At 71.1% G+C, this 57671-nt stretch carries 42 protein-coding genes and 2 pseudogenes (1 of these 44 running past the window's edge); 25 read left to right on the top strand and 19 right to left on the bottom strand.

Annotated elements, in window-relative coordinates; translation table 11 throughout:
* Positions 1-121 precede the first annotated feature (121 nt).
* Positions 122-1700 (bottom strand): annotated as a pseudogene (locus ACIRRH_RS30765) (SMI1/KNR4 family protein); the annotation flags it as partial.
* Between the two features lie 962 nt (positions 1701-2662).
* Between ACIRRH_RS30765 and ACIRRH_RS30770 the strand changes: the two are divergent.
* From ACIRRH_RS30770 to ACIRRH_RS30825, 12 genes and pseudogenes are all read left to right on the top strand, one after another.
* Complete coding sequence (locus ACIRRH_RS30770) at positions 2663-5833, top strand: hypothetical protein (RefSeq protein ID WP_403073902.1); 3171 nt, start codon at positions 2663-2665, stop codon at positions 5831-5833.
* A 3-nt stretch (positions 5834-5836) separates the two neighbouring features.
* Positions 5837-9580 (top strand): hypothetical protein, encoded by a 3744-nt coding sequence (locus ACIRRH_RS30775; RefSeq protein WP_403073904.1) that lies wholly within the window; start codon positions 5837-5839, stop codon positions 9578-9580.
* Positions 9581-9688: 108 nt separating this feature from the next.
* Positions 9689-10636: a hypothetical protein gene (locus ACIRRH_RS30780; protein ID WP_403073906.1), complete on the top strand. Its 948-nt coding sequence runs from the start codon at positions 9689-9691 to the stop codon at positions 10634-10636.
* A gap of 104 nt (positions 10637-10740) precedes the next feature.
* Complete coding sequence (locus ACIRRH_RS30785) at positions 10741-11634, top strand: hypothetical protein (protein WP_403073908.1); 894 nt, start codon at positions 10741-10743, stop codon at positions 11632-11634.
* Positions 11635-11657: 23 nt separating this feature from the next.
* Positions 11658-12650 carry a hypothetical protein gene (locus tag ACIRRH_RS30790; RefSeq protein WP_403073910.1) on the top strand — a complete coding sequence of 331 codons (993 nt, stop codon included), beginning with the start codon at positions 11658-11660 and terminating at the stop codon, positions 12648-12650.
* A gap of 7 nt (positions 12651-12657) precedes the next feature.
* Positions 12658-13374, top strand: coding sequence for a hypothetical protein (locus ACIRRH_RS30795; RefSeq protein ID WP_403073912.1), 717 nt, complete (start codon positions 12658-12660; stop codon positions 13372-13374).
* Complete coding sequence (locus ACIRRH_RS30800) at positions 13371-14285, top strand: ATP-grasp domain-containing protein (protein WP_403073914.1); 915 nt, start codon at positions 13371-13373, stop codon at positions 14283-14285. Before ACIRRH_RS30795 ends, ACIRRH_RS30800 begins: the two co-directional genes overlap by 4 nt.
* 297 nt (positions 14286-14582) lie before the next feature.
* Positions 14583-15068 (top strand): hypothetical protein, encoded by a 486-nt coding sequence (locus ACIRRH_RS30805; protein WP_403073916.1) that lies wholly within the window; start codon positions 14583-14585, stop codon positions 15066-15068.
* Positions 15069-15204: 136 nt separating this feature from the next.
* Positions 15205-15321, top strand: a pseudogene (locus tag ACIRRH_RS30810) (IS5/IS1182 family transposase); the annotation flags it as partial.
* Positions 15322-15614: 293 nt separating this feature from the next.
* The gene (locus ACIRRH_RS30815) at positions 15615-19706 is read left to right on the top strand and encodes an AAA family ATPase (protein ID WP_403073918.1); all 4092 of its coding nucleotides are present in this window, start codon (positions 15615-15617) and stop codon (positions 19704-19706) included.
* 392 nt (positions 19707-20098) lie between these two features.
* Positions 20099-20596, top strand: a complete 498-nt coding sequence (locus ACIRRH_RS30820) for a phosphoribosyltransferase (protein ID WP_403073920.1) — start codon at positions 20099-20101, stop codon at positions 20594-20596.
* A gap of 209 nt (positions 20597-20805) precedes the next feature.
* Positions 20806-20949 carry a hypothetical protein gene (locus tag ACIRRH_RS30825; RefSeq protein ID WP_403073922.1) on the top strand — a complete coding sequence of 48 codons (144 nt, stop codon included), beginning with the start codon at positions 20806-20808 and terminating at the stop codon, positions 20947-20949.
* A 96-nt stretch (positions 20950-21045) separates the two neighbouring features.
* Here the strand turns inward: ACIRRH_RS30825 and ACIRRH_RS30830 are convergent, their stop codons facing one another.
* Positions 21046-22065, bottom strand: coding sequence for a helix-turn-helix transcriptional regulator (locus ACIRRH_RS30830; protein WP_403073924.1), 1020 nt, complete (start codon positions 22063-22065; stop codon positions 21046-21048).
* A 161-nt stretch (positions 22066-22226) separates the two neighbouring features.
* Between ACIRRH_RS30830 and ACIRRH_RS30835 the strand changes: the two genes are divergently transcribed.
* A complete protein-coding gene (locus ACIRRH_RS30835) occupies positions 22227-23885 on the top strand; it encodes an MFS transporter (protein ID WP_403073926.1) in 1659 nt (552 codons plus the stop codon).
* A gap of 363 nt (positions 23886-24248) precedes the next feature.
* Positions 24249-25523, top strand: a complete 1275-nt coding sequence (locus ACIRRH_RS30840) for an alpha/beta hydrolase family protein (protein ID WP_403073928.1) — start codon at positions 24249-24251, stop codon at positions 25521-25523.
* A 157-nt stretch (positions 25524-25680) separates the two neighbouring features.
* Here ACIRRH_RS30840 and ACIRRH_RS30845 read toward each other — a convergent pair whose 3' ends face one another.
* The gene (locus ACIRRH_RS30845) at positions 25681-26121 is read right to left on the bottom strand and encodes a hypothetical protein (protein ID WP_403073930.1); all 441 of its coding nucleotides are present in this window, start codon (positions 26119-26121) and stop codon (positions 25681-25683) included.
* 153 nt (positions 26122-26274) lie between these two features.
* Positions 26275-28839 carry a collagenase gene (locus ACIRRH_RS30850; protein WP_403073932.1) on the bottom strand — a complete coding sequence of 855 codons (2565 nt, stop codon included), beginning with the start codon at positions 28837-28839 and terminating at the stop codon, positions 26275-26277.
* A 411-nt stretch (positions 28840-29250) separates the two neighbouring features.
* Here ACIRRH_RS30850 and ACIRRH_RS30855 point away from each other — a divergent pair, with 411 nt between their 5' ends.
* Positions 29251-29472, top strand: coding sequence for a DUF4287 domain-containing protein (locus tag ACIRRH_RS30855; protein ID WP_403073934.1), 222 nt, complete (start codon positions 29251-29253; stop codon positions 29470-29472).
* A gap of 429 nt (positions 29473-29901) precedes the next feature.
* Here ACIRRH_RS30855 and ACIRRH_RS30860 read toward each other — a convergent pair whose 3' ends face one another.
* A complete protein-coding gene (locus ACIRRH_RS30860) occupies positions 29902-30297 on the bottom strand; it encodes a TetR-like C-terminal domain-containing protein (protein WP_403073936.1) in 396 nt (131 codons plus the stop codon).
* Between the two features lie 94 nt (positions 30298-30391).
* Positions 30392-30598 carry a hypothetical protein gene (locus ACIRRH_RS30865; RefSeq protein WP_403073938.1) on the bottom strand — a complete coding sequence of 69 codons (207 nt, stop codon included), beginning with the start codon at positions 30596-30598 and terminating at the stop codon, positions 30392-30394.
* Between the two features lie 117 nt (positions 30599-30715).
* On the opposite strand from ACIRRH_RS30865, the gene ACIRRH_RS30870 reads away from it, so the two are divergent.
* On the top strand, positions 30716-31807 hold the full coding sequence (locus ACIRRH_RS30870; RefSeq protein ID WP_403073939.1) for a DUF5937 family protein: 1092 nt from the start codon (positions 30716-30718) through the stop codon (positions 31805-31807).
* Between the two features lie 91 nt (positions 31808-31898).
* The gene (locus ACIRRH_RS30875) at positions 31899-32180 is read left to right on the top strand and encodes a hypothetical protein (RefSeq protein ID WP_403073941.1); all 282 of its coding nucleotides are present in this window, start codon (positions 31899-31901) and stop codon (positions 32178-32180) included.
* Positions 32181-32278: 98 nt separating this feature from the next.
* On the opposite strand, the gene ACIRRH_RS30880 is transcribed toward ACIRRH_RS30875, so the two are convergent.
* The 5 genes from ACIRRH_RS30880 to ACIRRH_RS30900 form a co-directional block, all read right to left on the bottom strand.
* Complete coding sequence (locus ACIRRH_RS30880; protein WP_403073943.1) at positions 32279-34207, bottom strand: ABC transporter ATP-binding protein; 1929 nt, start codon at positions 34205-34207, stop codon at positions 32279-32281.
* A 694-nt stretch (positions 34208-34901) separates the two neighbouring features.
* Positions 34902-35672, bottom strand: coding sequence for an alpha-ketoglutarate-dependent dioxygenase AlkB (locus tag ACIRRH_RS30885; RefSeq protein WP_403073945.1), 771 nt, complete (start codon positions 35670-35672; stop codon positions 34902-34904).
* Positions 35656-36885 (bottom strand): hypothetical protein, encoded by a 1230-nt coding sequence (locus tag ACIRRH_RS30890; RefSeq protein ID WP_403073947.1) that lies wholly within the window; start codon positions 36883-36885, stop codon positions 35656-35658. Before ACIRRH_RS30890 ends, ACIRRH_RS30885 begins: the two co-directional genes overlap by 17 nt.
* A 300-nt stretch (positions 36886-37185) precedes the next feature.
* Positions 37186-37779, bottom strand: a complete 594-nt coding sequence (locus ACIRRH_RS30895; protein WP_403073949.1) for a DUF6817 domain-containing protein — start codon at positions 37777-37779, stop codon at positions 37186-37188.
* Between the two features lie 272 nt (positions 37780-38051).
* The gene (locus ACIRRH_RS30900) at positions 38052-39152 is read right to left on the bottom strand and encodes a D-TA family PLP-dependent enzyme (RefSeq protein ID WP_403073951.1); all 1101 of its coding nucleotides are present in this window, start codon (positions 39150-39152) and stop codon (positions 38052-38054) included.
* 300 nt (positions 39153-39452) lie between these two features.
* Here ACIRRH_RS30900 and ACIRRH_RS30905 point away from each other — a divergent pair, with 300 nt between their 5' ends.
* Positions 39453-39626, top strand: a complete 174-nt coding sequence (locus ACIRRH_RS30905; RefSeq protein ID WP_403073953.1) for a hypothetical protein — start codon at positions 39453-39455, stop codon at positions 39624-39626.
* 101 nt (positions 39627-39727) lie between these two features.
* Here the strand turns inward: ACIRRH_RS30905 and ACIRRH_RS30910 are convergent, their stop codons facing one another.
* A complete protein-coding gene (locus tag ACIRRH_RS30910) occupies positions 39728-40708 on the bottom strand; it encodes an endonuclease/exonuclease/phosphatase family protein (RefSeq protein WP_403073955.1) in 981 nt (326 codons plus the stop codon).
* 412 nt (positions 40709-41120) lie between these two features.
* Between ACIRRH_RS30910 and ACIRRH_RS30915 the strand changes: the two genes are divergently transcribed.
* Entirely contained in the window at positions 41121-42164 is a 1044-nt protein-coding gene (locus tag ACIRRH_RS30915; protein WP_403073957.1) for a hypothetical protein, read from the top strand.
* A 107-nt stretch (positions 42165-42271) separates the two neighbouring features.
* On the opposite strand, the gene ACIRRH_RS30920 is transcribed toward ACIRRH_RS30915, so the two are convergent.
* Positions 42272-43033 (bottom strand): SDR family oxidoreductase, encoded by a 762-nt coding sequence (locus tag ACIRRH_RS30920; RefSeq protein ID WP_403073959.1) that lies wholly within the window; start codon positions 43031-43033, stop codon positions 42272-42274.
* Positions 43034-43379: 346 nt separating this feature from the next.
* On the opposite strand from ACIRRH_RS30920, the gene ACIRRH_RS30925 reads away from it, so the two are divergent.
* Together ACIRRH_RS30925 and ACIRRH_RS30930 are read left to right on the top strand one after the other, a co-directional pair.
* Positions 43380-44198 carry a hypothetical protein gene (locus ACIRRH_RS30925; RefSeq protein ID WP_403073960.1) on the top strand — a complete coding sequence of 273 codons (819 nt, stop codon included), beginning with the start codon at positions 43380-43382 and terminating at the stop codon, positions 44196-44198.
* 348 nt (positions 44199-44546) lie between these two features.
* Positions 44547-45188, top strand: coding sequence for a hypothetical protein (locus ACIRRH_RS30930; RefSeq protein WP_403073962.1), 642 nt, complete (start codon positions 44547-44549; stop codon positions 45186-45188).
* 369 nt (positions 45189-45557) lie between these two features.
* On the opposite strand, the gene ACIRRH_RS30935 is transcribed toward ACIRRH_RS30930, so the two are convergent.
* Positions 45558-45800, bottom strand: a complete 243-nt coding sequence (locus ACIRRH_RS30935) for a hypothetical protein (protein WP_403073963.1) — start codon at positions 45798-45800, stop codon at positions 45558-45560.
* Positions 45801-46269: 469 nt separating this feature from the next.
* On the opposite strand from ACIRRH_RS30935, the gene ACIRRH_RS30940 reads away from it, so the two are divergent.
* Entirely contained in the window at positions 46270-47079 is an 810-nt protein-coding gene (locus ACIRRH_RS30940) for a hypothetical protein (protein ID WP_403073965.1), read from the top strand.
* A 446-nt stretch (positions 47080-47525) separates the two neighbouring features.
* Positions 47526-48500 (top strand): GNAT family N-acetyltransferase, encoded by a 975-nt coding sequence (locus ACIRRH_RS30945; RefSeq protein WP_403073967.1) that lies wholly within the window; start codon positions 47526-47528, stop codon positions 48498-48500.
* Between the two features lie 96 nt (positions 48501-48596).
* Here ACIRRH_RS30945 and ACIRRH_RS30950 read toward each other — a convergent pair whose 3' ends face one another.
* Positions 48597-48779: a hypothetical protein gene (locus ACIRRH_RS30950; protein ID WP_403073969.1), complete on the bottom strand. Its 183-nt coding sequence runs from the start codon at positions 48777-48779 to the stop codon at positions 48597-48599.
* Between the two features lie 145 nt (positions 48780-48924).
* On the opposite strand from ACIRRH_RS30950, the gene ACIRRH_RS30955 reads away from it, so the two are divergent.
* Complete coding sequence (locus tag ACIRRH_RS30955) at positions 48925-49518, top strand: isochorismatase family protein (RefSeq protein ID WP_403073971.1); 594 nt, start codon at positions 48925-48927, stop codon at positions 49516-49518.
* A 618-nt stretch (positions 49519-50136) separates the two neighbouring features.
* Positions 50137-51627, top strand: a complete 1491-nt coding sequence (locus ACIRRH_RS30960; RefSeq protein WP_403073972.1) for an SDR family oxidoreductase — start codon at positions 50137-50139, stop codon at positions 51625-51627.
* A 466-nt stretch (positions 51628-52093) separates the two neighbouring features.
* On the opposite strand, the gene ACIRRH_RS30965 is transcribed toward ACIRRH_RS30960, so the two are convergent.
* The 4 genes from ACIRRH_RS30965 to ACIRRH_RS30980 all read right to left on the bottom strand — a co-directional run.
* Positions 52094-53380 carry an SWIM zinc finger family protein gene (locus ACIRRH_RS30965; protein ID WP_403073974.1) on the bottom strand — a complete coding sequence of 429 codons (1287 nt, stop codon included), beginning with the start codon at positions 53378-53380 and terminating at the stop codon, positions 52094-52096.
* On the bottom strand, positions 53377-56349 hold the full coding sequence (locus tag ACIRRH_RS30970; protein ID WP_403073976.1) for a DEAD/DEAH box helicase: 2973 nt from the start codon (positions 56347-56349) through the stop codon (positions 53377-53379). The genes ACIRRH_RS30965 and ACIRRH_RS30970 overlap by 4 nt, the downstream gene beginning before the upstream one ends.
* Positions 56350-56378: 29 nt before the next feature.
* Positions 56379-56630 (bottom strand): hypothetical protein, encoded by a 252-nt coding sequence (locus tag ACIRRH_RS30975; protein WP_403073978.1) that lies wholly within the window; start codon positions 56628-56630, stop codon positions 56379-56381.
* A gap of 269 nt (positions 56631-56899) precedes the next feature.
* Positions 56900-57671, bottom strand: partial view of an ABC transporter permease gene (locus ACIRRH_RS30980; RefSeq protein ID WP_403073980.1) — the 3' portion only. The gene runs 53 nt beyond the window's last position; 772 of the gene's 825 nt are visible here — the last part of the coding sequence; its start codon lies off the right edge, out of view — the gene reads right to left on this strand; it ends in the stop codon at positions 56900-56902.

The raw sequence follows: 57671 nt of genomic DNA on the forward strand, positions 1-57671 counted from the left end.
CCCCCGCACCCCGCCACCCAGTTGGCAAGAAACGCAACAAAACAGACACGCGCGTGCGCGGCGCAGCACAGCACCAGCCTTAAAGATCAAGCTGAAGCCGGGGGCATCCTGGGAGAGATCTGGTGAAGGCGTACTGCTCGGCACCGTCTTGCGCGACGGAAAGGTGGAAGAACGGTTCCCCGTGCCGGGTCGTCAGACCGCTCCACACGATCACCGCGCGGGTGCCCGCGCTGGCAGCCGCGGCCGGGGAGACGAACCGCTGCAGGTCGAAGTGCGCAGGGTGGCTGTCGAAGGCGAAGCTCCAACGGGTGCCGGCCCGGCCGACCGCTGTGAGGGCTCTGTCGTCGTATGACGAAAAGCCCATCCGTGTGCGGAGCGATCGGTGGCGCGCTTCGTCGGACGTCATGGGATCGTCCAGCGCTGCCTTGTTCCCGTCCGCGAGGCGTCCGGGCAGGTCCTCCGGGTTCACCCCTTCGACCAGGACGAACCGGTAGGAGGTGAGGTTGTTGTGGGGGTCCGGGTCCGCGAGCCACGCCAGGTCGTCCGGGTCGAGGCCGGCCGCCGGGCTCGGTGCCTCACCTGTCTGCCCGGCCCTCGGGGTGGCCAGCAGTTCGCGGCCCCGTTCCGGGGTCAGCAGGGGTCCGAGCAGGGGATCGGCCATCCAGCCCAGCGGCGCCAGGTGGTCGGGCCCCAGTGGCTGCCAAGCCGGCAGAGCGTCTGTCAGCGTCCGCCACGCTCCGTCGGTGTTGCCCCACCGTGCCAGCTCCCGTGCCCGTTCGACCGCTTCCCCGAACGGGCCGGCCGCCATGTACCGGTACGTGCCGTTGCGGACCTGCTCCAGCATCGCGTGGGCCAGCGACACCACGTCGTCACCGGCTCCCCGCAGGTGGAACATCAGCGTGGAGTCGTCCCGGTACGAGTGCGCCGCGTGCTCGGCGACCAGCGCCGGCAGCAGTTCGGGCGCGTACTGCGGGTCGGTCACCACGTCCTCGAAGTACACCATGTAGGTCCGTCCAAGCAGGCGGCGTATCTGGTCACCCAGCCCGGCGGCCCGCGGTCTGCCGTACTTCCTCGCCTCGTCGAGCGCGTGCCCGGCCCGTTCCCAGTTTCCGCGCAGCGCATCCAGCCGGGCCTGCTCCACCAGGGCTTCCAGCTCTCGCGTCGTGTCGTTGGCGAACTCCGGCTCCCCGTCGACCGGGTGTGCCCGCAGGCTGTGGAACTCCTGGTGCATGCTCCGCATGAACTCGGCGAAGTTCGCGTACCGCTCGGGTGGCGCGGCCCGCCAGCCGGCCCAGGTGTACACGGCCCACTCGCCGTCGTCACCCACGTCTTCGGGATCCAGGAGGACGTAGGTGGCGTCGGACTCGACGTCGAGCTGGAGCCCGCGCCGCCAGTGCGGACTCGTTGTCGTGCCGGCGCGCGTCCGTCGTCCCCGCCAGCAGCCGGATGAACCCGCCGGCGTGCTGCCACCCGTCGCCGGCCTTGAGGAATTCCCGGTACGACGGGGGCATCCGTCGTGAGAGGCGATACTCCATGGCGGCGATCCGCTCCTCGGACGCGGGCGGGAACCCCAACCACCGAACCCGCCGGGCGGCTTCGTTCTCCTTGCTCGGCATCTCACCGTCGGGCAGGGAATCCGACCGCTCCCCGCTCCACCGGACCAGGAACAGCTGCCAGTCGAACGGTGTCGTGTTCGTCATGCGCCCGATGCTGCCATCCGCCACTGACAGTGCTCCTGGTGCCTGGCGGCTACTGACACGTCTCGTGGCCAACCCGATGACGTCCTCGTGCCCGACGACACATGTCAGCCGGATCCGCAGGGTTTGTCAGTGCCTGGTCAACGAGTGTCGGCTGCGTCGGGTCGGGTCCGTCCTGGACGGGCAGAGGACCGGTGGCAAGGTCGTCGACCAGGCCTTCGACGGCACGCCGGCCGGGCCGGTCTGCAGCGGTGCCGTAAACGGCGCGCCGAGCGGCGTCCCGGCAGGCATGTCGACGACGGCGCCGCTGCCGTGGCAACGGATGTCCTCGGCCCTGCCGTTCGCCCGTTGCCGGGCGAACGGCGAGGCCTTTCCGTGTGTACGCCATGCGTGTTGAGGCGTGAGCGAACGAGGCATAACCTGAGAAGGCCGGGAGTCGGTGGCCGTGGGCAGTCCCGGCACCGTCGGCCGCCGTCGTTCGCCTGTTGGGGGCGCGACCCATGCGGAATCACTCGGCGCGGGCCTTGGCCGTCTGTTCGTCAGGGCGCGGCAGACTCGACCTCTTCCTCGGCGCCCGCGACGGCGCCGTGCGGCACATGGTGTTCGACGTCACCAGGAGTGGCGAGCGCACCTGTCATGAGTTCGGGCGGCCCTGGTCCTCGCCGGGGGCGCCGGACTTCGACTGGTTGGCCGCAACGGCGTTCGAGGGTGGACCGGTTGAGGTCCTCGCGCTCGGCCCGGACGGCGAGCTGCGGCGTGCGCGCGTCCCCGACAACGGGCCCGGGGAGCCGGAGTGGGTGTCACTCGGGGTACTCGGCACGGGTTCCGGGCCGGGCTCCGGCGCGGGTTCCGGCACGGGCGGGTTCGCTGCCGTCGCGACGCGGCCGGGCGAGCTGCACGTCTTCTGCCCAATGGACCCTCAGGCCCGGGATCTGGGGTACTGGCACCCGTGTAGGGGGCTTAGTTTGCTCCCCACGGGTCCACCGGCCGGTCTCTCGGACGTGGTGGCCGTCGCCCCGGGCCGGGTCGAGGTCTTCACCGCCGACACCCGGGAGCGGCGCCTGCTGCGGGCGGGCCTCGCCGTCGACGGGCCCGGGGAGCCGCCGCAGTGGAAGGACCTCGGGAGCCTCCCCGCGCACGGCGGGCTGTCCGTCACCTGCCTTGCGGCAACGCAGCGTGACCTCTTCCTCGGCTGCGATGACGGTCTGTGGCACTCCGTCCTGGGCGCCCGCCTCGGCTGGGAGCACCTCGGCGGGGACTTCGCCGAGGACTCCCTCCTTGCCGCCGTCTCGTCCGCCGGGGGCCGGACCGACGTGTTCGCGGTCTGGGCCGACGCGGCGCTGGTGCACCGGTGGTTCGACACCGCGTGGTCGGACTGGCAGCTCGTGGCGCTCCTGAGCGGGAGCCCGGACGGCTACAGCGTGCTGCGCCCGGACGACCTCGTCACACTCACCGTCACCGGCGCGGGCCTGACCGAGCGCGTGCAGCCCGACGGTACGGTGCAGTGGGTGGCCGGGGCCGGCGGCGGGCGCCTGCTCGTCGAGGTCCCGCCGCAGCACCTGGCCGAGACCGTGGCGGAGTCCGGACTGCCGGTCCAGGGCTACCTCGCCGGGCCGTCGACCCTGAGCTTCGCCGTCGGCCAGGACCCGGTCACGCTCACCGTGGACGGTCTGCTCGATGCGATGAACCGGCTCACCCTGGTCACCACCGGGGCCGTCGCCGGAGACGTGGCCACCAGGCTCGAACTCCCGTGGCGCCTGCTGCTCGGTCTGCAAACGGGAGCCCGGTGCGCCCACCGGACCAGGCCCGCCACGGGCGTCGGCGGCGGCACCGAGCTGTGGCACAGCCGCGTCGCGGTCCCGGACGCGGGCCTGACCGTACGCTCGATCACGGCCCTGCCCGGCGGCACCGGCCTGGGCACCCCACTCGACGCCTGGCTGGACCAGATCGCAGCGGCCGCCACCGCGAACCCGGGCCGGCCGGCGACCGTCGACCGTCTGATCCTCAGCCCGTACGGCGCCCGGTTCTCCGCCACGGCCCACTGGCCCCAGCTGGAGTGGACCCACGACGCCGCACAGGGCCGGGACTGCCGCGTCCGGGTCGCCGCCTCGGGCGCGCTCTTCCCGTTCGGGCACCGCGCGGCCTACGTCGAGGTGGACGAGCGGCGGTTCGACACAGCCGATCCCGCCGTGGCCTCTCTGCACCAGAAGGCCTTCCTCGTCATCACCGAGCCCGTCCGCGACGACTACGGCATCGGCGCCGGCGGCTCGCACGAGCGAAGGTTCCCGTTCCAGCGGATCGCCATCGACCCCGGGCAATCCGGGGAGCTCGACACCGCCGCCTGGATCCCGCTGGACCCGGGCTCCTGCAACGCGCGGTGCTTCTGGCCGAGGCGCGGCGGCGTGCCCATCGTGTTCACCCTCCAGGCCCGGGCGGGGCAGACGGACGTGGAACTGGACCTGCCGCTGCTGTTCGCCGAGGACGGGGCGACCGGTGCGGGCTGCGCCGCGGCGCTCGACCAGGTCTACGCGAAGGCCCCGGCCGCCGGCGCCTTCGCCAGCCTCGGGCGGCCCTCCTCGGACATCGGCAGCCGCATCCCGCTCGCCATGGCGTCCGCGACCAAGGCCCTGGAGGGCGCGGTGCAGGAGGTGCGGTCGATGACCTTCGGCGGCCTCGGGGTCGGGTCCTTGCCCGGCACCGTGGGCTTCTACCCGCAGGTGACGCAGCTGGCGGTCGGGCTCCCGGCCGTCCGCCAACTGCTCGGTCCGCTCCCGGCGTTGCCCGCGACGATCTCGCAGGCCCTCGTCGACACCCCGCTCGGCAAGAGCCCGCCCGACGCGCTGCTCGAACTCATGGCGCCGAGGACGCTCGACTTCGGGGCCGCGGGGGCACGGGTGGGCTCGCTGGCCGCGCCCACCATGGCGGTGACGACGATCTCGCGCCGGCTCGGCCCGGTCGTCGGCGACGCGCTCCCGACGAATCCCGCGGACCTGTTCCCCCAGGACGCCAGCCTGTTCGGCGTGGTCCAGCTGAGGCAGCTCATCTCCACGATCTCGGACCGGCCGCAGCTGACCTGGATCGGGGAGGACACCCCCACGCCGTCGGCGGAGCTGAAGTGGGACCAGACGCCGCTGAGAGCCGTCGGGCCGTTCCAGCCGATCGGCGCGGGCGGGCTGCACCTCGACGTGCAGGCACAGATGGTCGACGGGCGACCCGAACTGCACGCCACGGGGACGGTGGACGCCTTCCGGCTGGTGATCCCGCCGGGCCCGCTCGCGCTCGTCACGTTCAGCTTCGACCACGTGATCTTCACCGCCGACGCCGGCAAGCGCATGGACCTCGACGTCAAGCTGTCGAACGTCGAACTCAACGGGAACCTCAAGTTCCTGCGCACGCTGCAGGACCTGATCCCGACGGCGGGCCGCAACGGGCCGCGCATCGACACGTCGGCCGTCGCCGTCCGGGCGTCGTACACCCTGCTCGTGCCCAGCGCCGGCCTGATGGTGTTCAGCCTGCAGAACCTCACGATCGAGATCGCCGTCACGCTGTCCCTGACCAACCGGCCCATCGTCATCGACTTCGCCTTCGGCACCCGCGAGAAGCCGTTCCTGGTCACGGTGGCGGGCTTCGGCGGCGGCGGGTACCTGGAACTCGGCCTGGGCGCCGGCGAACCGGACAGCGGCCTCCAGCGGCTCACCGGCGGGATCGAGTTCGGCGCCTCCATCGACATGGACTTCACCATCGCGTCCGCCGAGGTGCACGTCTTCGGCGGGGTCGTGTTCGCCAAGAACGGCCGCGACACCGAGATCACCGGCTACCTGAGGATCGGCGGGAGCGTCTCCGTCCTCGGGCTGATCAGCGTCTCGATCGAGCTGACGCTCAGCCTGACGTACGACGTCGACACCAACGTGCTGAGCGGCTCGGCCACGCTCGTCATCACGGTGGACCTGACCTTCTTCTCCAAGACCGTGACGCTGGAGTGCCACAAGAGCTTCGGCGGCTCGTCGCTCGCGGCCGCTTCGACCGGGCCCGCCCTGGCGGCCGGCCCGGATCCCTCGTCGGTCGAGGTCGCGCTCGGGCCGCAGGGATCGTCCTTCCCCTGGCAGACGTACTGCCAGGCGTTCGCTGGGGAGTAGCCCATGTCGTCGTCGACCAGCCTGGAGCGGCAGTTCGTCTGGACGGTCATCCCGTCCGGCAGGGTGACATCGGTGCCCGGCGGGTCCGAGCCGATGGCGGTGTTCTCGGTGCTGCTGACACCGCGCCTGATCGGCCCGCACGGAGGCCGGCTCACGGTGGCGGACTTCGGGATGCAGAGCTGGCCGGAGCAGTTCGCCGCCCTGGCCTTCGACGTCTTCCGCGGCCCGCAGCAACTCCCGTCGATGAAGGCGCCGTACGTCGCCCTCGACGGGACCGCCGTCCGGTTCCCGACGCCCGGGCAACCCGCCGCCTGGAAGGCGGTCTTCCCCGCGGACATGCCGGTCGAGCCCTACCAGGCCACCTCGTACGACGGAAGGGACACCCGGAGGTTCCCCGCCGGCGAGGCCAGCGCGGCGGTCCGCGGCCTCTACACGGCCACCGCCCAGGCCCACGCCGCGCACCACGGCGCGGCGCCGGAGAACGACGCCGGGCTCCGGGACCGCCTGCGGGCGATCGGCGACCTGTGGCAGACCGGCCTGTCGGCGCCCGGTGTCGAACCGGCGCGCGCCCCCGAGGACCAGCCGGCGCTCGCCCGGGCGTACGCGTTCTACCGGCGCGGCCCGAACGAGTTCCATGCACCGGAGCGCCACGCCACGCCGGCCGAGGCCGAATTCCACGACACCGTCGCGCACCTCGTCGACCACCCCGTCGTGCTGCGCGCCCTCGGCCTGCTGACCGACCTCGCCGTGCCCGCCTCCCGACTCGGCCAGGTGAGCACGGCGAACCCTGCGGAGCTACGCGTGGTGCCGCGGTGGAACCCGGTCCCGAACCCGCCGCCCGGCTGGAGCGCAGCCGGGCAGAGCGACCTCGGGCCGTCCACCGCCTACACGCTCACCGGGACGCGCTTCGTGCCGGCCTCCGTCGACGGAGCGACGTCCACCGGCTTCAACGACGGGATGCTCCCGCTGACCGGTACGCGGTACGCGCCCTCGAACAACGCCCGGTTCGAGGTCCTGCCCTTCGACGTGGACGGCGCCGCCCTCCGGCTGGTCAGCACCGCCCGCTCGGACGCCGCCTCGCCGCCGCCCGCGACCGGTGCCTCGACGCCGGCCGGGGCGCTGCCCGCCCTGCACTCGATGGGCCTCGCCCTCGTCGACCGGGACCGGGAGGCGGAGCACCACAAGCAGCTCGCGCGGGCCCAGGACCGCGCGACGCCGTCCGGTCTGCTCTCCTCCGCCCTGCTGGCGGACTCCCTGCTGGGCGGCTACCGGCTGGACGTGTTCGACGACACGACCAACACGTGGCACTCGCTGTGCCGACGCCGCGTGCACTACACGATCGGCGGCGTGCCGATCGGACCGGGCACCCCGGCGGGCCTCCTGGACGAGGGGTACCTGCGGCCCGGCGGCGCAGCCACCGGCGCCGGCCCGTCCGACGTGCTGTACCTGCACGAGACGGTGGCCCGCTGGGACGGCTGGAGCCTGGTCGCCCAGCGGCCCGAGCGGACCGTCGCCACCGGGGACGCCCCGCCGGTGCCGCTCTCCTCGGCCCTCGGCGCGGTCGTGGAGTGCGACCCGGGCTCCCTGCCGCGGCTGCGGTTCGGCCGCGACTACTGGCTGCGGGTCAGGATCGCCGACCTCGCCGGAGGCGGCCTGCGGGCCGACGAGGTCGGGGCCACCGAGGAACAGACCGACAAGCTCACGTACTACCGCTTCGAGCCGATGCCGCCGCCGGAACTCGTGCCCACCCGGGCGTTCGACGACGGCGACGGCCAGGACCGCATGATCATCCGTAGCGACCGCGGCGTGTCGGTGGACCAGTACGCCGCCGCCCACGGATACCGCGCCTACGACCTGCGCCACCTCCTTCCCCCGAAGTGCTCCCTCGCCCTCGCGATGCAGTACGACGGCACGTTCGACAAGGCCCTCGGCCCCACCGCGGCCGCCACCGACGTGACCCGGCTCTTCGCGGCCGCCCAGCGGGCGGACCGCGAGCTCACGGACGTCGACCACGCGCAGACCGTCGGCACCGACCCCGCGTCCGGCGTGCCGTCACCGTACGTGATCGTGCCCGAGACGGACGTGGCGGTGCCGTGGCTGGTCGACCCGAGCAGCTCCTTCATCGCCATGAACGCACGCCCCCGGCCGATCGGACCGACCGGGGAACCGGGGCCCATCGTCCCGCCGGACAAACCCGTGATCGCCATCTGGCAGGGCACGTGGCCCGGCCTCCAGAGCGCGACCGTGAAGCTGGTCCCCGCCGCGAGCGGCTGCACCGTGAGCCGCGTGGACGCCCGCCACCTCACCGTCGCCCTCGGCCCGGCGGAGCAGGTGACCTTCGACATCCCGTCGTGCCTGCTGTCCCGCCACGTCCAGCTCTTCGGCATCGCGCAATGGTCGGGCGTCGACCCGTCGAATCCCGGGAGGGACATCACCCTCGGGAAGAACCGCCTGATCACCCCGCCGCGCACGGTCACCATGGTGCACGCGGTCCAGCGGCCCCTGACCGACCCGAGCGGCCACCTCACCGCCCTGCGCGGGCCCGGCGACCACGACACCGTCCTCGCAACGGACGGGCTCGACATCGACATTCCGAGCACCGGGCGGATCGACCTCCACTCCGAGTGGACCGACCACTACGACATCCCACCGGACACACCGCCCTCCATAACGCGGCAAGCGCACGTCGGCTCCTACGAGGTCCAGCACCTGCCGCCCGCGGAGGCACTCCCGGAGATCCGCCAGGAGTTCGGCGACACCCGCCACCACCACGTGAGCTACACCGTGACGGCCGTCTCCCGCTTCGAGGACTGCTTCGGGCGTGCCCTCGCCGCCCACCCCGACGCGTGCCTCGTCACCGGCACGCTCGCCGACCTCGACGTCCCGTGCTCCGTACGGCCGCCCGCCCCGAAGTACCTCTACGGAATGCCGGTGTTCCGCTGGACCCGCACCACCGACGGACAGCGGACACTCACCCGGCTGCGCCAGGGCGGCGGCCTGCGCGTGTTCCTCGAACGGCCCTGGTACGTCACCGGGGACAGCGAGGCGCTGGCCGTACTCACCCTGCCCGCCTCGTCGGCGCCGGACGAGGTCCTGCCGTACCTCAGCATCGCCGGACGCGACCCGATCCGGGACACCGGGGCGCCGCCGGGTGTCCTCACCTCCGCCCACCTCAACACGCCGGAGTGGGAGCTGGTGAACCTGCCCGAAGCGCAGCGTCAGCTGAACGCGGGCCTGCACCAGGTCGAGCTCGACGCGCAGAACGACCGCTGGTTCGCCGACCTCGACCTCGCCCCGGTCGTCGAACCGTCCTACTTCCCGTTCGTGCGGCTCGCCCTCGCCCGATACCAGAAGCACACCGTGACGGGCGTGCCAAACGTGTCGCAGGTGGTCCTGACGGAGCCCCTGCAACTTGCGCCGCGCCGGCTGCTGACCGTCACCCGGACGAGCGGGCAGGCGACCGTCGTCCTGGACGGCCTTGGACCCGGCGGCACCGGCAACACCGTCCGGACCGAACTCCAGGTCCACGACGGCGCGCTGACGGCGCCAGCCGACGTCACGGGCTGGTCGACGGTCCTGGTGACCACCGGCAGCCTCGGGCACGCGAGCGTCATCAGCGTCCCGGACACCGGGGCGCGGCCGCAGCGGCTCGTGGTGCGGGAGTTCGAGACCCGGCCGGTGCCCGCGGGCGGGGACGGGACGGGGCGGCCGGTCTTCGTGGACATCGTCCCGCTCGGGACGTGGTGAGGGAGGCCGAGATGGCCGTCCGCGCACGTCATCCGCCCGGCTGCGGCCCAGCCTGTCGGCGGGCGCGCCGTGGGCCGAGGAGCCGGAACGGCCGAGGAGAGAGTGATCATGGAGCCCGTATTCAAGATGTTCCCTGACACCGGTCAACTCAGGCTCGCGAACCGGGCCACCACCGGGCTGGTCGCCTTCGACGTGGACCCTCCGGCGCCGACCTGGTTCCTGCAGGTGGTCGCCATCGGGCCCGACTGCGCACCGCTGGGCGGGCGCGCGCCGGACATCGAACTCCGCGCGGGCACCGGGCTGATCACGACCGTCCCGCAGAGCCCCGCCACGGCGTCCATCGCGGACGAGAGCGGGAAGCAGGTCGCGAGCGCGTCCTGGACGCGTGATCCCACCGACGTCTTCACGGTGGAGCTGGACATCGCCGACCCGGATCTCCGCACCTGGAACGTACGGATCACCAACAACGACCCCGAGGAACTCGGCTTCGTCTGGACCTCCGCGGGATCGGTGACGGACGGTCAGCAACCCCGGCTCGCGATGAACACCACCGTGCACGTGACCGTGCGCGGCACCGCGCCCGACGTGACGGTGCCCGTTGCCAACATCGGTCCGGGCACGCTGACGTTCCGGGGGGCGGCCGGCACGGAGATGGGCGCCGGCTTCTCCCTGAAGAGCTTCCCGGCCAGTCTGACGACCAACGCGTGTGGCCGGCTCGTGCTCGGGGTCGCTGCCGGCGGACCGTTCGCCGAACCCTTGCAGAGCAGGAACTTCACGCTGGACTGCAACGACACCGTGGCCGCGAACAGGACGCTCCAGCTCTCGCGCGACCAGCAGAAGGACGGGAAGGACGGGAAGGAGCACAAGGACGGGAAGGAGGGGAAGGAGCACAAGGACAAGGAGCACAAGGACCACGTGGGCAAGGAACTCGAGGCGCACGCGGCCGTGCTCGGCGGGCCTCCGGGCGACCGGACGTCCGCGCACTTCATCCGCCCGGAGCTGCGGCCCGACCTGTCGGACAGCGCGCTTCGCAACGAGAACCCGGAGCAGCCGTAGAGCGGGAGTGGGCGATCATGGTAGTTCCCGTATTCCAGATGTTCCCCGAGACCGGCCGGCTCAGCCTGGCGAACCAGGCCACCAGCGGCCGCGTCGCCTTCGACGTGGACCCCGCGGCGTCGAGCTGGTTCCTGCTGGTGACGGCCGTCGGGCCGGACTGCCGGCCCTCGGACTGCCGGCCCATGGGCGGGCGGCCGCCGGACATCGAGCTCCGGGCGGGTACGGGGCTGATCACGGCCGTCCCGAAGAGCCCGGCCACGGCGACGATCGCGGACGAGAGCGGGAAGCAGGTCGCGTCCGCGTCCTGGACCCGGGACTCCGATGACGTGTTCACGGTCGAACTGGACATCACCGACCCGGATCTCCGCACCTGGAGCGTGCGGATCACGAACAACGATCCGGAGGAGGTCGGGTTCGTCTGGACCTCGGCGGGGTCGGTGGCGGACGGCCGACAGCCGCGGCTCGTGCCGGCGGCGAACGCCCCGATACGCACGAACGTGGAGATCGGCCTTGCACAAGCGGACATTCCGATCCCCATCGCCAACATCGGTACCGGGCCGCTGAGGTTCAAGGGGCCGGTCGGCACGGATCTGGGGGCGGGTTACTCCCTGAAGAGCTTTCCGACCAGCCTCGCGCCGAACGCCTCCGACAAGCTCACGCTCGGGGTGTCGTCCGCCAAAGCCGCCCAGATGACAGCCACGTGCGTCCTGGAGTGCAACGACCCCCTGGACGCGGACAAGACGCTCCGACTCTCACGGACTGAGGTCGTTCCGAAGGGGACGGAGCGGAAGAACGAGAACAAGGACTCCAAAGACGACAAGGATGCGGTCAAGGAATCGCTCAAGGAGGGCGGAAATCCCGAGGTCCTGCTCGACGCCGCGGCGGCGGGTGAGCCTTCGGCGCACTTCATCCGCCCGGAGCTGCGCCCCGACCTGTCGGACAGCGCCCTCCACCATGAGAACCCCGACGAGCGGCCGGGCGACGGGCAGACGCCGTAACCCGACACGCGGAGATGACGATCATGGTAACGCCAGCATTCCGGATGTTCCCCGACACCGACCGGCTCAGGCTCGCGAACCGGGCCACCAGTGGCCTCGTCCCCTTCGACGTGGACCCGATGGCGTCGACCTGGTTCGTGCTCGTGGTGGCCGTCGGGCCGAACTGCCGGCCCCTGGGCGGGCGGGCGCCGGACATCGAGCTCCAAGCGGGCGACGGGTTTCTCACCCTCGTCCCGCAGAGCCCGGCCACCGCGGCGATCGCCGACGAGACCGGGCAACAGGTCGCGTCCGCATCATGGACCAGGGACCACGCCGACGTGTTCACGGTGCAACTGGACATCTCCGGCCCGGACATGCGCACCTGGGCCGTGCGGATCACGAACAACGATCCGGAGGAGCTCGGCTTCGTCTGGACCTCCGCCGGCTCGGTGACGGACGCTCGGCAACCGCGACTCGTCCTGACGAACGCCTCGGTGGACGCGAAAGTGGAGGTGGGCGTCCCGGCGCCGGACATTCTGCTGCCCTTCGCCAACATCGGCACCGGGGTGCTCACCTTCAACGGGCCCGTCGGGGCGGATCTGGGGGCCGGGTTCGCCCTGAAGAACGTCCCGACCGGTGTCGCGCCGAACGCGTGCGACAGACTCGTGCTCGGGGTGTCCTCCGCCGCAGTCGGATCCGATCTGACCGTCACTGTCGTCCTGGACTGCAACGAACCGGTGGCCCAGGCGAAGACGCTCCGACTCTCACGTACGGAGCTGTCGAAAGGGAAGGACGTCAAGGAGAAGGAGGTCAAGGACAAGGAGAAGGACAAGGAGGTGTCGAAAGAGCACAAGGACGCCAAGGAAACCAAGGAGGACAAGGAAGCACCCAAGGAGAGCACCCCTCCCGAGGCCATGATCAACGCACCTGCCGAGAACGGGCCTTCGGGGCACTTCATCCGCCCGGAGCTGCGCCCCGACCTGTCGGACAGCGCCCTCCGCAGCGAGGACCCGGACCAGCGGCCCGGCGGGGAGTAGGTGGAGCATGTGGCTCGTGCTCTGCGATCCCGGGGACCTCGCCGGGATGTGGGCGTACGACGGGCTGCGGCGGCGTGGGCTGACCCCGCTGGAGTTGCTGCCCCCAGGTGACCTGATCTTCTCGTCGCGGTCGGCGCACCGGGTCGACGAGTCAGGCGCGAGCTTCGAGGCCCGGCTGCCGGACGGGCGGGTGCTCGCCAGCCGGGACGTGGACGGTGTGCTCAACCGGGCGGGCTTCGCCCGGATCGGGCCGCTCCGGTTCGCCACCGAAACCGACTCCGCCTACGCACGGGAGGAGTTGAGCGCGCTGCTGCTCAGCCTGCTGGAGTGCCTCGCCGCGGTCGCGGTCAACCGGCCCTGTGCGACCGGCCTTTCGGGCGCGTGGCGCCCCCCTGCGGAGTGGACCCTGCTCGCCGCCGAGGCGGGCCTGCCGGTCGCGCCGGTACGGCTGTCCCACCGTTCGACGTGGGAGCCGCCGGCTCCCGGCAACGGCCGCGCACTGGTGCTCGGCGGGCACGTTTTCGGCGGGACCGAGTACGGGCAGGAGTGCGTCCGGCTCGCCCGGCTCGCCGGGACCGACCTGCTGGGGATCGACCTGCGCCGTGACGGCGGGGACCGGGCGGTCTTCGCCGGAGCGGACCCGATGCCCGACCTCCGCCCCGGCGGCGACGCGTTCCTCGACGCCCTGCACGACCACCTGGCGACATTGGCGGGCTCCCGATGATCATCGTCTGCGGCATTGCGAGCGAGTCGCCGATCGCCAGGGTCACCGCCGCACTCGACGACCTCGGCCTGCCGTACACCGTCCTCCACCAACGGCGCTTCGCCGACCTGCCGTTCGAGATCGACGTCACCGGCACCGGAATCCACGGACAGCTCGGCGTGGACGGCGCAACCGTCGACTGCGCCGACGTGACCGGCATCTACGCGCGACTGATGGACTGGCGCCACCTGCCCGAACTGCGCGACGCGGGCGAGGCCGTCGAGCAGCGCTGCCAGTCCTGGCACACCGCCCTCAGCATGTGGATCGACCTCGCCCCCGGATGCGTGATGAACCGGGCGGCCGCGATGGCCTCGAACCTCTCCAAGCCCTACCAGGCGCAGCTCATCCAGAACGCCGGGTTCCGCGTACCGGAGACCCTCGTCACCAACGACCCCGAGCTCGTCCACGAGTTCCGGGCGCGCCACGGCGAACTGGTCTACAAGTCGATCAGCTGCCTGCGGTCGATCGTCCAGCCCCTCGACGCCGACGCGATCGAGCGGCTCCCGCTCATCCGCGGCTGCGCCGTGCAGTTCCAGCGGTACGTCAAGGGCATCAACGTCCGGGTGCACACCGTGTCCGGGGACGTCTTCGCCACGCGGATCGACACCGACCGCGTCGACTACCGCTATGCCCACCGCGACGGCGGCCGGGCCGACCTCTCCCCGTGGCAGCTGCCGGATGAGCTGGCCGAGCGCTGCGTGCAGCTGGCCGACCGGCTGGGGCTGTCCCTCGCCGGCATCGACCTGATGCTGGCCGACGACGGCGGGGTCTACTGCTTCGAGGTCAACCCCAGCCCGGCCTACAGCTACTACGAGTCCTGCACCGGCCAGCCGATCGCCCGTGCCATCGCGCTCGCGCTCGCACGGCGGTGAGGCCCGCCCGTACGCCACCGTGCGGCGCACGGGGGGAGTTCGCTTCCTCCGAAGCATCCCTGCTTCGAAGGCGCGAAGCCGCCACCGAGCGCGACCGCCGGCTGGAGGTGGAGAACCACGAGCTCAGACAGACACTCGCTCTCGCGCTCGGTGAGCCACGCACTGCCGACGTCCGAGGCGTCCGAGCCACAGCGAAGCCTCCAGCTCCAAGGTCGATCGGTCCGTGCTGAGAGGCTGATGCGCCAGCATCGCGGCCGCACTCGTTGCCGCAGCCCCGCGGGAGCTCGGCGAGGATATGTGGTCGACGAGGGGAAGCTGTTGCGGCACCATACGCAGCAAGATCCGATGATGAGGAGCACGGTGATCAGCCAGGGAGTGGATATCGCAACGCGATGCGAGGCCTGCGGCGGTGTGCTGATCCTCAACACCGGCCAGTCCATCTGCGACGGACGCCTGTGGTGGGGAACGGAGGGAGGTTGCCAGACCTGCCCCGTCGCCTGGTGCGATCAGGACAGCGGCGACGCGACTCCGGAGAAGATCCGCCAGGCACTCTTGGCAGAATACGGACCCGCCCGACTCCGGCTGACAGAGCCAGAGGCGAGCGCAGTGCCCGTACTGCGTGCCCTTCGAGAGGTCCACGGACTGTCCCTGACACAAGCACGAGCCATGGCCGACGAGTTGAAGACGACCGGCCTCGTGGGCACGTTCGTCGAGATGGAACTCATAGCCGCCCGGCTCCGACACCATTCCGTCGGAGCGACAGTCGAGACATCGTCCAGCTGACCGTCCGAAGCGAGGGACACGCCGGGCGACCGAATCTCCCAGGCCGGAGAAGTCTCCGATCCGCCGCGTCGAGGACACTGTCCACATCGCATCGTCCCAGGTCAGGCTCGTCCTCATCGCGATGGCTCAAGATAACGGCCGTAAGCGGTTCATCGTCACCGACACCCTCGGTCTGCTCCTCGCCGTCCACGTCGTCGCGGCGAGCATTCAGGACCGAGACGGCGCGAAGCGACCGCTGGTGTGGACCAGGCGTGCCCGAGCCGCCCCCAGGGGTAGACGATCCGCCCGCCCGGCCGTACCGCCTCCGCCCAGATCGGCGGAACGCTCCGGCACCCTCGCTGACCCGCGAAGCAGACGGGCGGGCTTATGCACTCCAGCGGGGTCGTTCAGGGAACCGACGCCCGCGGCGGCACAGAGGCCGCAGGAACCGTACGCTTCCACAACGAATGTGGCTTCCGTACCCGACGTGCGTGCGCGCTCTGGTAGGCAGGTGGCGGCTGCAGGCGGGTGGCCGCGCAGTGCGGCCACCCGCGGGAGGGGAAGCACATGAGCACGTCATCGAGGTCGACCGTCATCGCCAATGAGCAGCGGGCGGTCGACCGCGCGTACGCCTGTTACGAGGCCAAGCTCGCCGAGCTGTCCGGCGACGCGTCGGCCCGGGCCGCAGCCAGCGGGAAGGACGGCATCGCGGCCCGGGTGGAGTCCTTGGCCAGGGCGGAGGTGTTCCGTCTGGAAGGCGAGAACCTCGTCACGATGCGGGTGGACACCCGGTCGGACGGGACGGGCGAGCCGGAGGTCTTCTACGTCGGGCGGCGGACGGTGCACGACGCCCGGACCCGTGACACCGTCGTCGTCAACTGGACGAGCGAGCTCGCCACCGCATGGCGCCTGGCCACGCCGGACACCCCGGGAGAGGTCCGGTTGCGGCGGCGTCTGGACTGCGACCAGCGGACGGTCCGGGGCTACCGCGACGAGATCGCTGCGCCGGTCCCCTCCGCCCCCGGCGCGGGGGTGGACGTGCCATCGCCCGGTGACGTCTTCGGCCCCACCTCCGGGGCTCAGCGGCCAGCCGTGGACGATCTGCTGCTCCGGGACCTCGACCGCGCCCGCCGCAGCCGCATGCGCGACATCGTCGAAACCATCCAGCCCGACCAGATGGCGCTGGTGGCCTGCCCGTCCACGGACGTCCTGGTCGTCCAGGGCGGGCCGGGCACCGGAAAGTCGGCCGTCGGCCTCCACCGGGTCACCTGGCTCGTCGACAACAAGCGCTTCCAAGCTCAGGACATCCTGGTGGTCGGGCCGCACCGGCGGTTCCTGGAGTACGTCGGCAGGGTCCTCCCCACCCTGGGCACGCGCAACGTCACCGCCGTCGAGCTCTCCCTCCTCTGGGATGGGACCGTGCGGGCCGAGGACGCCCCGGAGGTGCGGCGGATCAAGTCGGACGAGCGCATGGCGAAGGTGCTTCGGCGCCGAGTCGAGGGCAACTGCCGGTCGGCCGCCGTCGATTCCGCCGTCACCGCCGCCACGGACGAGCACGACGAGCCGATGTTGACCGTCGTCCTGGGCAGCGCACCCCTGAGGGTTCCGGTGTCCGAGGTCCGCCGCGTCTTCGAGGCTGCCCGCAACGGGCCGGGCCACTACCGGGCCCGCAGGGACCGCTTCCGCGACGTACTGGTTGACCTCCTGTTGACCGCGCTGCGGCAGGGTTTTCCCCAGCGCGCTCGTGACCGGGCCGTCCGGCAGAGCATCGAGCGCCATCGCCAGGTCGCCGCGCTCGTCGAACGCGCGTGGCCGCCCCTCAGCCCGGAGGAGGCCCTGCGGAGCCTGCTGAACTCGTCGGGCAGGCTGGCCGAGTGCGCTGCCGGGGTGTTCGACGCGGCCGAGCAGGCGCTGCTGTCGCGCCCGGCCGCCGAGCGCGCCGAAGACGAGCCCTGGACCCTGGACGACCTGGTGTGCCTCGAAGAGCTGCGGACCCTCATCTCGGGCGAGACGCCGCAGCGCTACCCGCACATCGTCGTGGACGAGGCCCAGGACCTGACCCCCATGCAGGCCCGGTCACTGCAGCGGCGCAATCCGAAGGGGTCGATGACGGTGCTCGGCGACCTCGCGCAGGCCACCGGACCGCACGGCTACCTGAGTTGGGAGCGGATCGGCCGGATCCTGGCGGGCAAGGGCGGCTGGCACCTCGAAGAGCTCACCACCAGCTACCGGGTGCCGGCGCAGATCATGGAGTTCGTGGCTCCGCTCGCTCGGGCGGTGGCCCCCTCCGTCCCCTTCCCAGCCTCGGTGAAGGAGGCGGACGGGGAGCCTGTGCGGATCGTGGAAACGACGCCCTGGCAGCTACTTACCGAGGCGGTCGGGCACGCGGCGCGGCTGGCCGGATCGGACGGTCACACCCAGCGCTCGATCGCGCTGGTCGTCCCCGACGATTCGGACTGGCTCCAGCAAGTCCAGGTCTTGGTCGACTCCGCGGAGGCGATGACCGACGAGGTCCGGGAGGCGGTGACCGTCCTGACCGCCGGCGAGGCGAAGGGCATGGAGTTCGACCACGTCCTGGTGCTGGAGCCGGCGACCATCACCGCCCGCGGTGCCGAGGGCCCGCGTCAGTTGTACGTCGCCCTGACCCGGAGCACCCAGACGCTGACGGTGCTGCACGCCTCGCCCCTGCCCTCGGTCATGCTGTCCGCCGCCGGTCCGTCACCGGTGGCCGGGCCGGATGATCCCGCTCCTGAGCCCCCGTCCGGACCGGACGCCCCCACCCCGGAGTCCCCGTCCGACGCGATGGGGGACCGCGTCTGCTCGCGCTTCCACCTGAACGGCGAGCGCTGCGACATGCACACGCAGAACGTCGACGGATGGTGCCGGGACGCTTCCTGCGGCGGCTTCCGGACGAGCACCGCGCCGGAGCGGCCGGCGCCCCGCAACCTGCCCAGGGTCCCCGCCGACGCCGACCTCGGGGAGGGGCTGGACGCGTCGGAGGCGTTCCTCGGCGGTCTCCGGGTCACCAGGGCCGCCGTACGGGCCTTCGTGACCGCGCACGGTGGCAGTGACCAGGAGGCCGAGGCCGAGATCCGCAGCGTGATCGCCACGTTCCTGACCGACGGACGTCAGGCGCAGCAGGCGGACGGCTACCGGCTCGTTGACCTCCACGGCTACCGTTTCGTCCTGAGCCACGACGGGACGGCCCTGACCGGCTACCGGAACGTGCACGGCGAACGGAGTCCGGCGCAGTTCCTGGCCGGGGTCCCGTCCCGGTACAGGCTCTCCGGACGTTCCGCCGCCGGCCACGGCCCCGCGCTCCAGGACGCGGAAGCAGTGCGCGCCCTGGCGGTCGACGAGATCCAGGTGAGCGCCGAGGCGCGAACCGCGTACGCTGCCCTCACCACGGACCGGTCGGACCACTCGGACCCCGCCTTCCTCCGCCAACTCCGCACCGCCCTCGCGGCGGACCTGTCCGGCGGCCACATCGACACCCAGCCACGAGGCAACCACCTCGTCCTCGGTCCCTCCCACACCTGGACGCTCTCGCCGGACGGCGGGTCGGTCCTCTTCGTCCGCAGGCCGACCCCGCTGGACGCGGAGATCCTGGTGGCCGCCGCTCTTGAGGAGGCGGACGAACTCCCCCCTGGGACCGAAGTGCGGGTACGCGCCCTCGCCCACGGTGACCCGCGCCACTGGCGGGTCACCCCGGTGCCGGAGGACCGGCAGCGACGGTACATCTTGCAGCTGAGGCCCCATGACCGGGCTCCCGAGGCTGGGCAGGAACTGGACGTCTGGGTCGTGCGGCGCCGCTCCGGTGTGTACGTCGTATCAGCGAACGACTTCGGGCGCCACCCGATCTCAGAGCGCTCGGCCGGGCGGCACAGGGCCGCGCTGGCCGCTCTGACCGCCATCGCTGACGGTCTCCCGGCCGAACTGCCCCAGACCGGCATCCTGGGACTCGACGGTCTGGTCGGCTGCTGCCTGCGCCGTGACCAGGCCGACTGGCTCTCCGTGTGGCGGCTCCTGGGATCCCCGTCCTCCGTCGACCTGACGGTACTGCGGGACCTCTCCCGCAGCCTCCCGGAGGCCGTGCGGTCGGCGGACGCGGCCGAGCTCGAACGGCTCGGCGAGGTCCTGCGGAGCAGCGGCTGGCGGGACCGGGCTACCGCCGGCCTGGCGAAACTCGCGGGCGAGGAGTCCTTTGACGTGTCCGCTGAGGAGTCCGTCCTGGCAACGCCGACCACCATCCTGACCGCCGAACTCATGGCCGCGGCCGAGGCCGACCGCACGTGCCTCCAGCACGAGGCGGTGCGCCACCAGCTCATGGGCGCCTTCTTCGGGGCGGGCCACAAGCCCTGGCAATCGTCGATCGTGGACGTCGTCCGGCCCGGAGCGCAGGGCCCGATCGTCTACGAGGTCCTTCCGGCTGGCCACACCTCTTACCACGCCGTACGGTCCGGCGCCGTCCGCGTGCGGGAGATCGGGCAGGTGGTGGACGGCACTCCCGAACGGTTCCATGTCGTCCTCACCTCGCCTCCCGACGAGCCGTGGATCCCCGACCTCGTCGAGCGGGTCCTTGACGTCTCTGTCCTCTGGCCCTCGGCCACCGGCTGGCAAGGCCCGGGAAGCTCCTCCCCCATCGGCACCGACAACTGAACGGCTGGGTCTCCGGCACGGGGTGCCCGACTGCGTCGTTCTGCCGTCGGGCACCCGTCTTACTCGGACGATCCGGTCGTGACCCGGACCGCCTGCCCGTCAACACCGGGCGCCGGGGGATTCCATGGGGTTCACGAGGCGACCGCCGCCCATCGGCCAGGCCCCACCCTGAGTTCAGCACCCATCAACGACATACCGCAAGTGTCGCCACCTGACGTCCACCCAGCGAAGCACGAAATCCTCGGTGAGAACTCGTGACACGATCTTGCTGATCGTTGCTGGTGGGCGTGACCGATGTGACGATTCGTCCGTTCGAGATGGTGTGACCACACTTCCGGTCCTCAGCGTGCCGGTGCTCGCTGCCTGGCCGACGGCCAAGGACACTGATCGCCGTGACTGATGTGCGCGAGACCTTGGATTACCAGGCCTTCGGGCAGGCGGTGCGCGAACTCGCGCAGACGATCGCCGACGATGGCTACGAGCCCGACCTCGTCCTGAGCATCGCCCGCGGCGGGGTGTTCGTAGCGGGCGGTCTGGCGTATGCGCTGGACTGCAAGAACATCCACCTGGTGAATGTCGAGTTCTACACGGGCGTGGGCACCACCCTCGAAATGCCCGTCATGCTGGCGCCTGTGCCCGCCGCGATCGACTTCACCGACAAGAAGGTCCTGATCGCCGACGATGTCGCCGACACGGGCAAGACTCTGAGGCTCGTGCACGACTTCTGCCTCGACCATGTCGCCGAGGTCCGGTCCGCCGTCATCTACGAGAAGTCGCACTCCCTGGTGAAGTGCGAGTACGTGTGGAAGAGGACCGACGACTGGATCGAGTTCCCGTGGTCGACGGAAGGACCGGTCGTCAGGCGCGGCGGCCAGGTGCTCGACGCCTGATCGGAGGAGGACGCGACCACGACCCGCCGGGGCGACCGGCCCGCCGGAGGCGGGTGCGGCCCGGGCTGAAGCTTGTCGCGGAAGTCCGGGTGTGGGCAGGGCGGCGTGTGCTCCGACCTGTTGACACGGCCCCGATCCGATCCCGGGGCCGCAGACAGAGCCCGGAGGCCACCGTCAGCACGGGCGCCGACCGGCGCATGCTCATCCCCGTGCTGCGTCCGAGGCCGGGCCGCTGGCTGGACCTCGCCCCGGTCGTCGACACGCACCGCTCGATGGTCCTCTGGCACGGCCTCGTGGCCGACCTGCGCCGGGTGGTCGCCCGGACCGGTGTCTTCCGCGACGTACGAACCTGAACGTCGATCTCCCGGTCACCTCCCGGGTGTGGACGGATCTGGCGTCGTCCCCGTTCGTGAACATCGAGGAAGGGATGCGGGCCGTCCGTTCCGATCTCAGGTACCGGCTCGGACTGAACTGACCGGCTCCGGCGCGCGCTCGTCGGGCAGGGGCATCCCGACGTCGAGGCGGCCGATCACCTGGCGGGCCGCTTCGGCGAGTTCGGGCGGGCCTTCGACGGTGAAACGGCAGTCGAAGGTGACGAGGAAGCCGATGAGCGCCGACCAGGACCACGCCCCCATCCGGATCCGGGTGATCCGCTCGTCGATCGCTTCGAAGCTCGCCGCGCCCGGAGCCCACTTCGCCACCAGCGTCGCGGGGCACTCCATCAGGACGGTGCCCCAGCACGGCCAGGTGTCCGCGGTGTCCCCCCGGTCGGGCTGGCTCTGGACGAAGCGGGTGATGTCCGCCTCCGGCACTTCCCGAGGACCGAACCGCCAGGCGGTGGAGGCCGGTTGCCCGATGCGGTCGAGCCGATAGGTGTGCCAGGAGCTCCTGCGCTGGTCGTACGCCACCAGATACCAGCGCCCGGACCAGACGACGAGCCGATGGGGTTCGGCCAGGACCTCGTCGTCCTCCACCGGGTCGCGGTCGATGGACCGGTAGGCGAACCGCACCAGCTCGCGCTGCTGCGCGGCGGCGCTCAGCTGCGCCAGCAGCGCGGGATCGACCTGGGGCGGGGCCAGCTCCCAGGCGTTCTCTATCTGCTCGATCGAGAAGGTCGCCAGCCTGCGGGCCAGGTGGGGAGGCAGGAGCTCCTTGATGGAGTTCAGCGCCCGCTTCGTGGCGTCCCCCATGCCGGTCACCGAGGCCGGAGCCGTCTGCAGGGCCAGCGCGATGGCGATGGCCTGCTCGTCGTCGACTATCAGCGGGGGTAGCCGCGCTCCGCGGGACAGCCGGTAGAAGCCGGAGGGGCCTTTGCGCGCCGTGACGGGATAGCCCAGTTCGCGCAGTCGGTTGATGTCGCGCCGGACCGTCCGCGGGGACACCCCCAGCCGCTCGGCCAGACCGTCGCCGGTCCACTCCTTCTGGGCCTGAAGCAGGCTGAGCAGCTCCAGTGTTCGGTTGGCGATCACCGATTGCCCTCCGGATTGGTGTGAGTAGAGGTCAGAATACGTCCTCTTCTTCTGGCAGGGTGCCACTGGCTCGGAGGCCGGACGCCTCCCCGGCACCCCCAGTACCTCGCCCTCGGCGACCGAACCGGGTGCACCCCCATCGAACAGAACGGAGGAACGCTGTGTCCGAGAATCCGGCTCGGCCCTCACCCACCAACCGGGACGCCTGGTTGGGCCTGGTCGCCATCTCCCTCGGTGTCTCGCTGGTGGTCGTGGACTTCACCATCGTCAATGTGGTGATGCCGCCGATCATCGACGACCTGGAGATCTCGGCCTTCGGCGCTCAGTGGATCCAGGAGTCCTACGCGGTCATCCTGGCCGCCCTGCTGCTGGTGATGGGCCGCTTCTCGGACATCCTGGGAGCGCGCAGGCTGTTCATGGCCGGGACCGTGCTCTTCGGGCTGGCCAGCATCGCCGCGGCGGTGTCGCCCACCGGGGAGCTGCTGATCGCCAGCCGGTTCACGCAGGGCATCGGTGGCGCGATCATCATGCCGACGTCGCTGGCGCTGCTCAATCTGACCTTCCGGGGTCCGGACCGCGGCAAGGCGTTCGCCATCTGGGGATCGACGATCGGGGCGGCCGCCGCGGTCGGACCGCTGCTGGGCGGCCGGCTCGCCGACTACTCCTGGCGGTGGGCCTTCGGCATCAACATCGCGGTCGTCGCGCTGATCCTCGTCGGCGTCATGAAGTTCCTCCAGCCCTCCCCCCGCCAGCCGGGACGGATCGACGCCGTCGGCGCGGTGCTGTCGGTGCTGGGCCTCGGACTCCTCGCGTTCGCGCTGATCGAGGGACGCAACTACGGGTGGTGGGCACCGCGCAAGGACTTCGGTCCCTTCGGGGACGGCACGGGCCTGTCGGTCATCCCGGTCGCCCTGGTCGTCGCGGTGGTGTGTCTCGCCCTCTTCCTGTTCCTCCAGGTGCGGCTCACCCGGGGCAACGGCACGGCGCCGCTGATGGACACCTCGCTGTTCGGCATCAAGTCCTTCAGCACGGGCAACATCGCGACACTCATCATCGCCCTGGCCGAGTTCGGCATGCTCGCCGTGCTGCCGCTGTGGCTCCAGTACGCCCTGGACTACTCCCCGGTCCAGACCGGGCTGCTGGTCTTCGTCGTCGCGGTCGGCAGCTTCTTCGCGAGCGGCGCGAGCTTCGGCCTGGCCGAGAAGACCGGGCCCATCGGCCTGGTCCGGATCGGCCTGGTCCTGGAGGCCGCCGGCCTGCTGATGTTCGGCCTGCTGGCCAGCAGCAACTCCCCGTGGTGGGTCATCGCCATCGCCCTGTTCCTGTACGGCATGGGGGTCGGCTTCGCCACCGCCCAGGTCACCAACGTGGTCCTGGCGGACGTGCCGCCGCGGCAGGCCGGCCAGGGCTCCGGAATCCAGAGCGCCGCGCGCCAGCTCGGCTCCGCACTCGGTATTGCGGTCCTGACCTCGACGTTCTTCACGGCACTGGCCTCCGACCTGTCGGACCGGCTCGTCAAGCAGGGAACACCCGAGGCCGACGCCGACCAGCTGTCCTCGGCGGTCTCCGACAGCGCCGGCGCGATGATCTCCGGGCTGGGCGACAACCCACAGACGGCGTCCGCCGCCGACGCCGCCCGCGACGCGATGTCCCACGCGATCCGGATCAACGGCTACACCTGTGCCGCGCTGCTCGCCCTCGGCGTGCTGGCGACCTTCCTCATCCCCCGGCCCCAGCAGGGCGCCCGGCAGTGGGGAGAGGGCAACGCTGCCGACGCGGCACCGGACGCCGGGATCAACGCCGGCCGGACCCACGCCTAGTCGCGGCAGTCGTCGGCGAGCGAGGCTCGGGAACGTTCCCAAGGGGGTCGAGTGGGCCGGCGCGCAGTCCCTCGGAGAGGCGCCGTGCGTTCGACGAACCGTTGGGGAAAGGGGAACGCAGGCACGCGGGCCGTCCTGGTCGCGGTCGGCACCGTCAGGGCGGGGTGGCGGGACAGCCACACCGCCGCACCACCCGCCATGCACCTGCCCGGCCGGCACTCCGATGTACCTGTAGCGCCGGACACCGTCATACCGGGGTACCACAGAGGACTTGACACCCCGGTATGACGGTTTCCGGCCCTTCTCGCCCGTACCGTCGCCCCTGCTGAAAGCGAAGACGGAACCGATCGAGGAGGAACGGCGATGAACAGGCGAGGACGGACCGTGGCGGCGGTGCTGCTGGCGGCGACGGCGACGTTGGGCGTGGTCGGCGCACCGGGCGCGGTGGCGGCACCGGGGCGGGGCACCGAGCAGCAGGCCAGGGCCTGGCTGCCGCAGCCCACCGGTCCGTACCCGGTCGGCACGACGTCCCTGCAGCTCACGGACGACCGCCGGGACGACCCCTGGAAGCCCGGGCAGCACCGCAAGCTGATGATCAGCTTCTGGTACCCGACCACCCGGCCCGCCACCGGGAACGACCGCACGCCGTACATGCTCCCCGCGGCCGCCGATCACTTCGGCAGCGCCGGGAGCGTCGGCCAGAGCGAACACGAATTCGAGCCCGGCCGCACCGACTGGGCAGGCATCCGCACCCACGCCCGCGCCGACGCGCCCGCCCTCCCCGGCGGCAAACGGCCCGTCGTGCTGTACTCGGCCGGCTTCGGCGACCCGCGGACCTGGGGCACCGGCCTGGTGGAGGACCTCGCCTCGCGCGGCTACGTGGTGGTCACCGTCGACCACACCTACGAGGCTTCCGAGGTCGCCTTCCCTGACGGGGACCTCGCCACCTCCGTCATCCCCGCACTGATGGCCCAGCCCGGCCTCGACATGGGCGCCCTCCTGCGCAAGATGCTGCAGACCCGGGTCGACGACACCCGCTTCGTCCTGGACCAGCTCGCCGGGCTGCGACACGACAAGCAGCTGCCGGTCGGCCTCGCCGCCTCCCTCGACCTCGACCGGATCGGCATGGTCGGCCACTCCGGGGGCGGCTCCACGGCCCTCCAGACCATGCACGACGATCCGCGCCTCAAGGCCGGCGTCAACCTCGACGGCCAGCTGCACTTCCCCGGCCCGGACGGGAGGACCGGCGTCTTCCTGCCCAGCGTCGCCGAGGACGGCCTGACCCGGCCCTTCCTGCTCATGGGCACCCAGGACCCCGACTCCGGCAGCTACCACCGGCAGCCCGGCTGGGACGCCCTGTGGCAGCACAGCACCGGCTGGCACGCCGACGTGACCCTCACCGGCTCGCGCCACGGCTCCTACACCGACGCGCAGTCCCTGCTGCCCCAGCTCGCCCGCCAGGGTGCGATCAGCGGGGAGAAGCTGACCGAGGCCGTCGGCGACGTCCGCCCGGACCGCGCGGTGCCGGCCACCCGCTCGTACGTCGCGTCGTTCTTCGACCGCTGGCTGCGCGGCCACGACGACCATCTCCTGGACGGCCCGTCGCCGAGCTTCCCCGAGGTGGTCTACGAGCGGTGATGCGCAACCGGAGCCGTGCGTGACACGCGTGACGGGGGTGCAGCTTGTCCAGACAGTGGGGTGCCTGGTGTCTGTTCGGGGTGCCAGGTGCTCATCCGGGGCCGGGTCGGTGGGCCGGAGGGGCAGCAGCGGTCGTGCCGGAAAGGCCGATGGCCATTCAGCGGTCACGGGGCAGCAGATCGCGCAACGCCTCCCCGAAGGCCGTGAGCGGATACTGCTCGCTTCCGCAGCCGGGCATCTCCAGCTTCTTGAGCTGTCCGCCGACGATGTGGGACACCAGCGGTACGGGCAGGGCGTCCGGCCACAGGCCGGTCCGCTTGCCCTCGGAGAGCACGCGCCGGAAGGCACCGGTGGAGCCCCGCAGGCTCCGGCCGTTCGCCTTCAACTCATCGGCAGCGCACTCGCCTTGGCCCTCGACGACCTGGAGCAGGATCTGCTGTGCGCGGGGCGGCAGACGGTCGTAGTACGAGCGGGCCCGCTCCGGGGTCCAGCGGTCGTCGGGCACCGCGGTCACGACGGCGGCCGGCGTGGAGGCGAGGGCGAGCAGCTTCTCAAGCACCTCGGGGGTCGGATTCTCCACGGTGATCGTGATCTTCATGGCGGACACCTTGACAGCTTGAGGTACTGAACACAAATGACCTCGACAAACGTGTCGCAGACGTGCGGTCGGCGTACGGCACCGCCCACGCACGACGCCCGGCCGGGAAACCCCGGCCGGGCGCGTGCCGTGCTGTCCTCCGGTGGGTCGGGATCAGAACTCGGTGCTGACCGTGACGCCGCTGAAGTCGGTCACGGCGTACAGGCTGAGGTAGCGGTAGCCGGCCGTCGGGTTGGTGACGGTGAGGGACTGGGTGGTGCCGGCGCTGGTGGAGGAGGCGGTGTAGGCGCTCGGCGAGGCCCAGGTGCCCGGGTTGTAGTAGAGATGCGCGGTGCCGGTGCCGCCGGAGGTGGTGACCTTCAGGGTGGTGGTCCCGGCCGGCAGGTAGACGTACAGGTAGTCCAGGTTGCCGGCGGTCGCGGCGCGGCCGCTGCGCGAGCAGTTCCGGCCCATCGCGTCGGTGCGCTGCTCGGTGCAGGTCGGCAGGGTGGCCGGGGCGGCGGTCACGGTGACGGTGGCCGGGGTGGTGGAGATCCGGCCGCTGTCGTCGGTGGTGGTCAGGGCCACGGTGTAGCTGCCGGCCGCCGCGTAGGTGTGGCTCGGGTTGCGCTCGTCCGAGGAGGTGCCGTCGCCGAAGGTCCAGTGCCACGCGGTGATCCGGCCGGGGCCGGTCTGCACGGACCGGTCGTTCACGCTGACGGTCGCGCCGTTCACCGAGGTGTCGAACAGGGCCGTCGGGCCGGGGGCGTAGCAGGCACCGGCGGCGCAGGCGGTGAGCCAGGCGTCGAAGTCGGCGTCGTAGGAGGTGCCGAGGTTGTTGTAGACCGCGTAACCGCCGGTGTAGTCACCGACGCGGAACCGGGCCAGCATGGCCTGGACGTCGGCCGGGTGCTTCTCCAGCATGTACCGGGTGGCCAGGTAGCCCCACGGGTAGACGCGGGTCGAGTCCGAGTTGCCGGAGGTGCTCTGGAAGAGGGTGCTGAGCTTGTAGGTGTGCTTGGCGGCCTGGGTCATCGCGTCGGTGTCGGTGGCGCCGCGGTAGCTGTGCGAGACGTACTCGGCGAGGCCCTCGACCCACCAGATGTCGGGGACGGACATCTGGGTGCGGTAGCTGCCCTTCAGGTCGTGGATGCTGTCGAGGTAGTGGGTGTACTCGTGGTTGAGGTTCCACACCCGGGCGGGGTCGTTGTTGTTCCAGGTCTTCTGGTACATCACGGTCGCGGCCCGCGCGTTCGGGTCGGACGCGTCCATGACGGTCTGGCCGCCGTTGTCGGTGTCGTTGCCGAAGATCGCCCACGAGTAGGTGGTGTAGTCGGTCTTGTTGGCGAAGATCCCGAAGGTGACGTTCTTGGCGTACTGGTTCGGGATCGGCCCGTTGTCCTTGACCACGTTGTGGAAGAACGCGTCCTGCTTGCGCAGGCTGGCGCAGACGGTGGCCAGTTCGTCGGCCGACAGCGCCTGGGCCTGGATGGTGCGGTTGTCGCAGACCAGCTGGGTCGGCAGGACCACCGAGGTGAGCTTGGCGGGCAGGTTGCAGATGTCGTAGTACGAGCACTGGCCGCCGTTGTAGTACGCGGCCTGGACGGCCGTGTGCACGTACAGCGGCGCCGCGGGCGTCAGCAGCGGCGCGGAGTCCAGCACCTTCTTGACCAGCGGCTTGACCGCTGCCTCGACGGCGGGGCCGCTCCCGGCCATCCGGGCCAGGTCGTTGCCCGCGTTGGTGTCGAGGACGGCGTTGGGCCCGCCGAGCAGGTCCTTGTGGTTGATCGCGAAGTCGGCGAGGGAGTGGGCGAGGCTCGGGTCGGCGGCGACCGCCTTGACGAAGTCCGGGTTCGAGTTGCCTCGCCAGAGCGGGAACTGCAGAACGGAGTTGACCGCGCCGACCATCTTCGGGACCGCGTTGTAGGAGTTGTCGTAGTCGTCCAGTATCCGCTTGTAGACGCCCAGGTAGCCGGCCTGGACGTTGGCGCTGTCGGTGAGCCACACCACGTCCCTGAGCACGATGCCGTTGCTCTCGGTGACGTCGTGCCAGCGGGCGCCGGCGAAGAACGTGTCCAGGGCGGCCCTGACGGCGGTGGTGAGCTCGCCGGTGTACGGGCCGGCCGCGTCGGGGTAGTAGAACTGGATGTAGTAGCCCACCTGCAGGTAGAGGGCCAGCTGGAGGATGCCGGTCGAGTTGTCGCCGGTGTAGCCGGCCGCCAGGTCCTTGAAGGCGCCCGCGACGGACAGCATCCGGGACTGCTGGAAGATGCTCGGGTCGCCGCCACCGCTGCTGTACAGACCTCGGATGCACTCCGGGGTCGAGCTCTTGATGAACGCGATCAGGTCGGCCCCGGTGCGGCCGGCGAAGTCGGCCGGGGTGCAGCCCGGCGCGGCGGCGGCCGCGTCCGCGCCGGACGGGGCCCGCGTGGCAAGGGACTTGGGCTGGGCGGGGGCGCCCGTCGCGGCTGTGTCGGCCGGCCCGCCCATGAGGCGCTCGCCGATCAGCGCCGGGGGCAGCGGGACCGCGGGCGCGGCGGGTTCCTCGGAGCCCGCCGTCGTGCCGGTGGCGGACGGGCCGGCCGGCTTCGCGGCGCTGGGCGCAGCGGGTGCCGCGGCCGGGGCGGCGGTGACGGCAGCGGGTGCTGCGAAGGCCTGGGCCGGCAGCACGGCGGTGGCCGTGGCGCAACAGGCGACGACGCCGGCTGCGAGCGTGGAGAGTCTTGTGCGCAGGAGCACGCCGAGTCCTTCTTCGAGTGGGGGCAGCCCGACATGGAGTCGGGCTGAGTGAAGGAGATTTGGCGTGGATCCTGTCACCGACCGAAGGTCAGAACAATGTCACAGGTCATATGACACGTGAGTTTCGGCCACCTCCCCGCCCGCTGCGCCCCCACACGGCTGACCTGCGACGGCAGGGGCCGGGGTGGTGCGGCGTACGGGTGTCGAAGGTCCGTCGGATCACAAGCCGGGAGGTCCGCCCGCGGCCGCCCGGGCCGGCAGGCCGCGCGGAGTGGCCGATCTGCACCCCCGGCCCGGAAGGCCGTGGGGCCGGCCGGCGGCGGGTGGGCGGTAGCGGGCCCCACGCCCGGACGTGATGCGGCTCACACGCGACGGCCGATGAGTTTCCGGCCCGCCGCCGGTCCTATGAGCATGACCAACACGCCGACCCCCGCCGCCAAGGGCCCCGCCAGCTACTTCCCGTCCATCGAGAAGAAGCACGGGCAGCCCATCTCCCACTGGAAGGAGCTGATCCGCTCCTCGCCGCTGACCAAGCACATGGAGCTGGTCGCCTGGCTGAAGGAGGAGCACGGACTCGGCCACGGGCACGCGAACGCCCTCGTCAAGCACACGCTCGACGAGGGCGCGGAGTAGTACGGCAGCGGTGCCTACCATGACGAGGCTTCGGCTCCTGGGCCGCGGCCTCGTCGCTTGTCGTGGCTGGTTCGGCCGGAATCCTTGTCTGCGGTATCAGTCGCGATATTTGCACACATACGATGAGCACAAGCATGGGCGTTGCCAGGTAGGCAGTGACACTGGCGAAGGGGTCAGCGGCCTGCGCAATGGTCTTGCGCTCCACCTGGATGGGTGGCGCGATCCGCCGCCCGGTGGCCGCGTCCATCAGCAGGAGCCTGCCGTCCGTGGTGAGGACGGCCATCTCGCTGCCCTGCAGGGCCTCGACGGCCTCCACGCCCTTCTTGCGGGCGGGCGCGTCACCGTCCTCCCAGAGGAGGTCGGCCCGCCGGCGGGCCGGCGGTCGCCGGGCCTCAGCTCAGGCGGGGTTGCCCCCTGGGGGCCCGAGGGTCAGTCCTTGGCTCCTCTCCTCAGGCCGTCCAGCACCATGTCCGTCAAGCGCTCCGGCAGGTCCGGCTCGATCGGGCGGTGGCCGAGCAGGGAGCGGGTCTGGAGCGGGGAGCAGAGCAGCTCCAGCGCCAGGGCCGTGTCGGTGTCCGTCGGGAGCTCCCCCCGTTCGACGGCCCGGCTGACGATGGCGCCGGCCTGATCGAGGCGGGACTGCCAGAAGGCCTGCCAGGCCTCGGCGAGGTCGGGGTCGTCGGAGCTGAGCGAGGCCGCCCGGGCGACGGCGCGGCCGGTCGGGGTGGCGAGGTACCCGGCCAGCGCGCGGGCGAAGGCGGCCAGGTCGGTGCGAACGGCTCCGGTGTCGGGGACGGGGATGCCCTCGTCACTTCCGGCGAGCATGGCGTCCAGCCGGTCCGGTTCGTCCCACCGTCACCCGGCGGGCGCAGCAGCAGAAGTCACACACCGACTGACGACGAACCACCGGCCCAGGACGCTAGCAGGCCCCGGGGTTCAGCCAGCGGCGCAGGGCCAGGCAGAGGCGGCCCGTGGTCGGGCGGCCGGCGAGGACGGCTTCGAAGCGGCGGTGGTCGCGGACTGCCCGCAGCACCGCGACGTCGTGGGTACCGGGGGCGGGCGGGGCCGGTTCGGCGTGCTGGGCGGCCCGGTAACTGTCGAGGAGGTGCTGGTGCAGCGCGTTCATGCGCCCACCATGTACCCCGGCCGCCCCGTGCGTCCCGCCGATTGACGACCCCCGTCAAACGACACGGCGGCGCCCCCCGCCCGGCCGGGCGCAAGAGGGGCCCGGCACCATGGAGGGGTGAGCGTGACCATTGACATCACCGGACTGCCGCACGAGCGGATCACCTTCTGCCCCTCGCCGCTGGCCGAGCTCGGCAACGCGCTGCACGCGCTGGCCGAGCCCGCTCACCACGCCCGGCTGCACGCGTGGACGACGACGACCTCCGCCGCGCTCGGGCCGGAGCTGGCCGACCGGTTGCTGGAGGCCGACTTCATGTGGCGCTCGACGCGCTCCGACTTCCTGATGCCGGCCCGGCCGCGGGAGACCCTCGCCGAGGAGCTGGACGACCTCGACCGCATGGACGACGAGAAGTTCGTCGGCACGGCCCTGGAGATCTCCTGCAGCACCCACCACTACCCCAAGGGCCTGCCGTCACCGCTGGTCGACGACTGGTCGCGACGCCGCGCGCTCGACCTGGCGGCAGCCCGCGGCCCACGCCAGGCGGCGTTCGTCGAGCGGATGCTCGCCGATCCCACCGCCACTCGCGCATGGATACGACGGCTTCTGGAGGACTGCGACCAGGCGTTCTTCGCCGACACCTGGCGCCGCGTCCGCGTCCAGCTCACCGCCGACGCCCAGCACAAGACCGAGCTCCTGCGCCGCAAGGGCCTGGCGGAGGCACTCAGGGCGGCGTCACCGGCACTGAGCCTGGAGGAGGACGACCACGGCAGCCGCATCGTCGTCGACAAGCTGGTCCACGGCCGCACCGACGCCCGCGGCACCGCCGTCACGCTCCTGCCGAGCGTCTTCGGCTGGCCACACCTCTTCACCCTGTACGGGCCGGGCTGGCAGCCCGTGATCCAGTACCCGGCCGCCACCCACGAGGTCGGCGGCACCGAGCCCGTGGAGACGGTCAAGCTGCGCCTGGACGCGCTGACCCATCCCATGCGGATGAACCTGTGCCGCAACCTCGCGCGCGGCGCGTACACGACGAACGAACTGGCCGACGCGTACGGCATCACCGCCCCCGAAGTCTCCCGCCACCTCGCCGTCCTGAAGAAGGCCGGGCTGCTCATCACCCGGCGTCGGGGCCGCTACGTCCTCAACCAGCTCGACCTCTCGGTCGTGACCCGGCTCGGCAGCGACTTCCTGGAGTCCGTGCTGCGGTAGGGACGGCCGGGCGAGGCAGATCCCCACTCCCGACGAATGGGAGCACGCCTACGCGTTCGGCGCACGGAGCCTGTTCCCCTGGGGCGACCGCATGCCGACCCAATGGCTCGAACACGACGACACCCTTGTCATGCCCGACGGCGTCCGCGTCTCCCAGGCATCGCCGATGCTGTCGGGACTGCACACGGCCCAGGACTCCTACGAGTGGGAGCTGACCGCCGACCGCCGCGAGGTCCGCGGCGCCGATGGCGGCGGTACCGAGTGCGGCGGCGCACCTTGGTTCACCAAGTGGTTGATCCAGGCAAGCTCCTGTCGCGACCCCGAACAGGGCGACTTCGTCGGCCTGCGCTCCGCCGAGGACGTCTCCAGCTGAGCGATGCCTGCAGACCTGGAGCTCAAGCTCCAGGAGCGTGACGGTGACATCTCCGCGGCCCGCCCCGGCCGACGGGCCGATCTGCATCTGGACGTCGATCACCGGTCGGGATCCTCGTGGTCTGGGACCGGCCGGGTCCGTTGGGCCGGGAGGCCGGTGCGCTCGTTCTGCAGGTCCCACAGTTCCCTGAACCGGCCTGCCTCGTCGGCGACCAGCTCCGCGAACGTGCCCTCCTGGAGGACCTTCCCGTCTTCGAGGACCACGATCCGGTCGGCGACGGCCACGTTGGTGAGTCGGTGGGTGACCAGGACGACCGCCCGTTCCTGCGCGACCGCCCGCAGGTTCCGGAAGATCCTGTGCTCGGCGCGCGGGTCGAGGGCGGCGGTCGGCTCGTCCAGGACGAGCAGTCCGGCCTCGCGGTGGAACGCCCGGGCGATGGCCAGGCGCTGCCACTGGCCGCCGGAGAGTTCCTCGCCGCCCATCCACTCCACCGCCAGCAGGGTGGACAGGCCCCGGCGGAGCCTGGCGACGACGTCGGCCGCCCCGGAGACGTCGGCGGCGCGGAGCACCGCCGCGTCGCCCTCGTCGGTGGGCTGGCCCAGCGTGATGTTCTCGCGGCAGGTCAGCGGCCAGCGCGCGTAGTCCTGCGGGACCACGGCGACCTGGCGCCACAGGGCGTGCGGGTCGAGGTCACGGGTGTCGCGCCCGTCCCACCGCACTGATCCGGCATCGGGCAGGTACAGCCCTGCCAGGAGCTTGGAGAGGGTGGTCTTGCCGGATCCGTTCTCCCCCACCAGGGCCAGGATCTCGCCCCGTTCGACGTGCAGGTTCACCCCGTCCAGCGCCTTGCGGTCGGAGGCGGGGTAGGCGTATCCGAGGTTCTCCACCGCGATTCGCCGCGGTGCCTCGGGAGCTTCGGTGCCGCGCCTGGGCCGGTGGCCGCCGGCGGTGTCGAGGAAGCTCGACCAGTCGTCCAGGTACATGCCGGTGCGGAAGAGGTCCGCGCCGTAGCCGACGATGCCGCGCAGGCTGGTGCCGACCGCGGTCAGGGCGAACACGGCCGCGCCGCCGCGCGGCAGGCTCATCCGGCCGGTGCTGACCAGCCACAGCATCGCCGCCCACACCAGCGCGCTGCCGAGGCCGGACGCGGCGGCACCGATCACCGAGACCCGGGCGCTCTTCATCGCCGCCCGCCGGGAGCTGGCGTCCAGCCGCCGGCCGACCTGGTCGTACTTGGTGAGCAGGAACTCGCCCATGGTGTCGGAGCGGACCTGGTCGGCGTTGCGCTTGAGGTGGATGTACCAGCGCAGGTTCGCCATGATCCGGCGGTCGCCGACCGCGGCCCGGTTCGCCAGGAACTGCACCCGGGCGGCGTGCACCGAAGCGATTCCCTGGGGCAGCGCCGCGAGTACCAGCAGCGGCAGGAGGGCGGGGTGGAGCACGGTCAGCACGCCGGCCGCGGCGAGGAGCGAGGCGAGGGAGGCGAGCAGGTTCTGCGCCTCCCCGACGATGTCCACACAGACCTCGGCGCCACGGTCGGCGGCTTCCAGCTCGTCGTTGTAGCCGGCGTGGTCGTAGGCGGTCAGTTCGGCCGCCACGGTGGCGCGCAGCACCGCGGCTTCCGCCTCGCGGGAGATGCGCGGCGACAGGTGGATGGTGATGGTCCGGATCGTGATGCCCAGCAGGGAGCGGGCGCCGGCCGCCGCCGCGATCACGAGGATCGACGGTGCCGCGTGGGCGAGCTTGTCGCCGGTCTGGCCCGGGCCGAACAGCGCCGAGATCGTGCCGGTGGTCGCGAACAGGCCGGCCGCGCCGAGCACCGCGGACACGGCCTGGCAGGTCAGGAGCAGCGCGACGGAGGTGCGGTCGATGCGCCAGCCGAGGCGGAACGCGCGGACGACGAGCGCGGGCAGGCGGTGGGCCATCGCGCTGACACTGATCGCTTCGATCGCCTCGATGCGACGTCCGTCGGCGAGCCACTGCAGTTCCTCGTCGGCGGCCTCGGCTGATGGGGTCGTGGCACTCATGCGTTCACCTCCTTGTACGGGTCGCCGACCATCACGACGGGCGTGTTCACCACAGCTCCTCCAGACACGGACAGTGCGCGGGCATGTGAAGCCGCCGCATCGGCAGAATGGGGAGGCCCAAGTGGGCATCAACAAGGCCGAGTTGGGTCTACTTCACAGGCGGTGAGCGTCTGATGATGAGGTTGTTCGCGTGTGCTGTTCAAGCGGATTACCACTGGGCGAGCCCGGGTCGAACAGGGGGTTTTCGAGCACCCTTGAGGTGCTGCCCACAGCCACCTCCAGGTGCTCGCGAAGGGAGCGGGCCGGGTGCCGGAGCCCAGTGCCCAGGCGGCGGGAGCGCGTTCGAGTGCAGCTGTCCGGTCGAGCCCGAGGCGGTCACGGGCGCTCAGGTGGGCGAGGAGGCCGCGCAGTGCGTAGCCGTCGCTGGATTCACCCGTTCGGCTGGTCAGGCGCAGCGCGAGGTTTCGGGCGGCAGGCGTGTCCGGGGTGGAGGCATCGGGCGGCGGTAGTGCGCGGTGGCATGCCGGTCGCCGGGTCGGCACAGCGCGGTCAGCAGCGGGTGCTCCGCGAGGACGACGAAGTCGCCGGCCTCATCAGGCGCGAAGTACGCCTCACTCCCACAGTCCGGGAAGGCCGCGCCTGTCACGTTCCCGGAATTCCGTCGACCTGGAGGGTTGTTCAAAATCCCTCAAGGTCAGACGGGCGGCATCAGATCGCTCTCGCTGATGGTGTACGTCAGCAGGGGATAGACGAAGTCCGTTTCATTGTTCTCGCGGCGCCGCAGCCGGTAGAACTCGTGCCTCTGCTCGTCGTCGGCCGACATGAGGCGGGCGCCCTGCGGGAGGTACGCATGTCCGTCGCGAAACCGAACGAAGGTCTTCGACGTCCGGAAGGTCACACCCAACCATTGGTTGTCCGCCGCCTGGACGGGCTTGTCCAATACGATTTTGTGCCTGAATCGCCGATTCGAGTCGACGGAAAACGCGACGACACTGTTGTGAGCGAGGGGGATCTCGAACCCCTCGCCACCGGCCCCCTTCGATTCGAAGATCAGCTTCCTCGGCGGGCCCGCTTCGGGATGTCGGTAGCAGGAGAAGACGGCGATAAACGACTCGTCGGCCAGATCGAGGGCCTGGTCGGAATGGCCGCCCATGGTTGTGTAGGCGTTCGTGTAGGTCTCGATGAGAGCGTTGTTGAAGCCGACCGAAAGCGCCGCATGTTCTTGAATCCGTTGCGCCAGCCGTTCGTGTACTGTCCGGAAGTGCTGCGTCGGGCTGCTGTACCGAGTGGTAGTACGCACGAGAGGCACACCACCCGCCTCGTCGATCCTGGTAAGCGTGGCGCCTCGCCGGCCTTTTCCCACGTCTTCCAAACGAGCCGACGCGGACAGCTCCGCAAAGAGGTTCTCCTCGGCCGGCAGAGCGCACGAGAGGATCTCGTCCGAGATCCTAGACTCGGGGGGCAATGTAGTCTCCCGTGTTCATGCTGAAGAGAAATTCGTCGCCGTAATCAATGAAGGAGGAGGTCCTGTTCTCCTCGGCGTACAGCCTGCGCAGCTCGTCCATGCCGGCCGGCGTGGGTGGCCCCAGCTTCACCAAATCTCCGTCCACCTTGAGGAACGTGTGGCCGTTCTTGTGAACGGCTTCGGCGCTCGAACAGCGCACCACGTATCCCAGGCGGGTCGGGAGCAACTCGGCGTCCAATGCCGAGGGCCGGATTTCATGCGTATACAGGCGGTTGGTGGACAGCGGCATGAAGAACACGGAGCCGGGGTAGAGGGTCACGGTGAACTGCGCGGGGAGCGCGACACCGCCGCGTTCTTCGGCCGGCCCCTTGAGGCGAAAGTGGAGTTTGGTCAGCCCGCTGACACCCTTCACGCCGTGGTCGAAGGCATCTTCGGCCAGGGGCTGCAGCTTGTCGAGCCGGTCATAGAAGGTGCAGAAGGCCATGACGCCATTGGCAGGCATGTCCTTGGTCTTGTCGGCATGGGCCGAGATCTTGGCCTTGGACTGCTTGCGCTCGGCCGTCGCAAGGGTGTTGTGGTAGATCTGGGCGAGGACGTGATTCAGCGGTGCCTGGTTCCGGAAGACGGCGGCGGCCTCGCGGTTCAGGGCCTCGACGATGCGCGTGTCGGTCTGGCGAAAGCTCTCGGTCGGCCCCGACAGATTCGTGGAGCACCGGAGCAGGCGGAAATGCAGTTCGTCACCGTTTCGCGTGACGGGCGTCAGGTAGATTCCGCTGCGATGGGCTGTCCCAGGTTTGGTGGACTCCGTCAGGAACTGGAACGCGTGCTCCGCACGGATCCGTCCGAAGTGATCGGCGCCGAGTCCGAAAAAGCGGCGGTAGTACACGCCGACGCCGTGTACGCGGATGGGAACTCGGCCGAGGTCGACGAGGGTCCAAGGTTCGTCGACGTCCTCGTGGTAACCGTGCGACAGCTCCCGGACAACGAATACCCGGGCAGCCGCACGCAGTTGGCGGCCGCTGATCCCGGATACATCGCCACACAGGTAGACGGTCTTCTGCGCGAGGTCGGGCGAACCAGAAGCAAGGTCCTCCGGCGTGATCGTGGACCCGAAGAAGTCCCTGATCAAGCCATGATCTTGCAGCATCGAAGGCACAACCAAGATGTTGCCCGCATCCTCGACGCAGGCTTCTGTCAGCTCTGTTGCGCACATCAAACGATACCTGCCATTCGCAGATCTTGGTGAATTGCCCAAAACAGTTGACATGGCAACGGCCCGCACTTTTCATTCACGTCGCGAAACGTGAACGAAAGGAGACGGACCGTTGAACCTTGATGCTCTCACGGGGGCTCGACAGCGGGCAACGGGTTCTGCTGTACGGGCGGTGTACGGAACTGCTCGGTGAGGTCGTGAGGCCGGGCGGGCGGCCCGCGGCGATCGGGCCGTACCAGTCGGTGATGCCGGTGGTGTGATGCGCAAGAACCTCACGCAGGAGCTCGCGGGGAGGAATTGTCAGTTCTTGTGGATGGGCTGGTCCAGCACGCTGCGGCAGTGTGCCCAGGCCGGCTCGGACAGCAGCGGCCTCCACCGGGTGAAAAGGTCAAGTAGGTCGGCGCCGTAGCGGATGCGGACTTCTGGGCTGATCGCGGCGATGTCCAGCTCGTTGGCGGCGGTAAGTTCAGCGAAGTCCCGACGCGCTTCGAGGCTCGGATACATCGGTGCGCCGGTGAACCGATCGACGAATGCGCCTTGGCTGTCGGCCAGTCCGCGGTAGGAGGACTTGCGGTCGCAGGAGGCGTAGAAGTAGACGAGTGCTTCGGCCTCGGTGCCGATCGCCTCGACCAGTTCCGCCCGGCGCCCCAGGTCCAGCAGCGCGACCGGGAACCCATCGGTCCCGTACAACGCGTGACACAGCCCAGCCGACACCAGCACCGAGCGAGCGCCCCACGAGGCGAGAAGGTCGCTGACTCGCTGCAGGTGCGCCAGCAGCGTTCCGCCGGGGTGCTCGATCCCTTCGGCTCCGGCCGCCTGCAAGATCGCCAGCGCCTCTGCGGTCATCTCAACATCACCCATCCGAACGATCGCCGCATGATCTGAATCAACCATGATCGTAGGGCGGAAAACTGCCGATCATGCTGCAATCGCGTCAGCTCGTTCGACCAACAGCCCGCGTTCGAAGCGCGCTCCGGCGCGGCGCCGGGGCCGGTCGTGGCCTCGGAGACCACGACCGGCCCCAGGTCGAACGTGCCAGGTCGTGCGGGCCCCGGGGTGCTCGACGGTCGTCGGGTCTGTGGAGGTGGCGGCGCTCTCGCTCTGGGCAGGTCCCCCGATGGCGTGCGGCTGATCGATGCACGCCGCCGGTCAGCAGGGCGCCTCGGTCAGGCGTTCCTGCCGCGGGCGGCCACGCGCCAGCGGTCCACCATCGTGCCGCCGCTGACCACGGCGACGTCGTCGACGAGGTTCACCGCGACGCAGACGTGGTTGGGGATCACGCGCAGCCGCTCGCCGAGCGCGGGCAGGTCGCTGTCGTCGGGCCAGAACACGGTGGCGTGGTGCTCGGACAGCGCTGTGATGCGGGCTTCCGGGTGGTCCATGAGCCGGCCGAAGCCCGTCGCCCAGGCGGGTCGGTCACCGCCGAGGACCTTACTGCCCGAATCCAGGACGACCCGTCGGGGCGTGGTGCCGTCTCCCTCGTGCCTGCTGACGACGGTCGCCGCGACCGTCAGCGCGATGTCCGCCATGGTGCACCGTCCGAGTTCGAGCTGCTGGGCGTCGCCGAACACGTAGACGCCCGGCCGCGCCTCGGTGACCGCCGAGGCCCCCGTCAGCTCCGCGGTCGGGGTGGATCCGCCGCTCACCCGCGTGACCTCGAAACCTGCGGCGGCAAGCAGTTCGGAGGCCCGCCCGAGGGCCTGCTGCTCTTCCTCGGCCGCCTTCGCCGGCATGCCCGGCGCGTAGCCGTGGCCCGGGAAGGTGAACACCCCCCCGACTCGCAGCCCGGCACGGGCCGCTGCCCGGGCCACCTCCACGGCCTGTTCCGGGTGGACGCCGCTGCGGTGGTGCCCGCTGTCGATCTCCACCATGACCTCGATGTCGCCGGCCGCGGCCCCGAGGTGGCGGCCCGCCGCCTCCGCGGCTTCGACGGAGTCCGTTCCGATCGCGATCCTCGCCCTGGTACCGAGCCGGCGCAGGCGCTCCGCGTGCCGGGGCCCGATCCAGAGCGGATAGGCGATGAAGAGGTCGGTGGCGCCGTGCTCGGCGAAGACCTCGGCCTCCCCGATGGTCGCCACCGTCAGCCCGACGGCCCCCGCCGCGAGCTGCCGCGCGGCGATCTCCGGCATCTTGTGGGTCTTGGCGTGAGGGCGCAGCTGCAGGCCCTTGGCCCGTAGTGTCGCTGCCATGCGCTCGATGTTCCGTTCGAGCACGTCCAGATCGACCATGATGTCCGGGGTGTCGATCTCTACCGGGATTCTGCTCATCTGCTACCTTTCCGACTCGAATCACGCCGAACGTATTCTTGCTCCACGAGGGTCAGTTCGGGCAATTCGTTCGGAGCACCTCGTCGGGCCAGGCACTCAACGGCAGGGTCGGCGACCAGCGCAGGACGAGCGAGATGCGCTCCTCGGGGGTGTCCCCGCCGTGCCCCTCCCCCGTCGAGGTGCCCGTGGTCGGCCCCGACCACGACCATCGCCGGACTCACCTTGCCCTGGAACTCCGGCGTCGTCGAAGGACGCGCCAACCGCGTCAAGATGCTCAGACGCCGGCCGGAACCCACTCTCGTGAGCAGACCCACACCGCTCGACGTGGTTGCGCTGGCGGCGGATCCGAACAGCCCCGGGCGCGGCCGCGGCGCCGGCCCGAACCGACGCGACCGGCCGCGGCGCCGGCCCGCACCGACCGGCCTGTACCACCGCTACGACGGGCGCTACGGGCTGATCACGCCCGCCGGGTAGCGGACCGCCCCCGGCAGCCGTCGGGGTCCGGCCGGGAGCAGGGAGCAGGGAGAGGAGCCGGGGACGGTGTGGGGCCGCCCCCGGCTCCCCGCGTTCCGCGTTCAGCGCAGGACGGCGAGTTCGGCCACGACGGCGCGGTGGTCGCTGCGCGGGAGGGCGTGCTCGGAGACGTCGACGGCGGTCAGCGCGGGCCCGTGCAGGACGTGGTCGATCTGGATCACGGCCGGGACGCGGTAGTCGGGGTGGTCCTGGGGCCAGGTCGGGAAGAGGCCCGCGCCGAGCTCCTCGTGGGTGTCGGCCAGGCCGGTGCCGATCAGGTCGCGCATCGGCTTGTGGTCGAGGGTGGCGTTGAAGTCGCCCAGCAGGACCGCGTTGCGGGTGCGCCCGGGCGCTGCGGCGCGCAGGTCGTGCAGTCCCTCGGCCCAGCGGCGGGCGTCGCCGAGCGGGTAGTAGGTGTGCACGGCGACCAGCTGCACCGGGCGGCCGCCGACATCGACGGTCAGGTTGGTGGTCGGCCAGGCCGGGTCGGCGGCGGAGCTGACGGGCAGCCGGGTGTAGAGCGCGGTGTCGGTGCCGGCCGGCCGCTCGCGGTGCGGCAGCAGGGCGCGGATGCCGGCCGCGTCCAGCGCGTCGGCGGCTGAGTCGCTCTGCTCCTCGACCGCGAGCACGTCGATCCGCTGGTCGCGTACCAGGTCGACCAGGGACTTCGGCGAGACCTGCCCCATGAAGTTGTTGCTGGTCGCCACCCGCAGCCGGGCCGCGTCGGCCGGCGCTTCGGCCCCGTCCGGAACGAGCCGGGGTACCAGCCACCACAGTTGCAGCACCACCAGCGCGGCCGCGACCCCGGTCAGCCACCGTTCGCGCAGCACCGCCACCGCCGCCAGCAGCAGCACGCTGAGCAGCGCCGCATACGGCAGCCCGGCCATCGGCAGGGCCCACACCGTGCCGTCGTCCCACCCGAACAGCCGCACCACCGCGAGCGCGGCCGGGCCCAGCAGCAGCACCCCGCACCCGATCAGCGCGGCGAGACGCCAACGGCCTCTGCCAGCGGGCGACGCGCTCTCCGACGTACCGTCCGTCACGGTGCTCCTTCCAGGGGAGGCGGCCGACAGCCGTGATCACCGGCCGCCGTCGTGAAGGACGGACGCCCGCGCCCAGGGCCCGGTTCCGCGTCACCGGTCGAAGCCAGGGCGCGGGACGTCGATGCGCGGAGCGGCCGGCGCCCCGGGCCGTGGAGCCCATCTCCGGGCGGACCATCCCGAGCACCTGCCCGGCGGCGTCCGGTCCGGCCGTGCCTTCCCGACTCCAGGTCCTGTGCCGGGCGGCGGTGCTGCCGTCCGAGGCGACCAGGCCGTGCAGCGCGAGGTCGCCGAGCGCTCAGGTCTGGCATGGCCAGAGCCGTTTGAATGAAGGTCTGAGACAGCCACATGGCGGCGCCTCTCACACTCGCTACAGTTCGCATGCATCGCACTCCCGCCAGCAGGGGATACGGCCATGACCAGCGAACCCGCCACCACTACCGCCGATCGCCTCAAGAACGGCCTCGGAGTCTTCCTGGTCGTCTTCGTCGCCGCCTTGAACTTCCTGGGGCTGCGCGACGCCGAGGTGGCCTCCGTCCTCCGCAACTCCGCCGACAAGGCCGCACTGACGGGCGGATTGATGCTGCTCGCCGTGGGGGCCGCTGTGACGGCCGTGGTCGTACCGGATCACACGCCGATGCGCCCCTACTACGCGCCACCGATCTTCGCCGCATGCATCGGGCTGGCCTCAGTAGTGATCTGTTTCATCAACAACCCGTTGACCCAGCCGGGCGCGGTGACCGCCGACTGCTCCACTGCTGTGTGGGCGTCCGCCGGCCTGTTCCTCGGCGCGGCAACCATCGGCATCGTCTGGCGAAGTCGGTGGCTGCGCCAGACGGATGAGCAGAAAAGGCCTCATTGGGACCTCGTCTCAGTCCTCGTGGTCTGTGCAGTGCTCCTCACGTCTGTTGCGACGTTCTCGGCCGGCCGGCTGGAGGCCGAAAGTCAGCTCACATCGTCCTATCCGCAGGTTTCGGCCACGATGAAGCACAACGGCACGACCGAGGACCTGGCGGTGACCGTCTCCGGATCGAAACTCGCCAACGGCGACAAGATCGGTGTCATCGTCCAGGGAATCCCGCATGACAGCGCCACATTCAACCTGATGCAGATGTGCCCCCCGCCCCAACGCCTTGACTCCTGCCTGGAAGCCAGAGTGTGTAACACCATCCACGCGAGTCCCTGCGAGGTGCTGGCCAGCCACGAGTTCGAACCCAGCAGTACAGGAGAAGTCACCGGAACGGTCGAGCTCCCGGTCACCAACGACCGCTACCAGTTCATCGACGTGCGGGCCCAGATCTGCGAACTGGACGGCCCGACGGCGCCACCCACGCCTTCCCCTGCTCCAGCGCACGTGGCCAAGAAGGCCCATGAGCCCTGCTACTACCAACCCGGCTACAAGCTGGCCTCGGCATTCCTTCGGGTTCCACCGTCGGACCCGACGGCAAGCCCTCGATAACGGGATGCACCCTTCGGCGGGAGGCCAGGGCGCAGCGGCGGGCAGCGGGCACGAGGCCGGCAAATCCAGCAGCGGACGCCGTCCGGTCAGCTGCTGCGGGGTGGGGTTCAGTGCTCCTGCGCCGTCGGGCGCACCATGATCTCGTTGATCGCGGCGTGCGGGGGCTGGGTGACCATGAAGACGATGGAGCGGGCGATGTCCTCGGCCCGCAGCCAGGACTCCTGTGCCATGCCGCGGGCCGAGGCGAGTCCGGGACCGGTCGCCATGCGCGTCGAGGTCAGCCCCGGCTCGATCACGCCCACCCGGACACCGCGCCGGGTCACCTCCTGGCGCAGGACCTCGCTGAACGCGCACACCGCGTGCTTCGTCGCCGAGTACACGCCGTTGCCGCGGCGCACCACACGGCCCGCAGCCGAGCTGACGTTGACCAGGTCGGCGACCTTCCGCGGGCCGCCCGCCGCAGCACGCAGCAGGTGCGGCAACGCCGCCTGCGACAGGTGCAGGACGGCCGTCAGGTTGAGGTCGACCATCCGGTCGACCTCGTCGGCGCCGACCTCCTCGACAGCCCCCATCGCGACGTAACCGGCGTTGTTCACCAGCACGTCCAGCCGCCCCAAGCGCTGAGCGGCCTCCTCGACGGTGTCCCGGGCCCGTGCGGTGTCACGCAGATCGGCGTTGATGACGGCGCACGAGCCGCCATGGGCCCGGATCGTGGCTGCCAGCTCCTTCAGCCTTCCGGTGCTGCGGGCCACCAGCGCCACCGCCGCCCCCTCCCGGGCCAGCGCCAGGGCAGTGGCAGCTCCGATACCGCTGGACGCACCCGTCACCAGCGCGACACACCCCGACAGCGCCACGTCGCTTTCGGCCACGGAGTTCCCTGCCCTTCCGTCGTCCGCACCCGTAACACCCATGCGGCCAGCCTGCATCAGACGGCCTCGGGCCGCCTCTCGCACAGCCGCACAGGTCGACCGCGACAGCGATGATGACGGCCTGGCAGAGAGTCGGGTGCCGAACCCCGCACGGACACGGCCCGGGCACCCCGACACAGGCACCCGGGCCGGACACAGATCCCGACTGACGACGCGGGCCTCATCCCCGGCTGATCTGACAGCCGGCCGCCTGCCACCCGCTCACGCCGGGCGCTGCCAGGGCGGGCAGAGCTTCTCGTGGAGACGTGGAGGAGGTGGACCTCCGTCCGGGCACTACGCTGCACGCGTGATCGAGCGTTCGAACGTACGTCTCGCCGACCTTCTCGACCGCCGTGCGGACGGGCACGAGCCCGCGCCGGAGGCGGTGCTCGCCGCGCTGTTCGAGGGCGGGGTGTTCGTTCCCGTCGCCGACACCGGATCGGTGATGTTCCTCCCCGACGACGAGCAGCCGCCCACGCTGCTCGGGTTCACCGACGCGGCGCTCGGCGCGCGACTGCTGCCGGAGGCTGCCGGGATGGTGCACTGCGACGCGGCGCGGCTGAGGGACATCCTGGAGAACACCGGCGTCGCCGTGCTCGGGGTCCGCTCCGGACACGGGCAGGCGATCTTTCCCGAGCAGGTGCTGCAGGGCTGGGCGACCCACGGGCCCGGGGCGGAAATGAAGCTCGACTGGTCCACCGACCCGGTGGCGGTCGCCCTGCGCGACGCACTGGTCCGGCGGATCCGCGAGTTCCCCGCCGTCCGCTCGGTATGGGTGGCACACGCCCGGTGGCGGGCCGGCGGCGAGGAGCACCTGATTCTGCACGTCGCCGTGGACGAGGACCTGCCCTCGGCCTCCGCCGACCGCCTGATGCAGATCCTGCTCGGCGAGGAGGTGAAGCCCGGCCGCAGGCACCCGAAGATCGGGATGCTCGCCCTGAACACCACCATCCACGCCGACGCCATCGCCCAACTGGACCGCCAGGGCCTGGACACGGTGCGCCACGACGCCGAGTCGGGCCAGGTCCAGGTGATCTCCCGCGAGTACGACGACCCGTCGACGACTCCGGCGAATGGCGCCGCGCCCCAGCCGCGGGCCAAGCGCCGCTGGTTCGGCCGCTCCTGACCGGGCGTCGCCCCCAGGTGCTCTCCATCGGATCTCGCCGGACGCCCAACACCGCGCGCCGGTGCCGCCGACGACCACTCCGCCCTCGGTGCAGCCGCCCCACTGGTCCAGCGCGGACACCGGGACGACGACCAGCGGCCCGCCCATGGATTCCACCCAGGTCGGATTGGGCTCGCGGGTGACATCGTCGGTATCGCTCATGGGCGAAACCCCTTTGCGTTCGGACGTTGCAGTTCTGACGCACCGTGGTGGACAGGACCACGGGCAGACGGTGACCTGGTGGCCCGGAGAAGCGGTGTCAGCCCTCGCGACTACGGTGGCTGGTCACTGACCTCAAGGGGATCCACCGTGGGCATCATTCATCCCGACCTGGCCGTACTGCTCGATCTTGTACCGGCAGACCTCGCAGGCGGCGAACGGATCGACTGGGCTGCGGCCGAAGCCTTGCTGGGCACCGAGCTTCCAAGCGACTACAAGGCACTGCTGGACACCTACGGCATGGGCGACATCGGAGAGCTCGTCATCCTGCCTCCGTTGCCGAGTGACGTACGCGGGTGGGAGGGGTGTCACGTCGGCAGCATGACGGCTGGCCTGCGGAGGCTCTGGGACGAGGACGGAGGAGTCCCTGGCGTGACGCTCGGTGCCGGGGCCGTACTGCCCTGGGGCTCTGGAATGAACGCCAACGAGATGGCCTGGCTCATGAACGATCCCGATCCGGACAAGTGGCCAGTCGTCGCCTGGCGACGGCAACACTCGTGGAACGAGTCGCCGTGGGCCCTGTTCGACTGCGGCATGGTCCAGTTCATCACCCGCATGATGCTGGGCCGGTTCGATGCCTGCCCACTTGGCGATGCGTCGCTCTGGAACCAGACGGACACGTTCGTCAGCTGGCGCGAGCAACGTCGACGGCTTCTGGCCGGCCTGGACCCAGAGACCGGCGAACCCAATCCGTACGCCGACATGTTTCCCATCACCGAGGACTGGCCCTGAGCGCCTGCCTGCAAGCTTCTGAGCGACGTTTTCCCAGGTCAGAATTCGAGCACGGCTCAGGTCAGGCATCGTTTGCGGGCTGGACCGGAGTGTTCGCACCGTCGGGTGGGTCGCTCTTGTACTGCCGGCGGCTCGCGGCGCGCAGTACCGCGTTGGTGTGAACGCGGTTCGCGCCAAAGGCGGCTCAGCCAGCGGCTCGGGTTCCGGCGGTCGCGGGTCACCGCTGTGCACGGCGGAGGGGATGGCCTCGACGGGCTGGGCTCGATCCGTGCGGACGAGGACACGTGGCCGATCTCCTCGGCCGTGTCGAAGCCCTCCTCGGCTGATCGGAGGGCCGTGTTCGTCAGTTGGCCGGCCCCGGCACCGAGGTCACGAGCCGGACTCCGTGTCGGCTTGCTGACGATCCGCCAGCACATCGCGAACGTCGTCGCGTAGTCCGTTGACCTCGGTGCCGACGCGGTCGACGTCGAAGCCGGTCTCCAGCACAGCCTCGGTCAGCGCGAGGAGCGCCAGCGTGATTGCTCGGTGCCCGGGGTCGGTGACCTTCTCCACTGCGGCCTTGGCCTGTTCCGTATATTCCTTGGCCTGTTCCAAGTGCTTTCGTTGCACCATGACGCCTCCTTCGCTCCGTATCCGTGTGGTTACGGTATGGCATAGGCCATGACCTCGGGTGACGTTTTGTCGGATTCGGTCCCGCCCCAGGTAGGGCGCCAGTTGGGGGTCAGGGTCGAGGCCCCGTCCCCGCTGCCTGCGGCAATCGTGTCCGAAGCGAGGCGCCCAGACCGCGGGTGAGGCGCAGCGGGCCGGGTGGGCTGAACTCGACCAGGAGGCCGGCCAGAGCAGCGGGACGGCGCGCAGGCAGGTGTACCGGCCCGGTCTCGCCGCGTCGCCCACCGGGTAGGCGACGCCCGTCGAGTACGCCGGTGCTCCGCCCGGGGCTCGGGTCCGGATCGACCTGGACGCGGGCGTCGCGTTGGTCCGCCGGCAGGAGACCGGCCCTGACGGGAAAAAGGTTCGATCGCGGACCAGGTGATGTGTCAGGATTCCCCGTCTCTTCGTTCGACCGGGGGTTCTCCTGATCATGCGCCGCTCCGCTGTACTCGCCGTCGCCGCCGCGGCGGTCTCCCTCGTCGCTCTGGTGGGCTGCAACGACGACGCGGCGCCGGCCGCGTCCTCGACCGCGCCCGAGGCCGCGCCGGCCTCCACGCCTACGGCGGCCTCCACGCCGACGCCCACCGCCGTCGCGACGCCCACGCCCACCGCCACCGCCGTCGCCACGACGGCGGGCGGGGTGATCGACCCGGAGAAGGCGCTCGCACTCGCGGAGAAAACGCCGTACGCGGCCACCCAGGACTTCACGACCGAAGGCGGCCCGATCAGCGCGCTCACCAAGGCCCGGGTCAACCTCAACGGGCCGGTCCGCTCCGGCCGGCTCGCCGAGTCCATGAGCGCGGGTGGCACCGAGGTGATCGGCAGCGGGAGCGACAGCCCGACCGTCGTCGTCACCGACGACGGCACCACCTACATCAAGAGCGGCAGCAGCTGGCGCACCTCCCCGCTCGGTGACCGGATCCCCGACTACCACGGCTACGCCAAGGCGCTGCTGGCCCTCGGCCCGTCCGCCCGCACCGGGATGGAGGACTGCGAGGGCACGCCGTGCTACCACCTCTCCGGCACGGTCGACCTGGAGTCGATGAAGGCCGTGGAGCCCGAGCAGTACAAGATCCTCAAGGGCAAGGGCGTGGAGAGCTTCCGGCTCGACCAGTGGATCGACGCCCAGGGCCGCACCGTCCGCTACGACCGGAAGAACGAGCTGCGGGGAATCCAGGTGCGCACCCACGGCACCTTCCGCGACTTCGGCCCGGTCGAGAAGGTCGACCCGCCACGCTAAGCGCCGAACTGCCCCCGGCCCTTCCGGTACGGCTGGAGACCGGCCCCCGCCACCCCCCGTACGGCGCAGCCCCCGGCCGGTGAGAACGGCCGGGGGCTGCGCCGATACGGGACCGGCAAGGCTGCACCTCCACTCCACCACCGGCCCGGTGCGCGTCTCCGCCCGCTTCCGTGACCTCGGCGAAGCCCGCACCTTCTTCCGAGCCCGAGCCAGTAGTGGTCGGCGACCGGTCGACACGATCTGATCGCCCTTCCGGCTCGCCACCCGTACCGATCCCGAACTCCTCCACGAACGCCGAACCTGCGATCACGGGTTCCTGCGTTCGTCGCCTGCCTGGACGGCCTGGCCCTCACCGCCGTGACCGACCCCGACGCCCACCCGCCGGACCTCCAACGGCGCGTCCCGCGAACCCAGTTGGACCTGATCCTCGAAAGGCACCGCAGCCTGTGGCCACCCACGACCTGACCATCACCGAAGCCGCACCCGACGACCCGGGAATCCTGCAGCTGCTCCGCGACCTCGACGCCGACCTCGCCGCGAGCTACCCCGACGAACCCTGCACCGGTGACGCCCGCCTCCACCCCGACATCCGCTTCCTGCTCGCACAGACCGACGGGCGACCCGTCGGCTGCTGCGCCGTCCAACCGCTCCCCGACGGCGCGGCCGAGCTCACGCGCCTGTACATCGCACCCGACGCCCGCGGACACGGCATCGCCACCCGACTGCTCGCCGAGGCCGAACGCACCGCTACCGCTCTCGGACACCCCGAGATCCGCCTGGAAACCGGAGTCCACCGGCCCGAAGCCATCGCCCTCTACACCCGCGCCGGCTACGCCCCCCTCCCCGGCTACCCGCCGTACCAGGACAAGCAGCTCAGCCGCTGCTACACCAAGCCGCTCCCGCGCCCGGGCCAGTCTTCGACCCGGATTCCCGGACTCGTCATCGGCGAGCTGTCCTTGCTGGACGATGCGGTCGCGGCAGCCGTGCACGGGATCGGCCTCCGCGCCTACGCAGTCGAGGCGGAGTTGATCGGCTTCGCCGGTATCCCCGCTCTGGGCGAGAGTCTGGAGGAGATGCGTGTCCAGCCGCTTCGGTGGCTGGGGGCAGCGGTCAATGGCCGGATCGTCGCGTTCATCGCCTGGCAGGAGCTCGGCGAGGAGGATGCGGTCGATATCGACCGGGTGTGCGTCGATCCGTCGTGGTTCCGTCGCGGGCTGGCTTCCAGACTCCTGCAGCACCTCACGACCGAGATGGTTCCGGGCCGGGCTGTTCTGGTGAGCACCGGTGCCGACAACCGCCCGGCCGTGGAGCTCTACGAGCGTCACGGCTTCTCCCGGATCGGCACTGTCGAGCCTGTTCCCGGCCTACGAATCGCTCAGTTCCGGCTGGCGGGAGCGGCCGGAGTGTGCGGTCGGCAATAGCCCGCAGAATGCTGCACGAGACGGTGGGCGGGCTGCCGAAGCAGTTCCGGTGGCTCTGGGTGAGCACGCTGGTGAACAAGCTCGGCACCTTCGTGGTCAGTACACCCAGGGCGAGGCCCCGGGAGAAGCAGCTACCGCCCCGCGCGCAGTGCGGGCGCGGCCGTCGGGCGGCAGGACGACGAGGTACTGGCGGTCGGTGTCCTCGACGCGGGCCATTGTGATGGAGGCCGATCCGGCGGCCGCGAGCTCCTCGGCGGCCGGGCCGGCCTCCTCCGTCATCCGGTCGAGCCGCGCATAAGACCGGGTGAGGTCCTTGGCCGGGAACGCCCGGCGGTCGGGTGAACCATGCGCCCGGAGCGCGACCGTCCTGTCGCCGACGGGGCACGGATCAGGAACACGGGTTTCCGCCGGAAAGGGTTACGCCATGCACCGCGCACTGATCGTCGTCGACGTGCAAAAGGACTTCTGCGAGGGCGGCAGCGTCCCGGTAAAGGGCGGAGCCGACCGCGCCCGCGCCATCGCCGACCTCACCCGGCGCACCGCCGGCACCACGTACACGCACATCGTCGCCACCCGCGACCACCACATCGATCCCGGCGGCCATTTCTCCGACCACCCGGACTTCCACGACTCCTTCCCCGTGCACTGCGTCGTCGGCAGCGACGGCAGCGAGTTCCACCCGCACTTCGCCCCCACCGCCCAGTCCGGGACCGTCGACGAGGTCTTCTACAAAGGCGCGCACTCCGCCTCCAAGAGCGGCTTCGAAGGCTCCACCGAAGCCGGCACCCCGCTCGCCGACTGGCTGCGCGCCCGGGACGTCACCCATGTCGACGTCGTCGGCATCGCCACCGACCACTGCGTCAAGGCCACCGCCCTCGACGGCGCACGAGCCGGATTCACCGTCCGCGTCCTGCTCGACTACACCGCGGGCGTCGCCACCGACACCACCACCGCAGCCCTCCAGGAACTGCGCCAGGCCGGTGTCCACCTCACCGGCCACCCCGTCGTCCTCAACTGAGCCACCACGACCACCGTCCCGGCGCTCACCGACATCCCTTCCTGCCGCAGTCGGGAGAGCCCACGGCGGCGCAGTCGCGCACCGGTCATACGCCGGCGTGAACTCCCGCCGGATCCTGCCGGAGTCCTGCTCTGCCCAGGCCGAGTAGACGTACCGATCGGCTTCTATCCGCACGGTGAAGGCGAGGCCACCGTGCGGCACGCCGCCGCGCTCCGTATCGCAGAGGACCCCGAAGGCCGAGTGGCACCGTTCTCCTGGTCGGCCAAGCCGGGTGCGGCGCCGGTGCTGGGCTGAGAACTCCTGACGAAATGGGGTGGCAGATGCACTCCTGGCAGAGCAACGATCTCCCGGTACTCGCCGATGAAGGGGCAGCTATGGGCGACATCGCTCCGAGGGAACTCATCTTGATGAGGCTCGTAGAAAACGGCCACGCCCCGATCGGGAATTGCTCCACACCTGCTCGATGGATCTCCCCAGCCAGCGCGTAGCGCCGCCGTAGGCGCCGGGGCCGTACGGGCACCGCCGCGTCCATCACGCCGGCTCCGAAGAACATGCGCGATGCTTCGTTTCCGCACCGGCGGAGGCCCGCAAGCGCGGGCTTTCGGAGGAGAAGTCGACATGGATCCGTTGCAGCCCGGCCCCCTGCGCTGCCTGGTGACCGGTGCGACCGGCTACATCGGCGGCCGACTCGTCCCCGAGTTGCTCGCCCGCGGGCACACCGTGCGGTGTCTGGTACGGGATCCCGGGCGACTGCGCGACCACCCCTGGCGGGCCCGGGTGGAGACCGCCACCGGTGACGTCACCCGCCCCGAAACCCTCGCCGGGGCCTTCGACGACATCGACGTCGCCTACTACCTCGTCCACTCGCTCGGCACCAAGCCCTCGTTCGAGGCAACCGACCGCGAGGCCGCCCGCGCTTTCGCTGCCGCCGCGGCGGCCGCCGGCGCCGCCCGGATCGTCTACCTCGGCGGCCTCGTCCCCGACTACGCGGCCGCAGACCTCTCCCCCCACCTGCGCTCCCGCGCCGAGGTCGGCCGCATGCTCCCCGCCGGCGGTGTCCCCACGGCCGAACTGCGCGCCGCCGTGATCATCGGCTCCGGCAGTGCCTCCTTCGAGATGCTGCGCCACCTCACCGAACGCCTGCCCGCGATGGTCACTCCGCGCTGGGTGTCCACCCGGATCCAGCCGATCGCCGTCCGGGACGTTCTGCGCTACCTGGTCGGCGCCGCCCACCTGCCGCCCGGGCTGAACCGCACCTTCGACATCGGCGGCCCCGACGTCCTCACTTACGAACAGATGATGCAGCGCTACGCCCGCATCGCCGGACTGCGCCGCCGCCTCATCCTCCCTGTGCCGGTCCTCACTCCCCGACTCTCCAGCCTTTGGGTCGGCCTGGTGACTCCGGTCCCGGGCTCCATCGCCCGCCCCCTCGTCGAGTCCCTGCGCCACGAAGTCGTCTGCGGCGAGCATGACATCGCCCGATGGGTACCCGACCCGCCGACCGGCCTGACCGGCCTCGACCAGGCCGTCACGCTCGCCCTGCGCCGGATCAAGGACGCCGACGTCGCCACCCGCTGGTCCTCCGCCTCATCGCCCGGCGCCCCGAGCGACCCGCTGCCCACCGATCCCGACTGGGCCGGCGGCAGCCTCTACCAGGATGTCCGGGAACGCACCGTGACCGCATCACCCGCCGCCGTCTGGAGGGTGATCGAAAGCATCGGCGGCGACAACGGCTGGTACTCCCTTCCGCTCGCCTGGGCTCTGCGCGGCTGGCTCGACCGCGCGGTCGGCGGCGTCGGACTGCGCCGGGGCCGCCGCGACCCGACCCGGCTGCGGGTCGGGGACTCTCTCGACTTCTGGCGTGTCGAGGAGATCGAACCCGGCCGACTGCTCCGCCTGCGGGCCGAGATGCGCCTGCCCGGGCTGGCCTGGCTCGAACTCTCCGTCACACCGGACGACAGTCACGGGACGCAATACCGACAGCGGGCGCTGTTCCACCCCCACGGCCTGGCCGGACACGCGTACTGGCGCGCTGTCGCGCCGTTCCACACCGCGGTGTTCGCAGGCATGGCCCGCAACATCGCCGAACGCGCTCGCCGGCAGCCCTGATACGGCTGGATGGCTTCGTTCATTTCAAACAGCAGCGTTTGTGTGTCAGTTTGGGCAGCAGGTGGTGATCTTGAGGCTCATGGAGGTTCACGAGAAATGACGTCACTGCCTGGGCTTGGTGGCCGACAGGTCGTTGCCTGGCTGTGAACTCTCGACCAGGGGCAGTCGATCGGCTGTCATGTTCTTCTGCTGTGACGAACTGGCGGCGGTCTCTGGCGGATGGGTTCTGGGCTTTGGACCGGGCCCTGGGCGGGCAGCGGTGTCCGGCGCGGATCCAGAAATGGGTGGCCCGACACCCGATCGGCACCGGCCTCTGCGTCGCGGTGCCCTTCACTCTCTTCCTCTTGTCTCTGTCGCGTGAGGAGGAACCGGACGATCCCCTGTTCGCTGTGATGTTCGGGCTGATCATGGGGCTTGTTTTCGGTCTCACGGCCGTCTGCCCGCCGCGCGCACGGTGCCCGGCGGTTCAGCCATCGAGGAGCTCGGCGAGGACCTCAGCCGGGTCGTGGTGCGGTGCGGCGGCCGGCCACCACCGACCGTCCTCCTGCCGGTAGGGGTACCAGCGGCCGTCCCGGCCGTAGCGGAGCTGGAGCCCGCTGCCAACCAGCGTCCAGCGGTTGTCCCGCACCTCCAGCTCGGGGAGTTCGTCCTGCTCCCAGCCCGCGGTGAGCGCGGCGCCGGCCCGGGCGGTGTCCTGCGTCGGCGGCGTCCAAGCCTCCTCCAGCACGTCCAGCCCGGCGCTCCCGCCCAGCCGCCAGGCCTCGGCCGCCCGGTCCAGCTGCTCCGGGCTGCCGCAGGCCTCCCGCAGGCGGGCCAGGACCCGTGACTCGGGGCGGGTCGCCGCGATCCGTACGCAGTCCCGCCAGAGGTCGAGCGGCACCGGCGGCTCGACGGTGAAACCGTGGGTGTAGGCGAGCAGCTCACGGGCGCGCACGGCCGCGCCGGTGACCAGTTGCTCCAGCGGGTCGCTCCCAACCCCGGCCAAGGACGCGTCCTGGCGGACGGGCGGCCCGGGCAGCGGCGGCAGCTCGGGCAGCGCCGCCGGCTCACGGCTGAAAACCTCCTCGGCGGGAGTGCCGTCCGGCAGCTGCGCCGCGGCGGCCTTCGAACCGGCCTTCGCCTCCTCCTCCTGCGCCCCGTCGGCGTCCTCGTCCCCGAGGCCGCCGACGATCGCCTGCATCAGCAGGACGGAGCGGAGTTCCTCCCGCGCCTCCTGCGCGCCGCGCCCCCGCAACAGGAGCAGCAGCATCGTGTCCTCGTCCAGCAGCCAGGACACCTGGTAGCAGAGCGCGGCCGCGTGCTTGCAGGGGTGGTCGAACGCGTCGCATTCGCAGTCCGCCTCCAAGTCGCCGTAGCCGGGCAGCAGTCGAACCCGTGCGTCCTCGGCGGCCTCCAGCAGGTCGGGCGGCAGTTCACCGGCGAGCAGCTCATCGGTGACGTCCGGCCGCTCGGCGGTCTTCTCCCAGAGCAACTCCCACTCGTCCTCGTCGAGCTCCTCCAGGGTGAGCACCGTCCTGAACGGGGTGTCGCCCTCGTAGCCGGTGGTGGAGATGTGCCCGGGGCTGACCGTGATCGGTCCGAGCCGGCCGGTCCGCGCGTAGGCCCGGCCCTTCTTCAGCGTCTCCTCGTCCAGGGAGGTGTCCTCCAGCGCGTCCGCCCAGGCCTTGCCCCACCAGGACTGGCCGCGTGCCCGGCTGCCCCGGCGCGCGGCGAAGGCCGGGAAGCCCCGCGCGCCCGTCTCGTCCCCGCTCATCCCGCGCTCCTCAGTTCGACCAGGTTGGCCAGCTCGTCGTTGGTCAGCTGCGTCAGCGTCTGCTCCCCGGAGCCCAGCACGGCGTCTGCCAGGCCCTTCTTCGCTTCGAGCAGGGCGGCGATGCGGTCCTCGACCGTACCCTCGGCGATCATCCGGTGTACCTGGACGGTGCGCCTCTGCCCGATGCGGTAGGCGCGGTCGGTGGCCTGGGCCTCCACCGCCGGGTTCCACCAGCGGTCGTAGTGCACGACGTGGTCGGCGCGGGTGAGGTTGAGTCCGGTGCCGGCGGCCTTGAGGGAGAGCAGGAAGACGGGCACCTCCCCGTCCTGGAACCGGCGGACCATCTCCTCGCGGCGCGGCACCGGGGTGCCGCCGTGCAGCAGCAGCGTGGGGACGCCGCGCTCGCGCAGGTGTGCCTCCAGCAGCCGCGCCATGGTGACGTACTGGGTGAAGACCAGGGCGGCTCCGTCCTCGGAAACGATGGTGTCCAGCAGTTCGTCGAGCAGTTCCAGCTTGCCGGAGCGGCCGGCCAGCCGGGTGCCTCCCGCCTCCTTGAGGAACTGCGCGGGGTGGTTGCAGATCTGCTTCAGGCCGGTGAGCAGCTTGAGCACCAGGCCGCTTCGGGCGATGCCCTCGGTGGCCTCGATCTGCGCCATGACCTCACGGACCCGGGTCTCGTACAGGGTCCGCTGCTCGGGGGTGAGGGAGACCGGGTGGTCCGTCTCGGTCTTCGGCGGGAGTTCGGGGGCGATGCCCGGGTCCGACTTCTTGCGGCGGAGCAGGAACGGCCGGACCAGTTCGGCCAGTCGCTGGGCGGTGGGGCCGTGCTCTCCCTGCTCGCCCGGCCGCGGTCCGAGCTCCGCGTGTTCCGCGCGTTCGGCCTCGATGGCGGCGATCCAGCGGCTGCGGAAGTGGCCGTGGCCGCCGAGGAGTCCGGGGGTGGTCCAGTCGAGGACGGCCCAGAGTTCGGAGAGGTTGTTCTCGACCGGGGTGCCGGTCAGGGCGATCCTGGCGTCGGCGGGGATCAGCCGCAGCGCCTTCGCGGTGCCGGAGTGCGGGTTCTTGACGTGCTGGGCCTCGTCGGCGACGACCGTGCTCCAGCGGTGTGTGCCGAGCCGCTCGGCGTCCAGGCGCATGGTGCCGTAGGTGGTCAGGACGAAGCCCGAGTCGGCGCCGTCCAGGGTGCGGTCGGGGCCGTGGTAGCGGCGCACGGGCGTGCCGGGGGCGAACGTGCCGATCTCGCGCCGCCAGTTGCCCAGAAGGGAGGCGGGGCAGACGACGAGGGTGGGGCCGGCGCTGTCCGGGTGCTCCTGGCGCAGCAGGTGCAGCGAGATCAGCTGGACGGTCTTGCCCAGGCCCATGTCGTCGGCGAGGCAGCCGCCGAGACCGAGCGAGGTGAGGCGGTCCATCCAGCGCAGGCCGCGCAGTTGGTAGTCGCGCAGGGTGGCCGCGAGCGCGGCGGGCTGCTCGACCGCTTCGTTGCCGCTGTCGGCTTCGGCCAGGCGTCGGCGCAGGGCGAGCAGCCAGGCGCTGGGCGCGACCCGTACCTGCTTGCCGCCGATCTCGGCGTATCCGGTGAGGGCGACGGCGAGCGCCTCGATGGCGGTGAGCGGTTTGAGGTCGCGTTCGGCGGCCTTGCGGGCGATGTCGGCGCCGATGAGCACCCAGTGCCCGCGCAGCAGGGCCAACGGCTGGCCGGCGGCGGCGATCTCGGTCATCTCCTGCTCGGTGAGGGCTTCCCCGTCGAGGTCGAGCTGCCAGCGCAGGTCGACCGTGCCGTCACCACGGAAGAAGGAACGCATGTCGGTGGGCGGGGTCCGCTCGCCGCCGAGGACGGCACGGGTGGTGAGGGAACGGGTGGCGTCCGCGGGCCAGAGCACCTCGACGCCGTGGGCGGCGAGCCGGCCGGCGGTGTCGCCGAGCAGGTCCTGGACCTCGCGGTCGGCGAGGTCCAGGGCGGAGGGCACCGGCAGCAGGCGGGACAGGGGCTGCCAGATGTCGGCGGCCCGCCGTACGGCGAGGACGGTGTCGGCGTGGGCCCGCGGTCCGAACCCGGCTGCCTCGACCGCGGCGAACAGCTCGTCGGCATCGGCGCTGAGGGTCGGGTCGGCCAGGCTGGACACCTGGGGTACCAGGCGCAGGGCGGGCCGCTCGCCGTCGCCGGCGGCGGGCACCAGGCCCAGCCGCAGGGCCAGCCGTACGCCCGAGTCGAGGCCGGCGGAGATCTCCTCGGCCCAGGCGCGCAGCTGGGGGACGTACTGGGGTTCGACGGCGGCGAAGGCCGCGCGGCCGGTTGCGGCGGGTGCGGCGGCGGTGCGCGGCAGGGTGTCGGCGACCGCATCGACGAAGGAGCGGAGCAGGGCGGTGGCGTCGGGCAGCAGCAGCGGGCCGCCCTGCGGGACGGGCAGGGGGACGGCGAGCGCCTCGGCCGGTGCAGCGGCGGCCAGTTCGCGAATGCGCCGGACGTCCTCCGGGGCGAGCGGGCCGGCGCGCCAGGTGTCGTAACCGGTGGCGGAAACGCCGGGGAGCAACCGTTCGCGGGCGGCGAGGTGCAGGCCGAGGGCGGTAGCGGCGCCCCAGAACGCAGCGGACGGGCTCGGGGTGACATCTGCGGTGCCGTTCGCGGTCCCGTCGGCGGTCCCGTCGGCGGTCCCGTCGGCGGTCCCGTCGGCGGTCCCGTCGGCGGTCGCTTCGGTGTGGAGCCGGCGGGCCAGGGTGAGGGTGGGCAGTGCCTGGGACACGGTCAGCCGCACAACCGGGCAGCGGCGTACCGCGAGGGTGCCTCCGTCGGCGGTGACCAGGTCGGCTTCGCCGGGTTCGCCGAAGGGCAGCTGTGCGGCGAGGCCGGGGCCGGCCAGGCCGTCGGGGTACCGGAACACGAGCCTTCCGGTACGCGCCGGATCGCCCGGCTCGAAGGTTACCGCGCACTGCACCAGCAGGTCGGCCTGCTCTCGCGACATCCACACCATCTGTTCCGCTTCCTGGTTCGTCTGTCCGGTCAACGTCCACCGTCCACACGGCGTTTGCCCAGTCCTTGGGGGGTTGGCGTACCGCACAGGTGCGGGGCGGTGCACGCAGCGGTCTCCGCGAACTGCTCGGCGAGGTCGAGGGTGGCACCGGTCCCGTCGCGTCTGACGGACCATTCACCGGTGTGTGCGGCCATCAGGGCCGGGGTCGTGAACACCGTCAGCCGGCGCTTCGGGATCCCGATGCCGATGTCCTTGAGGTTGTTCTCCCGCGCGCCGGGCACGCGAATCAGGTCGTGGCTGTCGGCAGTGTGCGGCGCAGACGACCGCGACTGGGGGGGTGTGCGTCCTCGGGGCCATGCTCGTGGTCTCTCCAGAACTGTTGTACGGATCGCGCGGGGCTGCCTGGGGCCGCCGTCGCGGCGCGGCGCGACTGTTTCTGCGCGCTCTCCTGCTTCCCGTGGTCTGCGGTGAGCCGAGGAATCGGCTCACCGCAGACCACGGGAAGGCTCCGCTCCCGGCCGAACCGGGCCCGGGGTCGGAGCCGTGTCCGCTAGCGGCTCAGGCCCCTGAACCGCTTCACTGCCAGCGGGAAGAACACCACCACCAGGGCCACCGGCCACGCCACCGCGAGCAGTTCTGCGTGCGTCGCGGCCCATGAGTCGCCCACCGCACCGGGGTCGCCGAACAGGCCGCGCACCGCTGTGGCCGTCGCCGACATCGGATTCCACTCCACGATCGCGCCCAGCCAGGACGGCATCGACTTGGAGAGGAAGCTGACGGGCCACACCAGGATCTGCACCGCCTGCACCAGCTCCGGCTTGCCCGCGACCATGGCCAGGTGGATGCCGATCCACAGCATCGCGAATCGCAGCAGCAACAGCAGTCCCACCGCACCCAGGAACGAGGCGAATCCCCCGTGCCAGCGCCATCCGACCGCGTAGCCGACCGCGATCATCACGATCAGCCCGACCGCCGACTGCAGCATGTCCGCGACGCTCCGCCCGACCAGGACCGCACCGGACGCCATCGGCATCGAGCGGAACCGGTCGATGATCCCCTTGCCCAGGTCCTGGGTGACGGAGAGCATCGTGGCCTCAAGGCCGAAGGCCATCGTCATGGTGAGCATGCCGGGCACCAGGTAGTCCTTGAAATCCCCCTCGACGCCCTGGCCGCCACCGATCAGGTAGCTGAACATCAGCAGCATCATCACCGGGAAGACCAGCCCGACGACCACCTGCACGGGCTGCCGCGCCCAGTGGGCCAGCTCGCGCCTGGTCATCGTCCAGGAGTCGGCGGTCGCCCAGCGCAACCTCGAACCCGTG

The sequence above is a fragment of the Kitasatospora sp. NPDC101235 genome, from assembly GCF_044767505.1.
Taxonomy (GTDB): Bacteria; Actinomycetota; Actinomycetes; order Streptomycetales; family Streptomycetaceae; genus Kitasatospora.

Excerpts from the sequence above, each read along its gene's own strand:
- ACIRRH_RS30775 (WP_403073904.1), top strand. The coding sequence starts at position 5,837 with ATGTCGTCGTCGACCAGCCTGGAGCGGCAGTTCGTCTGGACGGTCATC.
- ACIRRH_RS30855 (WP_403073934.1), top strand. The coding sequence starts at position 29,251 with ATGACCAACACGCCGACCCCCGCCGCCAAGGGCCCCGCCAGCTACTTC.
- ACIRRH_RS30955 (WP_403073971.1), top strand. The coding sequence starts at position 48,925 with ATGCACCGCGCACTGATCGTCGTCGACGTGCAAAAGGACTTCTGCGAG.
- ACIRRH_RS30915 (WP_403073957.1), top strand. The coding sequence starts at position 41,121 with ATGACCAGCGAACCCGCCACCACTACCGCCGATCGCCTCAAGAACGGC.
- ACIRRH_RS30875 (WP_403073941.1), top strand. The coding sequence starts at position 31,899 with ATGCCGACCCAATGGCTCGAACACGACGACACCCTTGTCATGCCCGAC.
- ACIRRH_RS30960 (WP_403073972.1), top strand. The coding sequence starts at position 50,137 with ATGGATCCGTTGCAGCCCGGCCCCCTGCGCTGCCTGGTGACCGGTGCG.
- ACIRRH_RS30800 (WP_403073914.1), top strand. The coding sequence starts at position 13,371 with ATGATCATCGTCTGCGGCATTGCGAGCGAGTCGCCGATCGCCAGGGTC.
- ACIRRH_RS30795 (WP_403073912.1), top strand. The coding sequence starts at position 12,658 with ATGTGGCTCGTGCTCTGCGATCCCGGGGACCTCGCCGGGATGTGGGCG.
- ACIRRH_RS30780 (WP_403073906.1), top strand. The coding sequence starts at position 9,689 with ATGGAGCCCGTATTCAAGATGTTCCCTGACACCGGTCAACTCAGGCTC.
- ACIRRH_RS30965 (WP_403073974.1), bottom strand. The coding sequence starts at position 53,380 with ATGAGCGGGGACGAGACGGGCGCGCGGGGCTTCCCGGCCTTCGCCGCG.
- ACIRRH_RS30840 (WP_403073928.1), top strand. The coding sequence starts at position 24,249 with ATGAACAGGCGAGGACGGACCGTGGCGGCGGTGCTGCTGGCGGCGACG.
- ACIRRH_RS30860 (WP_403073936.1), bottom strand. The coding sequence starts at position 30,297 with ATGCTCGCCGGAAGTGACGAGGGCATCCCCGTCCCCGACACCGGAGCC.
- ACIRRH_RS30950 (WP_403073969.1), bottom strand. The coding sequence starts at position 48,779 with ATGACGGAGGAGGCCGGCCCGGCCGCCGAGGAGCTCGCGGCCGCCGGA.
- ACIRRH_RS30935 (WP_403073963.1), bottom strand. The coding sequence starts at position 45,800 with ATGGTGCAACGAAAGCACTTGGAACAGGCCAAGGAATATACGGAACAG.
- ACIRRH_RS30900 (WP_403073951.1), bottom strand. The coding sequence starts at position 39,152 with ATGAGCAGAATCCCGGTAGAGATCGACACCCCGGACATCATGGTCGAT.
- ACIRRH_RS30790 (WP_403073910.1), top strand. The coding sequence starts at position 11,658 with ATGGTAACGCCAGCATTCCGGATGTTCCCCGACACCGACCGGCTCAGG.
- ACIRRH_RS30845 (WP_403073930.1), bottom strand. The coding sequence starts at position 26,121 with ATGAAGATCACGATCACCGTGGAGAATCCGACCCCCGAGGTGCTTGAG.
- ACIRRH_RS30880 (WP_403073943.1), bottom strand. The coding sequence starts at position 34,207 with ATGAGTGCCACGACCCCATCAGCCGAGGCCGCCGACGAGGAACTGCAG.
- ACIRRH_RS30890 (WP_403073947.1), bottom strand. The coding sequence starts at position 36,885 with ATGTGCGCAACAGAGCTGACAGAAGCCTGCGTCGAGGATGCGGGCAAC.
- ACIRRH_RS30865 (WP_403073938.1), bottom strand. The coding sequence starts at position 30,598 with ATGAACGCGCTGCACCAGCACCTCCTCGACAGTTACCGGGCCGCCCAG.
- ACIRRH_RS30895 (WP_403073949.1), bottom strand. The coding sequence starts at position 37,779 with ATGGTTGATTCAGATCATGCGGCGATCGTTCGGATGGGTGATGTTGAG.
- ACIRRH_RS30815 (WP_403073918.1), top strand. The coding sequence starts at position 15,615 with ATGAGCACGTCATCGAGGTCGACCGTCATCGCCAATGAGCAGCGGGCG.
- ACIRRH_RS30940 (WP_403073965.1), top strand. The coding sequence starts at position 46,270 with ATGCGCCGCTCCGCTGTACTCGCCGTCGCCGCCGCGGCGGTCTCCCTC.
- ACIRRH_RS30970 (WP_403073976.1), bottom strand. The coding sequence starts at position 56,349 with ATGGTGTGGATGTCGCGAGAGCAGGCCGACCTGCTGGTGCAGTGCGCG.